Genomic DNA, 57141 nt, shown 5'->3' on the forward strand with positions numbered 1-57141 from the left:
GTTCCCGCTGATCGATACCCTCGCTACAGGTGCGAGACCGCAGCAGGTCAGCGCAGGGGACTCATAATCCCCCGGTCGTAGGTTCGAACCTCACCCGGTCGGTGCCGGCAGAGGCCGAGGGTCACGCGATCGGGTGGCCAGGGCTCGCAAGTTGGGTCACAGAGGTGAACGCGCTTCGCGAGGCCGGCGATGCTCCCTTTCCCGAACGCCTGGCGAAAGTGCACAACGACTTCGAACGGATCCACCCTTACCTCGACGGCAACGGCCGCACAGGCCGGCTGCTGCTCAACCTGCTGCTCGTGCGACTCGGGTACCCACCGGCGATTGTGTTCAAGAACGAGCGCACGAAGTATCTGGACGCCATGCGCAAGGCGGACAAGGGCGACTACGGGCCGATGGGCGAACTCGTCGCCCGCGCGGTCACCAACAACCTTTACCGGTTCGTCGTACCTGCCGTTGCAGGCCCGTCCCGTCTGGTTCCGCTGGCGAGTCTGGCCGACGAGAAAGCGGGCATCACTGTCACCGCGCTCCGTGCTGCAGCCGAACGCGGCCGGCTCCGGGCGCAGAAATCAGACAGCGGAATCTGGCTGAGTTCGCGAAAGTGGCTCGCCGACTATCAGAAGAACAAGCACAAGCGCGTCAAGCCGGTCATGCTGCGGGCCATCGGCTGATCCACGGTTCAACGGCACAGCAGGTAGAGATGCGAGTCCACGCCCGCGATGGGACCGGACCACGCACGGGTGAAGCCGGCGCGCTCCAGGGCACGCCAGGAGGCGGTGTTCTCGGTGAACGGGGCGGCCGAGATCGCGGCGAGCTGGGGGTGACGGATGAAGGTGAGGCGGGCGCACTCGCGGATGGCGGCGGACGCCAGGCCGCGGCCGGTCAGTGCGGGGTCGCCGATCAGGTAGTCGAGGCCGGCCGCCGGCGTCGGCAGCGCGCCGGTCGCCGCGAGGGCCTCGGACCAGTCGGGGTGGTCGGCGATCAGGTAGCGCTGGATCAGGCCGGCCGGGCGGCCCCGGGACGAGATGAGGAAGACGTCGGTGGGCTCTCGGCCGGCGATGCGGTCGGCGTAGCGGGTGCGGACGGCGACCGGGTCGGTGGACGCCTCCCACCAGCGGATGACGTGCGGTTCGGCGAACCAGCGCACCACCGGGCCGAGATCCTCTTCGGCGAGCGGGCGCAGATCAACCCCATCAGGGGGTACGCCGGGCGCCGGCACTACCAGCGGCCGAGGCGGGTGGCGAGGACGGAGAGGGCGGCGACGCCGGCGGTGGAGGTGCGCAGGACCTCGGGGCCGAGGCGGACGGGGCGGGCGCCGGCGTCGACGAACGCGTCCAGCTCGGCGGGGGCGATGCCGCCCTCGGGGCCGACGACCAGGATGATCTCGCCGGCGGTGGGGAGCGGGACGCCGGTCAGGCGGTCCGTGGCCTCCTCGTAGAGCACGAGGGCGGCAGCCTCGCCACGGACACGGTCCGCGATCTTGGCGGTGCTCAGCGCGCCGGGGGCGACGTCGGGCAGCCAGGGGCGGCGGGCCTGTTTGGCGGCCTCGCGCGCGGTGGCGGCCCACTTGTCGCGGGCCCGTGCGGCGCGCTCGCCCTTCCAGACGGTGACGGAGCGGGAGGCGGACCAGGGGATGATCTCGTCCACGCCGACCTCGGTCATGGCCTGGACGGCCAGCTCGCCCCGGTCGCCCTTGGGCAGGCCCTGGACGACGACGAGGCGGGGGTCGGGGCGCTCGGCGTACCCCCGGGACGTGATTTTGATCGTGAGGTTGCCCTTGCCGGAGGCGAGCACGACGGCGAGGGCGGTGCCGCCGCGTCCGTCGGCAAGGATCAGCTCCTCGCCGGTGGTCAGACGCTGCACGTTCGCCGCGTGATGGCCCTCGGGGCCGTCGAGGAGCCACTCGTCGGTCGCCGGGAGCGACTCGACCAGGAACAGCGGCGATGACATGCGGGAACCTACCTGATCAGGGCGTCGAGAGCGGCCGGCCCGCGGGAGAGGATCCCACGGGCCGGAGGAACGACGTCACGAATGGCCGTTGAACGCGTCCCGCATGCGGGAGAAGAAGCCGCCCTGCTTGGAGAGCTCGGCGATGTCCTCGCCGCGGGTCTTGGCGAACTCGCGGAGCATGCGCTCCTGCTCGGACGTGAGCTTGGTCGGCGTGCGCACGTCGAGGTGGACGAAGAGGTCGCCCCGGCCCTGGCCGCGCAGGCGCGGGACGCCCTTGCCGCGGATGCGCATGGTCGCGCCGGGCTGGGTGCCGGCGCGGACGTCGATCTGCTCCTCGCTGTCCAGCGTCTTGATGGTCAGCCGGGTGCCCATCGCGGCCGAGGTCATCGGCACGGTGACGCGGCAGTGCAGGTCGTCGCCGCGGCGCGAGTAGACGTCGTGCGGGCGCTCGTGGATCTCGACGTAGAGGTCACCGGCGGTGCCGCCGCCGGGGCCGACCTCACCCTGCTGGGCGAGGCGGATGCGCATGCCGTCCTCGACGCCGGCCGGGATCTTCACGGTCAGTGACCGGCGGGTGCGGACCCGGCCCTCGCCGGCGCAGGTCGGGCACGGGCTCGGGATGACCGTGCCGTGGCCCTGGCACACCGTGCAGGGGCGCGAGGAGACGACCTGGCCGAGGAACGTGCGCTGCACGGACTGCACCTCGCCGCGGCCCTGGCAGGTCTCGCAGGTGGCGAGGTGCGTGTTGGCCGCGGTGCCGGCGCCGGAGCAGGTGGTGCAGATGACCGCGGTGTCGACCGTGATCGGCGCCTCGACGCCGAACGCGGTCTCCTGCAGGTCGAGCTCGAGGCGGAGGATCGCGTCGGCGCCCGGACGGGTGCGCGGGCGTGGACCCCGGGTCGCGCCCGCGGCCTGGCCGAAGAACGCGTCCATGATGTCCTGGAACCCGACGAACGGGCCCGCGCCACCGGGGCCGCCGGGAGCGCCACCGCCGCCGGGAGCCAGCGGATCCCCGCCGAGGTCGACCATCTGACGCTTCTTGTCGTCCGAGAGCACCTCGTACGCCGCGTTGATGTCCTTGAACTTCTCGTGCGCCTCGGGATCCGGATTCACGTCCGGGTGGTATTGGCGGGCCAGCTTGCGATAGGCCCGCTTGATGTCGTCGTCGGTCGCGTCCCGGCTCACGCCGAGGATCCCGTAGTAGTCCCTGGCCACTGCGTTCGGTGTCCCCATGTCTGTCTGGATCAGGAATGCCGGCGGTTAGTTCTGCGCCAGCAGTTCACTCACGTAGCGTGCCACGGCTCGCACCGTCGCGATGTTGCCGGGGTAGTCCATCCGGGTCGGACCCAGCACGCCCAGCCCGCCCACGATCGTGCTGTGCGGCCCGTAACCGGTGCTGACCACCGCCGCGGACCGGAGGTTGTCGATCTTCGTCTCGTCACCGATCATGACCCGCGTGGCGGCCGGCTCGACCTCCCCGAACAGCTTGAGCAGGATCAGATCCTCCTCGAGCGCTTCCAGGATGGGCCGCAGCGAACCGTGGAAGTCCAGGATGCCACCCCTGGTGAGGTTAGCGGTGCCCGCCAGGACAACCCGCTCCTCCCGGCGCTCGACCAGTGTCTCCAACAACACGGACGAGAGCACGGCCATGGTCGTGCGCTGCTCCGGGCGGATCTCGTCCAGAAGCGCCTCGACCAGCGTCGGCGTGTCGACCAGCCGCCGGCCGCAGAGCTTCTCGTTTATCCTGGTCCGGAGCTCGAGAATCTCGTCGGCCGCGGTCGGCTCCGGCAGCTCCACCAGGCGTTGCTCGACCCGGCCGGTGTCCGCGATCATGACGAGCATCAGCCGGGTGCTGGAGATGGACACCAGCTCCAGGTGACGCACGGACGACCGGGCCAGGCTGGGATATTGCACGACCGCGACCTGGCGGGTGAGTTGTGCAAGAAGCCGGACAGTGCGATGCACCACATCGTCGAGGTCGACGGCACCGACCAGGAAGCGCTCGATCGCGCGCCGCTCGGCCGGGCTCAGCGGCTTGACCCGGGAGAGCCGGTCGACGAACAGCCGGTAGCCGCGGTCCGTGGGGACGCGGCCGGCGCTCGTGTGCGGCTGCCGGATGTAACCCTCCTCCTCCAGGACCGCCATGTCGTTACGCACGGTGGCCGGGGAGACGCCGAGGTTGTGCCGCTCGACCAGCGCCTTGCTGCCGACCGGTTCCTGCGTCGCGACGTAGTCCTCGACTATCGCGCGCAGGACGGCGAGCTTGCGATCGTCCAACGCCATCGCCAACCTGCCTTCCCGCCGGTCAGTGGTCCTCGCCGTTTCGCTGGCACTCGACTGTAGCGAGTGCCAGTCTACGACGCACGTCCGGCAGAAGCGATGATCACTTTGCCCCACATATGCGATATTTCTGATATCTAGGTGTTTCGGGCGGGCGCGCGGCAAAGCTGGCGGGCTTTGATCGCCCCATCTACCGTGACGGGCATGAGCGAACCGCCTCGTCCGCCTGGTGAGGGCATCCCGGGCTCCAACGACCCATACAGCACCCCGCCGCAGTACGACAGCACCCCTCCGACCAGCGGCGCCGGTGGCTATCCTCCGCCCACCAGCGGTGCCGGCGCATACCCCCCTGGGGCGGGCGCTTACCCGCCGCCCACCAGTGGCGCCGGCGCTTACCCTCCCCCCACCAGCGGCGCGGGCGCCTACCCCCCGCCCGGCGGCGACCCCAACGCGTACCCGCCGGCCGGAGGCGGCTACGGAGCCCCGCCCGGCGGTGGCTACCAGCAGCCGTACGGCCAGCCCGGCTACCCCGGCGGCGCGGCCAAGGGCAACTTCGTCGGCGACGAGAAGACCTGGGTCCTCCTGTCGCACGCCGGCGGCATCATCTTCGGCTTCCTCGCGCCGCTGGTCGTCATGCTGGCCAAGGGCAACGAGTCGCAGACCATCCGGGCCCACGCGGTCGAGGCGCTGAACTTCCAGATCACCTGGGGCGTCGCGATGCTCGTCGCCGTGATCCTCTCGATCTGCTCGCTCGGCATCCTGTCGTTCCTGCCGTTCATCGTCTGGATCGTCGTGCTCGTGTTCGGCATCCTGGCCACGATCAAGGTCAACGACGGCGAGTGGTACACGTACCCGGTCACCTACCGCATCGTGAAGTAGGGGACGTAAAGGGGTGATCCGTCAGAGCAACTCGCGGATCACCCCGTCGGCGAGCAGCCGGCCGTCGCGGGTGAGCACGATCCGGCCCTCGTCGTAGGCGTCCGGCTCCAGCAGGCCACGGACCAGCGCGCTCTTCGCCCCGGAGCGTCCGGCCTCGTCCAGCGCCGCCAGCGGCAGCCCGGAGGCGAGGCGGACCCGGAGCATCACGTCCTCCATGTGCCGGTCGGCGTCGGTCAGCAACTCCCGGGCGAGCGCGGGTGTCTCGCCGGCGGCCAGGCGCTTCGCGTACGCGGAGGGGTGCTTGACGTTCCACCAGCGGACGCCGCCGACGTGGCTGTGCGCACCCGGCCCCAGGCCCCACCAGTCGCCGCCGGTCCAGTACAGCAGGTTGTGCCGGCACCGGGCCTCGGGCGTGGTGGCCCAGTTGCTCACCTCGTACCAGCTGAAACCCGCGTCCGTCAGCGCGCGGTCCGCGGCGAGGTAGCGGTCCGCGGCCACGTCGTCGTCCGGGTAGGGCAGCTCGCCGCGGCGCATGCGGGCGGCCAGCCGGGTGCCGTCCTCCACGATCAGCGCGTACGCGCTCACGTGGTCCACGCCGGCCGCGATCACCGCGTCCAGCGAGCGGGCGAAGTCGTCCGCGGTCTCGCCGGGCGTGCCGTAGATCAGGTCCAGGTTGACGTGCGCGAATCCGGCCTCGCGGGCCTCCAGCGCGGCCGCGGGGGCCCGGCCGGCGGAGTGCTGGCGTTCGAGGATCCGCAGGACGCCCGGCGCGGTGGACTGCATGCCGAGCGAGATCCGGGTGAAACCGGCCCGCCTTAATGCCGATAAATACGACAAATCGACGGATTCCGGGTTGGCTTCGGTGGTCACCTCCGCGTCCGGCGCAAGACCCCAGGTGTCGTCGATGGCGTGCAGAATCCGCGCGAGATCGTCCGCCGGCAGCAGCGTCGGCGTCCCACCCCCCACGAACACCGTGTCCACTTTTTCCGGTTTTTTCGTCATAACGCGGGATGCGAGACGCAGCTCGGCGAGCACGGTTTCCGCATACTCGTCCCGGCTCGCCCCACCACCCAGCTCCGTCGCGGTATACGTGTTGAAGTCGCAGTACCCGCACCGGCTCGCGCAGAACGGCACATGCAGATAGACGCCGAAACCGCGCTGCCCGGACGCGTCCAGCGCCGAGGTGGGCAACGCGCCGTCACGGGGTACGGCCTCGCCGTCGGGAAGTTCGCCTGGCACTCGTCTAGTGTGCCCGCATGACGTCCGCGCACCTGCGGGTGGAGGCCGGCGACGGGGTGGCGACCCTCACGCTGGACAGCCCGCACAATCGCAACGCCCTGTCCACCGCGCTGATCGGCGCACTCTCCGAGGGTTTCGCCGCCGCCGTGGCCGACCCTGCCGTACGCGTGATCGTGCTCTCGCACACCGGCCCGGTCTTCTGCGCAGGCGCCGACCTCAAGGAGACCGCGGCCGCGTTCGACGGTGACGGCACGCTGCCGGTGGTGCCGCTGGCCGACCTGCTGGCCTCGCTGTGGGAGTCGCCGAAGCCGATCGTGGCCCGGGTCGGCGGCGCCGCGCGCGCGGGCGGCATCGGCCTGATCGCGACCGCGGACATCGTGGTCTGCGCGGACACCGCGACGTTCGCGTTCAGCGAGGTCCGGCTGGGCGTGATCCCGGCCGTCATCTCCGTGCCGGTCCGCCGCCGGATCTCCGCACGCGCGGCCGCCGAGCTGTTCCTGACCGGCGACGTCTTCGACGCGGCCCGCGCGGCGGAGATCGGGCTGGTCACGCGCGTGGTCGGCGCGGACGACGTGGACACGGTCGTGGACCGGTACTGCGAGTCGCTGATCAAGGGCGCGCCGGCCGCGCTCGGCGGCGCCCGCGCGCTGCTCCAGGACGTGACCGTGCGGGACGAGCTGGCCCGGATGGCGGACGCGTCCGACCACTACTTCCGGTCGGACGAGGGGCGCGAGGGCATTCAGGCGCACCGCGAGAAACGCCCACCGCACTGGATTCCCGCGTCGCGTCGGTAAGCTGAGGCTCCTACACGTGGGGGTGACGGTTGCGTATACGGGGAGTTGTGGCCGCGATCGCGGTGATGTCCCTGGCCGGAGCGTTCGGCCTGCTCGCCGCCCGGCACGACTGGGGCGAGACACTCCCCAAGGTCCCGCTGGTGCTCGCGCGTGCGTGCGTGGTCACCGCGGACGGCCAGGTCAACCTGAGTGCGCAGCAGATGGCGAACGCGGCCACCATCGCCGCGGTCGGCATCCGGCAGAAGATGCCGGAGTACGCGGTGATCGTCGCGCTCGCGACCGCGCTGCAGGAGTCGAAGCTGGAGAACCTGGCCGGCGGCGACCGTGACTCGGTCGGCCTCTTCCAGCAGCGTCCCAGCATGGACTGGGGCACGCCCGAGGAGATCCGCGACCCCCGTTACGCGTCCGGGAAGTTCTACGAGGCGCTCCGGAAGGTCGAGGGCTGGGAGGACATGCGCGTCACGGACGCGGCCCAGCAGGTGCAGCGCAGCGCGTTCCCGGAGGCGTACCAGAAGTGGGCACCGGAGTCCGAGGTGCTGACCAAGGCGCTGCTCGGCGAGGCCACCGGCGCGGTGTCCTGCACGGTCAGCGGCGAGCCGGAGATCCGCGGCGCCGAGGCCGCGACCGGCGTCGAGAAGGGGCTGAACGCGGACTGGGGCACGCTGCGGTCCGCCACGTCCGACCCGGCCGGTCTCACGGTCGAGGTCGAGGACGACCGGGACGGCTGGCGGTACGCCCACTGGCTCGTCTCGCACGCCACCCAGCTCGGCGTGCGCCGGGTCTTCTTCGGCGGCATGGTGTGGGACGCGGAGGACGGCCGGTGGACCCGGACGGCCGGCGGGACCGGACGGGTCGTCGCCGAGGTGTTCAACCCATAACCTACAAGCTGTGGGATATGAACACGGAAAAGCCCGGCCGCTAATGCGGCCGGGCTTTTGGATTTCCGAGGGATCAGTAGCGGGAGACGCTACGACGACCCCAGAAGCCGCTCACCAGAGCGACACCGATCGCGGCCAGCACGACCTGGGTGAGCAGCTCGCGCCAGTCGAAACCGGCGGTCTCCGCGTAGCCCAGGCCCCGGGCGACGGCGGTGCCCAGCAGCGCGGCGCCGACGCCGATGACCAGCGTCAGCCACAGCGGGATGCTCTGCCGGCCCGGCACGACCAGGCGGCCGAGCGCGCCGATGATGAGGCCGACGACAAGAGCGGTGAGGATGCCGACGATGGTCATTGAAGAGCCTCCTGTTATCCGGGGTGTTTCTTTGAATCCGTCGTTGTGTGTGATCGATGGATTCCCGGACTTCGGAGAAACCAAACCGGCTATCGCGCTAACAATTTCCGGGCGTCGGCGAGCGCGCGGTCCATCGTCCCGAACGCCATGGCCGGCGGCGCCGCGATCGGGAACCAGGTCAGCTCCACGGCCTCGGCCGGATCCAGCGTGATGGCGGCGCCGGCCGGCAGCGTGGCGAGGTAGATGCAGTCGAGCACCGGGAACGTCTCGTCCTGGAACTCGTAGGACCCCAGGTACATACCGACCAGCGCGCCGAGCGTGATGTCGGCGCCGAGCTCCTCGCGGCACTCCCGGACCGCGGACTCGGCCGGAAGCTCCCAGCCGTCACAGAACCCGCCGGGCAGCTCCCACAGGCCGCGCTTCGGCTCGCGGGCCCGCAGCAGTGCCAGGAACTCCGCGCCGTCCCCGTCCCCGGACAGGATGATCACGCCGGAGGTCGGGCGCGCGTTCACGTACACCTGGTAGCCGCAGGCCCCGCAGACGGACGGCGGTGCGGCGGGCAGGGCCACGCCGCACCGCGCGCAGTGCACGACCGTCACTTCTTCGGGGCCTTGCCGCCTGCCTCGCCGCTGTCGGACGTGTTCAGCGCCGCGATGAAGGCCTCCTGCGGCACCTCGACCCGCCCGACCATCTTCATGCGCTTCTTGCCTTCCTTCTGCTTCTCGAGCAGCTTCCGCTTGCGGGAGATGTCACCGCCGTAGCACTTGGCGAGCACGTCCTTGCGGATGGCGCGAATCGTCTCGCGCGCGATGATCCGGCTGCCGATCGCGGCCTGGATCGGCACCTCGAACTGCTGCCTCGGGATCAGCTTCTGCAGCTTGGACGCGATCGTGACGCCGTAGTTGTACGCCTTGTCCTTGTGCACGATCGCACTGAACGCGTCCACCGGGTCGCCGTGCAGCAGGATGTCCACCTTGACCAGGTCGGACTCCTGCTCGCCGGAGGGCTCGTAGTCCAGCGACGCGTACCCCTTGGTCCGGCTCTTCAGCTGGTCGAAGAAGTCGTAGATGATCTCGGCGAGCGGCAGCGTGTACCTCAGCTCGACGCGCTCGCTGGACAGGTAGTCCATGCCCTTGAGCTGGCCGCGGCGCCCCTGGCAGAGCTCCATGACCGCGCCCACGTAGTCGTTCGGCGCGAGGATGGTGGCGCGCACGGTCGGCTCGAAGATCGCGGCGATCTTGCCTTCCGGGAACTCGCTCGGGTTGGTGACCGTGAGGTCCTCCTCGCCGCCCTCGATCTTCACGCGGTACACCACGTTCGGCGCGGTGGAGATCAGGTCCAGGCCGAACTCGCGCTCCAGCCGCTCCTGGATGATCTCCAGGTGCAGCAGGCCGAGGAAGCCGCAGCGGAAGCCGAACCCGAGCGCCGCGGACGACTCCGGCTCGTAGACCAGCGCCGCGTCGTTGAGCTTCAGCTTGTCCAGCGCGTCGCGCAGCGCCGGGTAGTCCGAGCCGTCGATCGGGTACAGACCCGAGTAGACCATCGGCCGCGGGTCCTTGTAACCGCCGAGCGCCTCGGTGGCCGGCCGGGTGTTGATCGTGATGGTGTCGCCGACGCGGGACTGCCGCACGTCCTTCACGCCGGTGATCAGGTAGCCGACCTCGCCGACGCCCAGCGCGTTGCCCTTGAGCATCTCCGGCGAGATGACGCCGATCTCCAGCAGCTCGTGCACGGCGCCGGTGGACATCATCTTGATCCGGTCCCGGGCGCTGATCTTGCCGTCGATCACCCGGATGTAGGTGACCACGCCGCGGTAGATGTCGTAGACCGAGTCGAAGATCATCGCGCGGGCCGGGTCGTCCGCCTCGCCCTTCGGCGCCGGCAGCTGCCGGACGACCTCGTCGAGCAGGTGCGCCACGCCCATGCCGGTCTTGCCGGAGACCTTGAGGCAGTCCTCCGGCTCGCAGCCGATCAGGTGGGCGAGCTCCTCCGCGTACTTCTCCGGCTGCGCCGCCGGCAGGTCGATCTTGTTCAGCACCGGGATGATCTGGAGGTCGTTCTCCATCGCCAGGTACAGGTTCGCCAGCGTCTGCGCCTCGATGCCCTGCGCGGCGTCGACCAGCAGCACCGCGCCCTCACAGGCGGCCAGGCTGCGCGACACCTCGTAGGTGAAGTCCACGTGGCCCGGGGTGTCGATCATGTTGAGCACCGCGGACTCGCCCGTGCGCTCGCCCTCCCGCACGGTCCACGGCATGCGGACCGCCTGGGACTTGATCGTGATGCCGCGCTCGCGCTCGATGTCCATCCGGTCGAGGTACTGCGCCCGCATCTGCCGCGCGTCCACCACCTCGGTGAGCTGCAGCATCCGGTCCGCCAACGTCGACTTGCCGTGGTCGATGTGGGCGATGATGCAGAAATTCCGGATGGCGCCGGGATCGGTCGCGCCGGGGTCACGCATGGGTGGCACGTTCGTCCGTTCTTGTCGTCGAGGCCGCTTGTCACTGTGATCAGGCGTCGCTGTGCTCCGCGCCGCCGGTTCCCGCGCGCGGAGCCGCTGGATCGCACTCCATGGTCCCATGCCGCCGAGCCCGTCCGGCGACCCGGCGGGAGGACGATCAAAACCACGATCATCCGAGGGTACGCCCGAGCCCTCCCCTCCCCCGATCGCTTCGCGGCCCGGTGCCTTCACGCGCTCCGCGCGCTGCCGGGCCGGATCCGGGCACCCACCAGGGCCGACGTCATCGGATGCGGGTGGATCGACGGCCGGCGGCGGCCGTGTCGGTCACGGAGCCGGCCGTGGGCGGCGAAGGCGTACCGGATGATGCCCTTGATCGTGATTTTCGGGGTTGACCGTGCCGCGTGGTGACGATTTCCGGCGGTGCGGGCAGGATGGGGCGATGGGTGTGATCTCGCTGCCCGAGGTGCCGTACGGCGCGACCGCCGTACGTCCGGCGTGGGCGGATCTGCCCGCGGAGCTGCGCGCCGCGATCGCGGCGCGGCTCGGGTCGCCGGTGACCTGGGCGACGAGCGCGGGCGGCGGCTTCACCAGGGGCTTCGCCGGCGTGGTGGACACCGCGTCCGGCGAGCGGTTCTTCCTGAAGGCGGCGGCGCTGGCGCACGAGCGGCACCTGGCCGACTGGCAGTACCGGGAGGTGGCGATCACGGGCGCGCTGCCGCCCGCGGTCCCGGCGGCCCGGCCCCGATGGTCGCTGACCGCCGCCGGCTATTACGTGACCTGTCTGGACGCGGTGGACGGCACGGTGCCGCAACTGCCCTGGTCACCGACGCACCTTCGGGCCGCGCTGGACGCCTGGGCCACCGCGGCGGACGCGCTGGCCGACCCGCCCGCGGAGCTGCTCGCGATGGACCTGCCGCCGCTGTCACGCCTACTTGAACGTGAACTTTCCTCATGGACCGACGTTGTCGCGGGGCTCGAACCGAAGCCATCATCATCCATCGCCCTTCGACATCTACCGGAACTAGCGGCATCTGAGCAGCTCACACCCGGTTTTTGCGAGGGTTCCAACGTAATTCATGGCGACCTACGCGTGGACAACATAATGATCGACTCGTCAACCGGTGCCGCTTGGATCTGTGACTGGACATGGTGTGCACGTGGCGCGGCGTTCTTCGACACGGCATCACTGCTGGTCAGCGCACATGCAAGCGGCCTGGACGCATCCTCGCTCTTCTTCGAGCACCCAACCGGGCGAAACGTGCCCCCCGAGGCTCTTGATGCAGTACTCGCATCACTGTCTGGATATTGGCTGGCCAGGGCCGCCTCGGGGCCGAGCAGCGCGTCACCGTATATTCGGGGGCACCAGCGGTGGAGCGGCAACATGGCGCTGCACTGGTTGGCCACCCGGCGAGGGTGGCTGACGACCTGATCGGCGGCCGTTTTGGCCGGCCCGCATCCGGGCTGGTACTCTGGGCTTTCGCGTGCAGCGGCACCAGTTTGCCTGCGCTCGCACCAGCTTGATTCACCATCTTTCTGTCGTCAGTAATCGCAATTTCGTAAGGACGTGGCTGTCGCGTGGCGAACATCAAATCCCAGATCAAGCGCAACCGGCAGAACGAGAAGCGCCGGCTGCGGAACAAGTCGGTCAAGTCTTCGCTGAAGACGGCCATCCGCAAGTTCCACACCGCCGCCGAGTCCGGCGACAACACCGCCGCGACCACGCTCCTGCGTGACGCCAGCCGTCAGCTCGACCAGGCGGTGAGCAAGGGCGTGATCCACAAGAACCAGGCCGCGAACCGCAAGTCGGCCATCGCGAAGCGCCTGCTCGCGCTGTCGACCGCCGCCTGATCCACAGCACCTCGCGCACGGGTACCGCGCCGGCTTCCTCCGAGGCCACGCGGTGCCCGTCGCTGCGTTTGGGGTCATCCTTGCGTTCCTGGCTGTCGTTGCGTTCCTGGCTGTCCTTGCGTTTTGGTTTGTTCTTGCGTTTCTGTTTGTCGTCGCGCTCTGGTCTGACGTCACGTTCTGGTCTGACGTCACGTTCTGGTCTGACGTCACGTTCTGAGCTGGCGCCGTGCTCTGGCGTGACGTTGCGTTCCGGGTTGTTGTCGTCGTCGTGTGTGGGGTTCCTGACAGCGCCATGATCATCGCCCCGCTGGATCTCGCCGCCGCCGCGTACGCCGCCGCCGACGTGATGACCGCCGCGTTCGGTCTCACCCCCGCCGAACAGCTCCAGCGCCGCGACATCTTCGCCGAGCACGCGCGCCACCCCGGCCTCATCGCCCGCGGCGCGTTCGACGGCCCCCACTTGGCCGGCTTCTGCTACGCCTTCCCCGCCGGCGACCGCAGCTGGTGGGAACGCCAGGTCCACCCCCGTCTGGCCTCGGTCGGCGCCGCCTCCTGGCTCTCACCCACCACGCTCGAACTCACCGAGCTCCACGTCCACCCCCACCACCAGCACCGCGGCCTGGGCCGAGCCCTGATCACCGCCGTCTGCGACGCCAGCCCCGCCACCCGGGTCCTGCTGAGCGTCCGCGTGGAGAGCGCCGCCGCCCGCCGGTTGTATACAAGTCTCGGCTTCGAGGAACTCACCACCCCCTTCCTCTTCGGCGGCACACCCCCGTTCTACCTGCTCATGGGCGCCCAGCAGCCGTTGCGGCGCTAGGCTCCGCGCCGCCGCTCTCACCGGCAAGCCCACGCCGGACGGCAACGCCCTAAGCGGATGCGGCGCTACCGTCCGCCGTTCCAGCCCCTTACAGCGCAAGGCTCCCGCGCCGCTCTCACCAACAAGCCCACAACGCTCTATCCGGGTGCGGCGCTGCCGTCCGCCGTTCCGTGGCCGGACGCGGGCGCGCCCGGCCACGCACTCGAATGGCGCGTGGTGCCCGGTCTCTGCGTGAAGCCGAGCCGGTCTCCGCAGGCGGGTTGAGCCGGCTTCCGCAGGCGGGCCGAGAATGCGACGGGAGGGTCCGCGCTGACGGCTATTCGTAGCGGCGGGTGGCGGACTGGCGTGCGCGCTGCTGGGGTGTGTCCGCGTGGCGCTCCGGATCGAAACGGTCGTCGGTCCGGAGGTCGCTGTCGTGCCTGCCCGTACCGTCGGCCTGACGCCTGCCCCGGCCTGCGGCGGACGCGGATCCGGACTGCCAGACCGTGCCCTCGGCCGGGCGACGGTAGGCCGGACGCTCCTCGACGAACTCCCCCGGCCGCGACGCCTGCTGGTCGGCCGAGCGGTGAATGCCACCGTCCTCGGACCGGCGGGCGGAGGGCGCGCTACCGGTCATCGGGGCACGGCCCGCTGTCGTCCCCGGCGGTGGCCCGAGACGGTAGCCCTCGTTCGGACGGCGGCCGCTCGGCACACCGGGGCGACGTGCCGGATTCGCGGAGTTCGCCGCCTCGGACCGTCCCGCCGCGTCACCACGCCACATCGGATCCTGCCGCCGGTCGAGGCGCCCCGGCTGGTCGCCGCCGCTGTGCACCTGCTCCGCACCATGCATCCAGCCCGTGTCCCGCACGCGATCCGCGCCGTGCACACGATCCGCACCATGCATCCAGCCCGTGTCCCGCACGCGATCCGCGCCGTGCGCACGATCCGTGTCGCGCGCGCGATCCGTGACCTGCGCGCGATCCGTGTCCCGCGCACGATCCGTGTCCCGCGCGCGATCCGTGGCGTTCGGTCGGCTGTCGGCAACCGGTCGGAGGTCGATGTCGTGGCCATCGGCGCTGCCCGGCCGGCTCGGGTCGCGGCGGAATCGAGCGCCGTCGCCCGGCCGGCCCACAGCGGCCCGCCGTCCGGCGTTGCCGAAACTGTTCTCGGCGGCAGGGCGAGGAAGGTCGTTCTGCCGGGGCAGGCCGTCGTGCGGTTGGCGCTGAGGCCCGACGGAATCGCGGGAAGCAGCAGGACCCGGCGCGTCGCCCGGCCCCCGGAAACCCGGAGCTGCCCCGGTAGCCCGATAGACCGATCCCGGCACGTATGGTGACGAATCGACCCGCTGACCGGCGAACCTCGGTGCGCCGGCGCTGCGTGTCACCGCTCCCGGCCGCATCGGCTGCGCTCCCGTGGCAGGCTCGTTCCACGCGCTCTCATGCCGGGCGGTCTCCACCGGCACGTCTTCCGGCCGGGCCGCCTCTAACGGGATGCTTCCGTCCCGCGCTGCCTCGATCCGCGCACTCCCGACCCTGGCCGCCTCGGCACGGCCCTCGGCCCTGGGCGCCTCAGCACGCGCACTGTCGCCGCGCACGCCCTCAACCCTGTTCGCTCCGGCACGCGCACTGTCGGCACGCACGCCCTCGACCCTGGCCATCTCGGCACGCGCGACCTCGCCATAACCGCTGTTCAGACCGGCATCTGAATCCGCAGCACCCCGCAGGTCGGCCGCACCGCGGGCGACCGCCGCCCCGTAGACATCAACGCCAGAGACGTCAGCTCCGGCAAGATCGACACCAGGGACGTCAGCACCTGCGGCGGCAGCGCCCGTGGTCGCTGCTCCCGCACCGAAGGACCGCATCTCCGGCACCGCGGCCCGCGACGACGCCGCACCTCGTGCTGTCGCCGCGCCCCGCGCCGCCGCGGCCCGTGTCGCTGCGGCCCGTGTCGCCGACCGGCGGCGGGCCAGGGAGCGGCGGACCGCGTCGCCGGCGCCGATCGGGGCGGGGGTGGTGGAGCGGCCCGCGACGACGCCGGCCATCACGTCGTTCAGTTTGACCATGAGGGCGATCGAGGCCGGCAGGACCAGGACGCCCCACCAGGTGACCAGCTCGGCCAGCGCGAGCAGCACGCCCAGCCCGAGCGCGCCCTCGAAGTACACGAAGCAGAGCAGGCCGCCGGGGCTGACGTGCCGCAGCCGCAGCAGACGGACGTAGAGCGGACGCTTCATCGCCCGCCACCGGCGCGGCGGGCGGTGGCCACCGCGACCACGGCGCGTTCGAGCGCGTAGCCGCGGTCCTCCGCGCCGCCCTTGACCGCCGCGTTGCAGTCCGCCGCCGCCTGCATGGCGTCGACCAGGCCGTCGGGGCTCCAGCCACGCGACTGGCGCTGGGCGCGCTCGATCTTCCAGGCGGGCATGCCGAGGCTGCTGGCCAGCTGGTACGCGCTGCCGCGTCCGGCCGAGGCGACGCGCGCGACGGTACGCACGCCATCCGCCAGCGCGTCCGCTATCGGCACCGGGTCCACGCCGACGTGCAGCGCCCAGCGCAACGCCTCCAGCGCGCCCGGCACGTCGCCGACGATCGCGGCGTCCGCGACCGTGAAGCCGCTGACCTCGGCCCGGCCCTTGTAGTAGCGGGCAACGGTCTCCGCGGTGATCCGGCCGTCCGTGTCCGCCATCAGCTGGGAGCATGCGGCCGCGAGCTCGCGCAGGTCGTTGCCGACCGCGTCGAGCAGGCCGGTGGCCGCGTCCTCGGTGCAGGAACCGTTGAGCCGGCGGATCTCCTCGCGGACGAACGCGACCCGCTCCCGCGCGCCCTTCATCTTGGGCACCGCGAGGACCGTGGCGCCGGCGGACTTCAGCCCGTCGGCCAGCGCCTTGCCCTTGGCGCCGCCGAGGTGGGCGACGATCAGGTGGACCTCGGGGTCCGGGTTCTTCGCGTACGCCAGCAGCGTGGTGATCATGTCTTTGCGCGCGTCCTGACCGGCGCGGAGCACGAGCACGCGGCGTCCGCCGAACAGCGACGGGCTGAGCATCTCCGCGACCTCGCCGGGCACGAGCGCACCGCCCTCGTACTCCCGCACGTCGGACCCCGGGTCTGCCGCCCGCGCGGCGTGGACGGTCTGCGCGATCGCGCGGGCCGACAGCAGCTCCTCGTCACCCAGGACGAGCGTCAACGCAGGGGGGATCGCGGCAGTCACGCCGGACATCGTCGCACGCGTCACCCGGGACCCGCCCTCGGTCACCCGAACGGGTCCGGTCGCATATCCGCTCGTCACCGCCCTCGTCGCGGCGAGCATCGCGCCCTCGTCACAAGCGGGAACCACGGCGGGAAACGCGCCCCTGATCACGGCCGGAACCGCGTCCCCCGTCACGGCGTGCCCCGGGGCACGACCGCGAGCCCGTCCGGATGCCGGATCGCGGCGAGGTCCCCCTGCTCGTCGGTGCGCAGCACCCGTGCGCCCTCCCGCCCGAGCCGGGCCAGCAGCGGCAGGTTGGGGTGCCCGTAGTCGTTGCCCTCGCCGACCGAGACGAACACCACGGCCGGATCGACCGCGGCCAGGAACTCCGGGCTCTGAAACGCAGATCCGTGATGCGCGAGCTTCAGCAGGTCCACCCGCATCGGCACCCACCGGCGCAGCAGCGCGTCCTGCTCCTCCGTCTCGGCGTCGCCCATCAGCAGCACCCGCACGCCGGCGGACCGGGCCAGCAGCACCAGCGAGTTGTTGTTCGGATCGGATCGGGTGCCGCGCATCTCCCCCGGTGGCCCGATCACCTCCAGCGCCAGGTCGCCGGCGGTCCACGTCCATCCGGCCGGGATCGGCAGCACCGGGGTGCCGTGACCGGCCGCCTCGTCGTGCACCAGGTCGTGCCCGGCTTCCGGTTCCGGCCAGGCGGTGGTGACGACCACGTCCACCCGGCGGCCACGGAAGACCCCGGCGATGCCGCCGATGTGGTCCTGGTGGAAGTGGCTGACCACCAGCAACGGAACCCGGTCGATGCCGAGATCGCGCAGGCAGCGGTCGACCGCGGCGGGCTCCGGACCGGCGTCGACGACCACGGCCTGGCCACGGCCCAGCGGCAGCACGGTCGTGTCGCCCTGCCCGACCGCGCAGCCGGCCACCACCCAGCCGTCCGGCGGCCAGCCGGACGCGGCCAGCCGGACCGGCAGCGCGCCGACGATCACGGCGGCGGTGACGGCCGCGACCAGCGTGCGCGCCCACCGTCTGCGGAACGCGAGCAGCATCGCGACCGTGAGCGCGGCCAGCAGCAGGCCGCCGGTGACGCCGCCGGGCCAGGGGACGGAGCCGGACGGCACGAGCGCGCCGTACCGGGCGACGAGCACCAGCCACCGGGCCGGCCAGCCACCGGCCCACGCGGTGAGCGCGGCCCCGTCCGGCCAGATCGGCGAGACGACCGCGGTGATCACACCGAGCACGGTGGCGGGCGCGACCGCGGGCGCGGCCAGCAGGTTGGCCGGGACGGCGACGAGGCTGACCGTGCCGGACAGCCCGGCGATCACCGGCCCGCAGGTGACCTGCGCAGCGGCGGGCACGGCGAGCGCCTCGGCCAGACCACCGGGCACGCCCATCCGCCGCAGCCCGTCCCGCCAGCGGCCCGCGAAGACCAGCAGACCGCCGGTGGCCAGCACGGAGAGCGCGAACCCGGCGTCGCCGGCCAGCTCCGGGTCTGCGACCACCAGCACGACGATCGTGGTGGCGAGCGCCGGCACCGCACTGCGCGGCCGGGACGTAGCGAGTGCGACGAGCGCGATCGCACCCATCACGCCGGCCCGCACCACGCTCGGCGACGGCCGGGCCAGGATCACGAACCCGATCAGCGCACCGGCGGCCAGCACGACGGACAGGCGCGGCCCGGCGCGGACGCGGCGGAGCAGAAACAGCACGCACCCGATGACGATCGCGATGTTGGCGCCGCTGACCGCGCACAGGTGGGTCATGCCGGTGGTGCGGAAGTCCTCCTCCACCGCCGGGTCGAGTCGGCTGGTGTCGCCGACGACCAGGCCCGGCAGCAGCCCGCCCGGCCCGTCCGGCAGGCCGGCGCAGGCCCGCTGCAGTCCGGCGCGGAGCGTGCCGGCCGCGCGCTGTGCCCAGGGGGCCGCGCCGATCAGGACCGGGTCCGCGTCGATCGCGAGCACGGCCGCGGTGAGGTCGCCACCGCGCGGGCTCATCAGCCGGCCCTCGGCCGCGACGCGCTGCCCGGGGAGCAGGCCACGCCACCCGTCGCCGGTGCCGAGCACCAGCACGCGCGTGTCGACGCGGTGCCCGGACGGCGCGTCCTCCGGCGCGACCCAGGTGAGCCGCGCCGGGACCAGCCAGGTCGGTGCGCGCCCGGCCGACGACGTCAGCGGCCGCGGATCATCGCGGACGGTCAGCCGCGCCGAGACCCGCTCCCGTTCCCGGGCCATCCCGGCCAGCGGCTCCGCGTCCCTGACCGCGACCCGCGCCGCCGTGACGGCCGCCCCGCACGCAACCCCCAGCAGCACCCCGACGACGACCCAGCGCCACCCGGTCAGCCGGCCCCACCCGGACAGCCGGTCCCATCCGGGCAACCGGCCCCACCCGGGGAGTCCGACCGCGGCGAGGGAGATCAGCACCGCGGCGCCCGCGAGCAGCAGCGACGCCCGGACCGGCAGATGCAGCGCGGCCAGCCCGGCCAGCCAGGTCCCGAGCGCGACGCCGGCCAGCCGCAGGTCGAGTGGTGGGTCGCTCATATCGTGACCAGCTCTTTCAGCTGCTCGTAGCGGCTGTCGCCGATCCCCTCGACCTCGCGGAGATCGCTCACCGCCTTGAAACCACCGAGCTTGTCGCGGTGATCGAGGATCCGCTGCGCCAGCACCGGTCCGACGCCGGGCAGCCCGTCCAGCTCCGCCAGCGTCGCCGTGTTCAGGTTGAGCGGGCCACCGGGGACCGCCGGCCCCGCGCCGGTCGGCGGCACCACGCCCGGCGGCGCGCTCACCCCGACCAGGATCAGCTCACCGTCAGTTACTTTCCGTGCCAGGTTGAGCAGCGCCGTGTCCACGCCGGGCAGTGCTCCGCCCGCCGCCTCGAGCGCGTCCGCCACCCGGGCGCCGGGCGGCAACCGCACCATTCCTGGCCGGCGCACCTTGCCCGCGACCGCCACCACCACCTCGGCCGCGCCGGTGCCCGATGCCGATGGAAGCACCCCGGAGACCTCTGCCGTCGGTAAGACGACAACGTCCGCCCGGGGCCGTGCCTGCCAGGCGAGCGCGGCCGCGCCGAGGGCCGCCAGCAGCACGACCACCGCGATGGCCCGCACGCCGCGGGACCCGGGGTCCCACCGCCCGAAACGCGCTCCCGGCCCGAACGGATCACTGCGCCGCTCCGCCTCGTCCTCGACATCCACGCCCGCACCGTACGGCCGGAGAGATCGATGACGGCGAGGCTGTGGACGACGAAACCGCCTGTGGACAGACCCAAGATCGTGGACGGGTCCTGCTACGATCCCGGCCCGGCCGGTGATTACAGGACGTGACCGCCGAGGACAGGACGAGACCGAGGTGACACCAGTGTTCTTCTGGCGCCGCGCCACCGGCAGCACACCGCTGACCAGGGAGGACCTGGCAAAGCGGGTGGTCAAGCGACTTCGCCGGCACGGCATCCGCGACGCTCGATTCGATGCGGACGCGTTCGTCGTCCAGTACGAGAGCGCGGCCATGTACCTGCACAACCTCTACGCGGAGATCACGTCCGCGCCGCGCCCGGAGCTGCGGTCCCGGATAAACGCGTTCGTGGACGCGCTGGTCCGCATGCCGCAGACCCCGGCCGACTGGTCCGGCGCCCGCCCGCGCCTGCGCCCGGTCCTGCGCGGCGCCGCGCCGATGGCCTTCGAGCGCAACGCGCCGGTCTCCCGCCCGGCCATGCCGTTCCTGGCCGAGATGCTGGTCATCGACCTGCCCGCCTCGATGGCCTACGTGACCGGGGAGCATCTGCGCTCGTGGGGCGTGACCGAGGACGCGGCGTTCGCGGCCGCCCGCGCGAACCTGCGCGCGGCCCCGCTCGCCGCCGCGGGGCCGGGCGAGAGCCTGCCGACGATCCTGCACTTCGTGGACGAGGGCGACTCGTACTGCGCGTCGTTCCCGCTGATCGACGGCTGGCTGGCCGGGCTCGGCGGCCGGCTCGACGGGCGGCGGCCGGTGGCGTTCCTGCCGGACCGGACGACCGTGGTGGTGACCTCGGACGACCCGGACACGCTGCTGGCGACGTTCCCACTGGTGGAGGCCGAGTTCCTGGAGTCCGCGCGGTCGACGTCGCCGATGGCCTACGTGAGCGACGACCTGGGCCGCACGGTCCCCTACGAGGCGCCGCCCGGCCACCCGCTGCACCACGCGGTCCGGCGCGCGGAGCGGCTGCTGGCGCTGCGGGAGTACGAACGCCAGCACCACACCACCGGCCTGCCCGGCACGCCGCTGCCGTTGCGGATGGCGCAGCGCCCGGACGGCTCCACGTTCACCTACGCGCTGTGGTCCGGCGAGGAGCCCGCGCTGATGCCGGTGGCGGACCTGATCGCGATCTCGGACGGGGAGGCCGGCCCCTTCTTCGTACCGTGGGCGGAACTTGCTCTTCGGGACCTTTTCACGCCGCTGGACGGCATCGCACCGCCGCGTCATCTCGCCCCGGACTTCCCCGACGAGGCCACCCGGGCCGCGCTGAAGACCTGCGAGATACAACCCTAGTTGTAGGGCGGCACGTCCGGGACCAGCACCTCGCCGTACGAGGGGTTGTTCGATGCCGCCACCGCCAGCAACGCGTGCACGTGCGCGGCCGCGATGTGGTTCGCGTTGACGTCCTCGCCGGGCTTCGCCTGGGTCGCCCAGGCGGTCCGGTCGGCCTCGTAACCCGCCCGGCCCAGCAGCTTCTCCGCCGCGCGGTAGTGCTCGTCGCCCGTCATAGAAGAAATGGTCACGCCCGACGGTTGCAGAACGGCCTAATCGCGCAAAACCACCGCACAGATCGCGCCCGGCCCCAGGTGCGCGCCGACGACCGCGCCGATCTCGGTCACGCAGGAGCTCCGCAGCCGGGCCCCCAGCCGCTCGGTCACCCTGGCCAGCAGCTCCGTGGCCCGTTCCGGCGCGGCCAGGTGGTGCACGGCCAGGTCCGCGACGCCGTCGCCGGCCGCCTCCACCGCCAGGTCCGCGAGCCGGGCGAGCGCGCGTCCGGCGGTGCGCACCTTGTCCCGCACCACGATGGCGCCGTCCGACATGCGCAGGATGGGTTTGACCGAGAGCGCGGTGCCGACCAGCGCGGACGCGGCGCCGATCCGGCCGCCGCGGCGCAGGAAGTCGAGCGTGTCGACATAGATCAGCGACGTGGTCCGCTCGATGGCGGACTGTGCGGCCTTGGCCGCCTCGTCGAGGTCGTCGAAGCCGGCGGCCGCGAGCGCGGCGAACCCGGCGCCCATGCCGGCGGACCGGGAGTCGATCACGCGGACCGCGTCGCCGAACGAGGCCGCGGCCAGCCGGGCCGCCTCGACCGTGCCGGAGAGCCGGGAGGAGAGGTGCACGGAGATCACGCCGGTGGCGCCGTCGCCGAGCAACCGGCGGTAGACCTCGGCGAAGCGCTCCGGCGCCGGACGGGACGTGGTGACCGTGACCCGCCGGTCGCCGAGCAGCCGGGCCAGCTCGGCGGAGTCCAGCTCGGACCCCTCCGCCAGCTCACGGTCGTCGACCACCACGTGCAGCGGCACGACCGTGAGCCCGCCCGTGTCCGGCAGGTACGCCGTGGAGTCCGTGACGACCGCGACTGACATGCGGGCACGGTACCCGAATCAGGACGCCTTCACCGAGGTCACCTGCAGCGGCGTGCCCTGCTGGCAGGTGGTCATCATGCCCTCGCCGACCGTGCCGGTGACGGTCACCTGCGCGCCGATCTTCGCCACGTTCTCGTCGCCGCCGAGCAGCAGGTAGGAGGTGCGGCCGTCGGAGATGAGCCGACAGCCGGGCTCGACCCCGGCCGTGACCTGGCCGGTCACCGTGACCTCGACCGGCTTGCCGGGCTTGCCGGTCATGTCGGGCGGCGTCTCCAGCGGCAGGCCGGGATCCGTGAACCCCGGCGACGCGGACGAAGAGGCCGCAGGCCCGCCGATCTCCGGCGAAGGCGAAGCCGAGGGCGAGGCACACGCGGATGCCGCGAAAACGGCCACGGCCGCGAGAATCAGGGGAAACCGGCGCACAGTCATGATGGCTTGGACGTTACCGGCCCGCGCCGGGTTCCGCTCAGACCGGTGCGGGGATCGCCTTCTCCGGCCACGGACCGACGTTGTGCGCACGCAACGACCAGCCTCGGTTCCCCGAGACGATCTCGGTCCAGTGGCAGTTCTGCAGCGGCCGGATCGCGGTCATCACGGAGGACACCCAGCCCAGCATGTCGCCGAAGCCCTGCCGGGCCGCGCCGCCGTGCGTGGCCACCACGACGACCTTGTCCGGGTGCCGTGACGCGATCTCGCGCAACGCCTCGCCGACCCGCTTGGCGACGGCGTCGTTGCGCTCGACGTCGCAGCCGACGTCCGGATTGCCGCTGTTCCACCGCGCGTACGCCTCCGGGAACGCGTCCGCGATCTCCGGGTTGGTCAGCCCCTGGAACTGCCCGTAGTGCCGCTCGCGCAGCCGGGCGTCGGTGACCACCGGCAGCCCGGTCAGCGTGGCCAGCGCGTCCGCCGTGGTGCGGGCGCGCTGCAGGTCACTGGCGTAGATCGCATCCGGCTCCAGGCCGGCCAGCAGCGTCGCCGCGGTGGCGGCCTGGGCACGGCCGAGATCGTTCAGCGGCACGTCGGTCTGGCCCTGCACGCGGCCTTCCGCGTTCCAGTCCGTATTGCCGTGCCGCCAGATGATCAGCCGCGTCACGCCGCCGAGCCCGCGCCGGCCTCGGCCTCGACGAGGTCGCGATCGACGAACGGGACGATCGGGCAGTCCTTCCACAGGCGGTCGAGCGAGTAGAACTCGCGCTCCTCGCTGTGCTGGACGTGCACGATGATGTCGTTGTAGTCCAGCAGGACCCAACGACCGGAGCGCTCGCCCTCCTTGCGGACCGGCTTCGCCTTCTCCGGCAGCTTGAGCAGCTCGTCCTCGATCGCGTCGACGATCGCGAGCACCTGGCGCTCGTTCGGCGCGGAGGCGATCACGAACGCGTCCGTGATCGGGAGCTGGTCGCCGACGTCGATCACGACGACGTCCTCGGCCTTCTTGTCGGCAGCGGCTTGAGCGGCCGCGAGGGCCAGCTCCAGTGCACGCTCGGGTACCGTCACCCGGGCTCCTTTCCATGGGTACAGCGACAACCGTTCCAGGGTCTCACAACCGGCGGACAGTCGTCTTGTCACTTCTTCCCCATAGAGGACATCAGGTGACAAACTACCCAGCGTAAAGCCCTCGTTTGGCGATGTATTGCACCACACCGTCCGGCACCAGGTACCAGACCGGTTTCCCGGCCACCACGCGCGCGCGGCACGCGGTCGACGAGATCGCCATCGCCGGCACCTCGACCAGGCTCACCGTGTCGTCCGGCAGGTGCTCGTTCGACAGCTCGAAGCCCGGCCGGGTCACGCCGACGAACCGGGCCAGCTCGAACATGCGCTCCGCGTCCTTCCAGGAGAGCATCTTCGCGACCGCGTCCGCACCGGTGATGAAGAACAGCTCCGCGTCCGGCCCGTAGAGCGCGCGCAGGTCACGCAGCGTGTCGACGGTGTAGGTCGGGCCGGGCCGGTCGATGTCGACGCGGCTCACCGCGAACCGCGGGTTCGACGCGGTCGCGATCACGGTCATCAGGTACCGGTCCTCGGCCGCCGTGACCGCCTGCCGGCCCTTCTGCCAGGGCTGCCCGGTCGGGACGAAGACCACCTCGTCCAGCCCGTACCGATCCGCGACCTCGCTGGCCGCGACCAGGTGACCGTTGTGAATCGGATCGAACGTGCCACCCATGATGCCGATCCGCTGCCCACGCTCACCCACGCCAATGATCTTCTCTCGCCGTGCCCGCTCCGGCAAACCATCACCCAAAACAAGATCAAGATCAAAGGCGCCACGAGGGTACGGCCGGAGCCGCACCCCCATGAGCACAGAGGTCTACGTCAGAGCCCTCGGGCCCGGAGCGCAAGACGCAGTTCATCGTCCGAATCCGTCACCGCACGGCGTACCGCCGGGGGCAGGTCATCGCGCTCCAGCAGCCGTGCCGCGGCCTCCCGGGTCTCCGGCGAGACCGCATACGCCGGGAACAGCAGCAGCGACAGCCGCTCCGCCGAGAACGCCGACCGCTTCCGCGCCGCCTCCGGGATCTCCGCGAAGTAGCGCGCCACGAACGGCGCGGTCAGCTCGCGCTGCTCCGGCTGCCAGAACGCGTTCGCGTACGCCACCAGCATGCGGTTGGACAGCGTCTCGTCCGCCATCAGCCGCTGCCACGCCCGCTCCTTCGCCTCCGGGTCGGGCAGCGCGGCACGGCACCCACCGGCCCACAGCTCGCCGGCCGCGCTCCGGTCCCGCTCCAGCTCCGCGTCGATCTCCGCCTCGCCGGCCGCGCCCAGCACCACCAGCGAGGCCAGCAGCCGCCACCGCAGGTCGGCATCGACCGCCAGCCCGTCCGGCACGCCCTCGCCGGCCCGCCAGCCGGCCAGACGCGCCGTGTCCGTGGTCGCCCTGATCAGCCCACGGGCCGCGGCCAGTTGCAGCGACGACCCGGCCGGCACCGCGGCCAGCAGCCGGTCGCAGGCGCCCGCGATCAGCAGCAGCGCGTCGTCGCGCGCCGCACCCTCCAGGTACGAGTCGACGAGCCGCATCGTGAGCAGCAGCACGTCCTCCACGATGATCACCTCGCGCTCGGCCGGCAGCGCCGCGAGCACCAGCGAGACCAGGTCCGCCACCGGGCGGTCCGAGTCACGCACCGCGTCGCTCACCGCGCTCCAGATCACCGCGCGGGTGAGCGAGTCCTCGATCGCGGGCAGCATCAGCGGCACCGCGGCCGCGGACGCGTCGTCGAGCCGGACCTTCGCGTAGGTCAGGTCACCGTCGTTGATGAGCAGCAGGTCCGCGGCGCGCTGCCCGGCCAGCCGGTCCAGCACGGTCCGGCCCCCGTCCGCCTCCGGCGCCAGGTCGGCCTCGAACCGCTCGCGGCACACCACGGCCGTGCCGTCCCGGTCGTAGAGCGCGATCCGGATCCGGTGCGGGCGCAGCGTCGGGTGGCCGGCCGGCGCGGTCTGCCGGATCGCCACCTCGGCCCAGGTGCCGTCCGGGCCCGGCGTCACCTCCGGCGTGAGCGTGTTGACCTGCGCGCGGCGCAGCCACAGGTCTGCCCAGCCGGTCAGGTCGCGGCCGGCGGCCCGGCTCAGCGAATCGAGCAGGTCCGCGAGCGTGGCGTTGCCGAACGCGTGCGTCCGGAAGTGCTCCCGGATGCCGGCGAAGAACGCCTCCTCGCCGAGGAACGCGACCAGCTGGCGCAGCACGGCCGCACCCTTCGCGTACGAGATGCCGTCGAAGTTGAGCAGCGCGAGCGCGGAGTCCGCAAGCTCCGGCGGCGCGACCGGGTGCGTGGACGGACGCTGGTCGGCCATGTAACCCCAGGCCTTGCGCCGCATGCCGAACGTGGTCCAGGTGTGCAGGTCGGTCACCTCGGCGATCACCCGGTAGCCCATGTGCTCGGCGAACGACTCGTTCAGCCACAGGTCGTCCCACCACCGCATGGTGACCAGGTCGCCGAACCACATGTGCGCCATCTCGTGCGCGATCACGGTGGCGCGCAGCTCGCGCTCGCTGTCCGTGACCGCGGAGCGGAACACGTAGTCGTCGCGGAACGTGACCAGGCCCGGGTTCTCCATCGCGCCCGCGTTGAACTCCGGCACGAACGCCTGGTCGTACTTCCCGAACGGGTAGCGGATCTCGAACAGCTCGTGGAACCGGTCCAGGCAGCGGGCCGTGATGTCGAGGATCTCGGCCGCGTCCTTGTCCAGGTCCCCGGCGAGCGACCTGCGGCAGTACACCCCGAGCGCGATGCCGTCGTGCTCGCCGGTGACCAGGTGGTACGGCCCCGCGATCATCGAGAAGAAGTAGGTGGCCAGCGGCTGCGTGCGGGCGAACGTCCAGAGCCCGTCCTCCCGGCTGACCTCCGCGCCGTTCGCCGCGACCAGCCACCCCTCGGGCGCGCGCACGGTCAGCGTGAACGGCGCCTTCAGGTCCGGCTGGTCGAACGAGGCGAAGACCTTCTCGGACTCGTCCAGGAAGGATCCCCCGTACAGGTACACCTCGCCGTCCGCCGGGTCGACGAACCGGTGCAGCCCGTCGCCGGTGTTCGTGTACGCCATCTCGGCCTCGACGACCAGCTCGTTCCCCGCGTCGCCGGTGATCAGCGCGGACAGGGCCAGCCGGTTCCCGTCGAGCGTGGCCGGGTCCAGGTCCGTGCCGTTGAGTCGTGCGGAGATCAGCCGGTGGGGCTTCAGCTCCACGAAGGTGGGTCCGGGCGAGGCGGCCCGGAATCGGATGGTGGTGGTCGATCGAAACAGCTCCGGACCACCCGTGAGGTCAAGGTGGATCTCGTAACCGTCGACGGTCAGGAGTGCGGCGCGCTCCACGGCCTCCGCACGAGTCAGGCTGCGCATCCGACCATCCTCCCCGGTCCGGTCCCGGCGGCAACCCCGGGTAACCTGTGTCCTGCGATGTGACCTGGCGCACGCCTGCACAACGCCTCTTCAATCCCCATTCCACGTCCCCCAAGGGAGATCTCATGACCACGCCTCACCCCAAGGGCGACTTCGATCTCTCCCGCGCGGTGTGGCAGTCGGCCGGGCCGGGCGAGGGCGGCGACGGAAGCTCCGTCGAGGTCGCCTTCGTCGATGACCTGATCGGCATGCGCAACGGCGCCGACCCGGACGGTCCCGTCCTGGTCTTCACCCAGGCCGAGTGGGACGCGTTCGTCGAGGGAGCCAAGGACGGCGAGTTCGACCTGGAGTAGCCCGGCCGGGGTTCCCGCCGCCTCGCGCTCACGCGAAGCGGCAGGTGCCCCCGTTGACAGTGCACACCCGAGGCGGCGCGTCCTCACCCGTACGGTCGAAATGCAACCGGAGCGAAACGGACGCGCCCGCACTCAGCGGCACGGTGCTGATGAACGTGTAGACCGGCCCGTTGTGGCTCATGGTGGCCTGCGGTGCCGATTCCACCCAGAACGTGCGCAGCTCCCCGACGTTGTCGGCGAAGGTGATCTGCAGCGACCAGTGACGGACCCCGGTCGTCGGGTTGGACACCAGCACCTCGCCGATGAACGAGTCGTCGTACGAGTTACGCAGCCGGTAGATCGCGGTCGCGTCGTCGCGCCGCCGGTCCGAGACCTCGGTCTCCCCATCGCCCGCGACCAGTGAGGTCTCTCCCACCGCGCTCGGCGCCGGATTGCCCATCCCCGGCACGCGGGACAGCTCCGGCGAATCCGGGAACGTGTCGCCGGCCTCCAGGACCGCCGGCCGGGACGGCGATGCGGAGATCTCCTCCCGCGCGGCATCGCGCGGCACCAGGAGGAACACGGCCACCAGTGCTCCGGAGAGCACCCCGGCCGTGGCCAGAACCGGCACCCACACCGGCATCCCGGCCCGGTCGCTCAGTGCCGTCCGCCGGCCACCGTGCCTCGCAGGCATTCGCCCCCCTCGTATTCCGTCACGACCGAGTGAGGGTAGCCGGATCGATGCCCGGTTGCACATGGCCCGTCCTGGATTGACCGCATCGAACCTCGAACGTGGACAGTGAGCGAGGTCAACCCGGCGAACGGGTCGACGCCACGGAGAAGTCCACGGGACGGGCACGCACGGGACGGGACCACGTGGCAAGGCTCGCGCCCGGCCACCCTCTCGCTCACGGCAACTGCTCGATGGCTATCAGGCCGAGCAACACCGGCAGCCCGTCCACACCGGACGCACAGCGGCGCAAGCGCAGCACCAGACCGGCCGCGTTCAGCACCGGCGGGTCGTCGGGCAGCCCGGGGTCGAGCCGCTCCCGTACCCATTCGGTGAGATCGTCCCAGCTGAAGAGCTTCTCCGGGCCGGTCACGCGCATCGGCAGCGGCTTCGGCGCGCCCGGCTCGCCGCGCGTGCCGGCCAGCCAGTCCCGGAACCACTCCGCGGACCGCCCGAGCCGGGCCGCCGCCTCCGGAATCGTCACCGGATCGCGTGGTTCCACCCGGATCGGCCGCAGCCCGACGCGTTCCAGATCACGTGCGGCCGTGACGAGCGCCTCGGCCAGCAGCGACGCCGACCGGTCGAACCAGACCACGCCGGTCTGCTCCTCCGGCGCGATCTCGACCGCGGGCGAATCCGGCAGTGCGACGAGCGCGACCGCCTGTGCCTCCGTGGGTGGTGTGTCCACCACCATGCGGAACTGGAAGACCGGGGTCATCGGCCGCTCCTCACACGCGGCGCCGGGCGCTTGCGCACCCGGTGCGTGACATGGCTGTCCAGGAAGGTCAGGAGCCGGGTGCGCTGCCGGCCCGGGTCGTCCGTCCGGGCCGGGACCGAGATCCGGCGAGCGCCGGTCGCGCACTCGACCCACCCCCAGATCGGCCCGTCACCTCCCCGGACGGTGGTCAGGCCGGCCTTCCGGCACGCGTCCAGCGCGGCCGCGATGTCGGGGCTCGGGTGAGAATCCGTGGCGTTCACGATGTGCCTCCCTCCGGGCGCGGCGCTCGCCCGCCTCGCCACTCTGCCTCCCGGCCGCAGCTCATCGGAGCCTCCGGCCGCACCGGGCACTGCGATCGCCCCCGGCACCCACCACGATCCACCCACCCCCGCCCCTCCCAGAGGAGCCACCAACAGGGGCCAGCACACCCGCACCACCCCCTGGCCCCCTTCCCGGCCCCTCCCCACCGGCGGCGCGCACGGCAGCATGCGGGCGCCACCGTCCGGCCCGCACGCGGCGGGCGGAAGGACCCGGGGAACGAGGGATGGCCCAGGGCGCATTCCGGCGTGGATCCACCACACACGCCCTACAGCGCGTCGTCGAGCAGAATCTCGCGGAGGTCCGTGGGCGTGACCAGGTAGACGCCGAGCACGCGCACGCCGGCCACCCGGCAGATGTCGTACGTCGCGTGGAACCACGCCCGGTCGGACGCGCTCACCGCACCGGAGCCGGGCCGGGTCAGCACCAGCAGCACGCGCACACCGGCCTGCCCGCCGGACAGCAACGTGACGAACGCGGCGACCGCGGCGCGCGGCCCCGACCCGTCCGCGAACGGCGGCGGCTCGTCCACCGGGCAGTGCACGCGGACCCGGTTGTCATGGTCGCAGAGCACGAAACGCACCCCGTACCGCGCGCGGTCGGCTCTGGTGAGCACACGGGTCAGGTGCTCGTCGATCGCCGCCGGCGTGTCAAGGCGCGCCTCGTCCATAGTCGACCATCGTTTCACCGTTGCCACGGCGTGGCCATCCCCCGATAGCGCACGCCATATCCGATAAATCAGGCCAGAACAGGCAAGCTCTTCTCGAAGCACACGCTGTGCGAGTTGCCTACGTACTCTCCGTAGGCCTGTATCGGCTCGTAACCCGCGGTCCGGTAGAGCGAGATCGCCACCGGCAGGTAACCACCGGTCTCCAGCCGCAGCACGCGGTAACCCGCGCGGGTGGCCAGCTCCTCGAGCTCCGCCAGGATCGCGCGGGAGTACCCCCGGCCGCGGAACGCGGGCCGGACGTACATCCGCTTGATCTCGGCCGTGTCCGGGTCCAGCGTGACCACGGCGCCGCAGGCGACCGCGTGCCCGTTCACGATCCCGACCAGGTAGGTCGCGCCCACCCGCACCGGGTAGACGACCCCGTCCCCGCCACCGGACGCCGAGGCGAGCTCGCGCTGTTGCTCGGTGATCAGCGCGAGAAGCTCGGGGTCGGCACCGGTACGGGGCTCAATCAACATGCTCCGAGGTTAGTCGGGCCCGTTTTCTACAAGGTTTCCGAGAAATGGCCCGGAACCGTGGTGATCACGACCAGTCGTCCTCGGTCAGCTGCTCGGACTGGAGCGTGGCGACCCACGCGGCCTCCTCCGGCACGACCGTGCGCTCGCGACGCGCCTTCCGCGCCGCCAGACGGGCCGCCGCGGTGGGCCGGTGGTTCTTCTCCTCCAGGCGGATGTCGGTGCCGCGCGGACCCGCGATGTACTCGCCCGCGTCCGGGTGCCAGTCGAACTCCCAGGTGCTGATGCGCACCGTGTCGCCCGCGGACGCACCGGCCTTGGCCAGCGCGTCCTCCACACCGAGCCGGTCGAGCCGGTCCGCGAGGTAACCGATCGCCTCGTCGTTGTCGAAGTTCGTCTGCCGCACCCAGCGCTCCGGGCGCGGACCGCGCAGCACCCAGACCGACGTCTGGTCCTCCGCCTCCGGGTCCGGCTCGCTCTCGCGGGTGATGGTGAAGCCGCTGTCGTCCACCGCCATCGGCCGGATCACGATCCGGGACGGCTCGGCCGGCGCGATCGCGATGCGGTTCTCCTCGACCAGCTTGGAGAGCGCGAACGTCAGCTCCCGCAGCCCTTCCCGGGTCGCGGTGCTGATCTCGAAGACGGTGTAACCGCGCGCCTCCAGGTCCGGCCGGACGATCTCGGCGAGGTCGCGCGCGTCCGGCACGTCGATCTTGTTGAGCACGACCACACGCGGCCGGCCCTCCAGACCGCCGTACGCCGCGAGCTCCGCCTCCAGCGTCTCGATGTCGCCCAGCGGGTCACGCTCGGTCTCCAGCGCCGCGCAGTCGACCACGTGCGCGAGCACGGCACACCGCTCGATGTGCCGCAGGAACTCCAGGCCGAGGCCCTTGCCGGTGGCCGCGCCCGGGATCAGGCCCGGCACGTCCGCCATGGTGAACGTCTTCTCGCCGGCCTGGACCACGCCCAGGTTCGGCACCAGCGTGGTGAACGGGTAGTCCGCGATCTTCGGCTTGGCCGCGGAGACCACCGAGATCAGCGAGGACTTACCGGCCGACGGGAAACCCACCAGGCCCACGTCCGCGACGCTCTTCAGCTCCAGCACCACGTCCAGCGTGTCGCCGGGCTCGCCGAGCTCCGCGAAACCGGGCACCTTGCGCCGCGAGTTCGCCAGCGAGGCGTTGCCCCGGCCGCCGCGGCCGCCGCGCGCCGCGTCGAACGTGGCCTCCGGCCCGATCAGGTCCGCCAGGACCTCGCCCTCGGGCGTCATCACCACGGTGCCGTCCGGCACCTTCAGCACCAGGTCGCGGCCCTTCGCGCCGTCCCGGTTGCCACCGCCGCCGCCCACGCCGCTCTGCGCCTTGATGTGCGGCCGGAAGTGGAAGTCGAGCAGCGTGGTCACCTGCGGGTCGACGACCAGCTTCACGCTGCCGCCGTGGCCTCCGTCGCCGCCGTCCGGGCCGCCGAGCGGCTTGAACTTCTCCCGGAGCACCGACACGCAGCCGTGGCCACCGTTCCCCGCCTGCAGGTGCAGCACCACGCGGTCGACAAACGTTGCCACTTCAAGCCCCTTAAAGATCAACACCATCCGGGGGTACGCCGACGGGCGCGCCCGGGTAACTCAAGAGTGCACGAGGCCGTTTCATTCCGGTTCGTGCGCATATAACAAAGCGGGCCGGGGCAACCGCCCCGGCCCGCTCCGTGAGATCGAGATCAGACCTCGGCCGGCACGATGTTGACCGTCTTGCGGCCACGTGCGACGCCGAACTGCACTGCGCCGTGCGCGAGCGCGAACAGCGTGTCGTCCTTGCCGCGGCCGACCAGGTCACCCGGGTGGAACTTGGTGCCGCGCTGGCGGACCAGGATCTCGCCGGCCTTCACGACCTGACCACCGAAGCGCTTGACGCCCAGCCGCTGAGCTGCGGAGTCGCGACCGTTGCGCGAGCTGGAAGCACCCTTTTTGTGAGCCATGAGCTAGCCGCCCCTACTTCTTACCGCTGGAGATGCCGGTCACCTTGATCTTGGTCAGCGGCTGACGGTGCCCCTGACGCTTGTGGTAGCCGGTCTTGTTCTTGAACTTGTGGATCCGGATCTTCGGTCCCTTGGTGTGCTCGGCGATCTCGCCGGACACCGAGACCTTGGCAAGCTGCGCCGCGTCGGTCACCAGGTCATCGCCGTCAACGAGGAGCAGCGCCGCGAGCTTCACCGCGTCGCCGGGCTCACCCACGAGCTTCTCGACCTCGATCACGTCGCCCTCGGCGACCTTGTACTGCTTGCCGCCGGTCTTGACGATCGCGTACATGAGACGCGGACTCCCTGTCGTTGACAAGCGGCGCGCAGACACACAACGCAACGCAACCGCTGGCGGATGGTTCGGTGCTCGCAGCGTGCCACGATTGGGAGATCCAGGACTCCCACGCGGGGAGGTCCAAGCCCTCCAGCAGGATGGCGCACGCGAACTCGGCGCACGACGGTGCGCCAACGGCAAGACTACGCCATCAGCCCCTGGCCTCCCAACTCGGGTGCTGATCAGCTGCCGCAGAGCTCGTCGAGCTGCGCCTGGAGCTGCTCCACCTGGCCGCCGCCGATCGAGGTCAGATCCGCGGTCATCGCACCCACCTGGTTCGCCATGTTCGTCAGCACGGCCTTCAACCGGGCGTCCGAGGCCGTACCCGCCTGGCCGCGCAGCGACGCCTCCCAGGCATCCAGCGCCTTCTCCGCCGCGGTCTGGGCGGCCTTGCCCTCCGCGGTGTCCGGCCCGGCCTGGGCGAGCTTGGCCAGCTGACCGACGTACTCCGTGACCGCGGCCGAACTGTCCTTCGTCACGGTGTCGCAGACACCCTTCGCGTTGCCGCCGGCCGGGCCGCTGCCCGCCGGGATCGGCACCGTGCTGACCGGCGGGCCGGACGGCGGCGCGGCCGGATCCGTGACGCCGGGATCCGTGACGCCGCCGGGCACGGACGCGGCGGCGGACGGCGCCGGAGCCGCCTGCTCGTCCTCCGGTGACGACGAACAGGCCGTGGTGAGCAGCAGCGCGGACGCGAGCGCGAACGCCGCGGCGGCGGGACGAACGATTGACCGGGGGCGGGTCATGGGGGTGCTCCTGGGTTCGGGGCCGTTGACCGCCGTCGACCCTAGCCCCTGCGCGCCGCTCCCGCGCGGGGACATGGTGCAGGCCCGGACCTGGAACGGTCCGGGCCTGCACAAACCTCGATCAGGGACGGGTACGCCGACGGGTGCTGCGACGCGTCCGGCGACGGCCGCTCACCCCGCCCTCGGCGTCGTCGTCCTCGTCGTCGCCGAGCGCGTCCGGGTCGTCCGCCGCGGCCAGCCGCGCGGGCTCACCGGCGTCGTCGTCCTCGTCCTCGTCGTCCTCGGTCACGCTCTCGTACCGGGAGAGGTCGTAGCCCATCGTGTCGTCGTAGCTCGCCGCCTCGTACGCGGACAGCGACGGCGCCGGGGCCACCTGCTGCAGGATGCCCGACACGCCACCGGTCACCGGCGGGACGACCGGCGCGACGGGTGCCTCCACCCGCAGCTGCGGGTCGGCCTCCAGTTCGATCGCGGGGGCGAGGTCCAGCTCGGTGTCCGGCTCGGCCGGCGCGGCCTGCGCGGTCGCCGACTCGGCCACCACCAGCTCGGCCGCCTTCCGCCCGCGACGACGGCCGGAGCCCTCGGCACGCTCGAAGCGATCCGTACGCTCGACACGTTCCGCACGCTCGACGCGTTCCGCACGCTCCGGGCGCTCGATCCGCTCCGTGCGGACCGGCGACGGGACGATGCCCGAGGCCACCGACTTCACACGGTCGCCACCGCCGTGCCCGTTGCCACCGCCGTTGCCACCGCGGGACCGGTCGCTGACCGGCTCGGTGTGGATGACCAGGCCGCGGCCCTTGCAGTGGTCGCAGGTCTCGCTGAACGCCTCGAGCAGGCCCGCACCGATCCGCTTGCGCGTCATCTGCACCAGGCCGAGCGAGGTGATCTCGGTGACCTGGTGCTTGGTCCGGTCCCGGCCCAGGCACTCGGTCAGCCGGCGCAGCACCAGCTCGCGGTTGTTCTCCAGCACCATGTCGATGAAGTCGATCACCACGATGCCACCGAGGTCGCGCAGCCGCAGCTGACGCACGATCTCCTCGGCCGCCTCCAGGTTGTTCCTGGTGACGGTCTCCTCCAGGTTGCCGCCCGCGCCGGTGTACTTACCGGTGTTGACGTCGACCACGGTCATCGCCTCGGTGCGGTCGATCACCAGGTGGCCGCCGGACGGGAGGAAGACCTTGCGGTCCAGGCCCTTGAGGATCTGCTCGTCGATGCGCTTGTCGGCGAAGATGTCGCCCACGCCGGTGTAGCGGTGCAGGCGGTCGACCAGGTCCGGGGAGACGTGGGTGAGGTAGTCCTCCACCATGTCGAACGCGTCCTCGCCCTGCACCAGGACCTCGCGGAAGTCCTCGTTGAACAGGTCGCGGACCACCCGTACCAGCAGATCGGGCTCCTCGTAGAGCGCGACCGGCGCGCCGCCCTCGGCGGACCGGGCCTGAATGTCCTCCCACTGGGCCTGCAGACGCTTGACGTCGCGGGCCAGCTCGTCCTCGCTGGCGCCCTCGGCCGCGGTGCGCACGATCACGCCCGCGCCGTCCGGGACCAGCTTCTTCAGCACGTCGCGGAGACGCTTGCGCTCGTTGTCCGGCAGCTTGCGGCTGATGCCGGACGCGTTGCCGTGCGGCACGTAGACCAGGTGGCGGCCGGAGAGCGCGATGTGGCTGGTCAGCCGCGCGCCCTTGTGACCGATCGGGTCCTTCGTCACCTGCACGAGCACGGAGTCGCCGGAGCGCAGCGCCTGCTCGATCGAGCGGGAGCGGCCCTCCAGACCGGTCGCGTCCCAGTTGACCTCACCGGCGTAGAGCACGGCGTTGCGACCGCGGCCGATGTCGACGAACGCGGCCTCCATGCTGGGCAGCACGTTCTGGACCTTGCCGAGGTACACGTTGCCGGCCATGGTCCCGGAGGAGCCGCGGCTGACGTAGTGCTCGACCAGGATGCCGTCCTCCAGCACCGCGATCTGCGTACGGTCGCTGGTCTGCCGGACCACCATCGTCCGGTCCACGGCCTCGCGGCGGGCCAGGAACTCCGACTCCGACAGGATCGGCGGGCGGGTCCGGCGCTGCTCACGGCCGTCCCGGCGACGCTGACGCTTCGCCTCCAGCCGGGTCGAGCCGGAGACGCCCTGCACCTCGTCGGCGACGGCCCGCGGCTCGCGGATGCGCACGACCGTGTGGACGCCCGCCTCCTCGGCCTCGTCCGTGTCGCCCGCGCCCTTGCGGCGACGGCGTCGGCGACGGCGGGTCATCGGCTCGCCGCCGTCCTCGTCCTCGTCGTCGGCCTCGGCGGCCGGCGCCTCGTTCTCCTCGGTGGGCTCGTCCTCGCCCAGGCCGTCGTCGTCCGCGCCACCACGACCGCGGCCGCGGCCACGACGGCCCCGGCGCCGGCGACGACGGCTGCCGTTCTCGTCGTCGTCCGCCTCGCCGTCGAGGTCGTCCTCGGCGTCGTCGGACGACTCGTCCTGCTCCTCCGCGTCCACGTCCTGACCGCGGCGGTAGTCCTCGGCGCTGTCCTCCTCGGCCTCGACCGGCTCGGCGGCGCCACGGCGGCGACGACGGCGGCGCGTGGTCTCGACCGGCTCCGCCTCCTCCTCGGCCTCGACCGGCGCGGGCGTGGCCTCGGCGGGCGCGATCAGCGCGGCGGCGGGCGGCTCCGCCCGGCGGAACGGCACGACCGGCTCCGCCTCGGGCGCCATGAACAGCACGGGCGGCGGCATGGCGGCGCGGCGACGGGTACGCGGCCCGTCCTCCACCGCCTCGACCGGCGCGGCGACGACCGGCGCGGCGACACCGGACTCGTCCTCGATCTCGTCGTCCAGCGGGACCACCACGATCGGCAGCTGCTCCTGCGCTGCCGCCTCGGGGGCGGCCTTCCTGGTCCGCGTACGCGTGCGGGTGGCCTTGACCGGCGCGGCCTGGGCCTCCTCGGCCTCGAGCGCGATCGGCACCGGGCTGATCTCGGGGTTCACCCCGGCCTGCGTCTCCGCGCCGGGCTCGGCCGCGAGCGCCGGGACGGCCGCCTTGCGGGTGCGGGTGCGCCGCACCGGAGCGACCGGCGCGTCCTCCGCGGTCTCGCCGGCCTCCGCGTCGGCGACGGGAGCGGCGGCCTTCCTGGTCCGCGTCCGGGTGCGCGTGGCCTTGACCGGCACCACCGCGACCTCGTCCTCAGCGACCGGAACATCCGCAACATCCGGAATGTCCGCAACCGGCCCGACCTCCGCCGCCGCAACAGCGGCGTCCGCCACCGGCGCGACGTCCTCGACCGGCGCGGGACCCGCGTCGACCGGCACGGCAACGTCGGCCGCGTCGAGGTCGATCGCGGAGTCGCCGGACGGGGGCGTCTCCACGGGCGCGACCGGCACGGACTCCACGACCGCCGGAGCGATCTCCTCATCGGCCTCGGCCACCGGGGCGGCCCGGACCGGGTTGTCGACGGGAGCCGAGCTCTCCGCCTCGTGAACGATGTCGGTAGTAGTGCTGTCGACGGTGTCGCCGGCCGGTGTGGAACCGGTCCGGTCACCGCCCTCTGGCTCGTGGTCGAGCATGGGCGTTCTCCAGTTCTGGCGGCCCCGGGCGCGGGTGAGCGCTGCCACGCAGGATCGCCGCAAAGTAGTTCCGGTGCCGCGCCGCGCGCGTCTCCCGCCGCCGTCCGATGGCCGGGAAACCCGTAAGGCGCGAATTACCGAAGTCTGCCGACGAGCGCTGGCCGGAAAACCCGGCTAGCTCCCACCGATGGTTGCCCCGTCGCGGTCCGCTGCCAGCGGGTCGACGATCTCCCCCTGCGCGGTCAGCAAGCCTTGCGCCAGCCGTGTCGCCCTCGGCGGCACCGGCGGCTCCAGGTCGGCCACCACGCGGAGGCCGGACAGGACGTCATCGGGTCGTACGGACGGGGTGACCTGCCGCACGACAAGGTCCAGTATCGCACACGGTGCGGCCCCGACCCCGGAAGGTGCGTCCCCCTCCGATTTCACCTGGATGAGGGTCACCGGCGTACGCGCGTCAAGCTGTCGCTTTCCCTGCTTGGTGAGCCGTTCGACGGAAACCTCGGGCGCGTCGCGGAACGCGGTGACCGCCTTGGTCAGCGTCTCCTCGGTGATCCCGGGGAACTCGATCCGCCAGTGCGACGCGTCGATCCGGTCCGCGAGACTGCCGGGGCCGGCCTCGACCGCCTCCAGCACGTCCAGCCCCGGTGAGAGCGAGGCGTCGAGCGCGGTGCGGACCGTCTCCGGGTCGGTACGGGTCTGCAGGCCGATCTCCAGGTATTCCGCCTCGCTGGCGACGCCGGTGGGCGCGGCGCTGGCATAGGAGATCTTGGGATGCGGCGTGAATCCCTGGGAGAACGCGATGGGGATGCCCGCCCGGCGCAGCGCCCGCTCGAACGCGCGCGCGAAGTCCCGGTGCGAGGTGAATCGGAGCGGGCCGCGCTTGGCATAGCGGATCCGGATCCGCTGCACGACGGGCGCCTGGCCCCCCTCTGGCTGTGGCTTGGGAGGAATCGTGGTGCTCCTGTCCTCTGGTGGGGTCCCGCCCATCTTCCCGTACGCGCCCCGGCGACGCGACTCGCCGTCGCCATCCGCCTACGCAGCCCGTTACATCCGGCATGAAGGCTCTGATGCTGGCCGGTGGGCGGGGCACCCGGCTGCGGCCGCTCACCCACACGTCCGCGAAGCAGTTGTTCCCGGTGGCGAACAAGCCGGTGATCTTCTACGGGCTGGAGGCGATGCGCGAGGCGGGCATCACCGAGGTCGGCGTGGTCACCGGCGAGACCGGCGCGGAGGTCCGTGCCGCGCTGGGCGACGGCTCCCGTTTCGGGCTGCGGATCACCTACATCCCCCAGGACGCGCCGCGTGGCCTGGCCCACTGCGTGCTGATCGCCCGGGAGTTCCTCGGCGACGACGACTTCGTCATGTACCTCGGCGACAACTTCCTGCTCGGCGGCGTGCAGGAGCTGGTCACCGCGTTCCGGGCCGGCGACTACGAGGCGCAGATCCTGCTCGCGGCCGTGGACGACCCGCGCTCCTACGGCGTGGCCACGCTGGGCCGCAGCGGCGAGATCGTCGGCCTGACCGAGAAGCCGGCCGAGCCGGAGAGTGACCTGGCGATCGTCGGCGTCTACCTGTTCAGCCCCGCGATCCACGAGGCGGTCCGCGCGATCGGCCCGTCCGCGCGCGGCGAGCTGGAGATCACCGACGCGGTGCAGTGGCTGATCGCGCACGGGCATCGCGTGCATTCCCACCTGGTCAGCGGCTACTGGAAGGACACCGGCCGGGCGCGCGACATCCTGGAGTGCAACCGGATGGTGCTGGAGTCGGTGGAGCCGCGGCTGGACGGCACGGTCGACGGCCGGACCGAGATCATCGGCCGCGTGGTGCTGGAGCCGGGCGCGGTGGTGGAGGAGTCCGTGCTGCGCGGGCCGATCGTGATCGGTACCGGCACGAAGATCATCCGCTCCTACGTCGGCCCGTTCACCTCGATCGCGGACAACTGCATGCTGGAGGACGCGGAGATCGAGTACTCGATCGTCTTCGACAACGCCTCGATCCGCGGCGTCTCCCGGATCGGCGAGTCGATCATCGGGCGTGACGCGCAGGTGCTGCCCGCACCGCGTACCCCCGCGGCTCATCAGTTGATCGTCGGCGACCACAGCACCGTGCGGCTGCGGGCCTGATGCGCGGCGCCGACATCCACGACACGACCGCGGTCGAGGACACCCACTGGTGGTACCGCGAACGCCGCGCGCTCCTGGCCCGCGAACTGCGCCGCCTGCGCCACCGCCCGCCCCAGCGCAAGGCGATCGAGATCGGCGCGGCCGGCGGCGGGAACTGCCTGGTCATGCGCGATTTCGGCTATGACGTGCTGGCCACGGAACACCTGCCCGAGGGCGTGGAGATCGCGCGTGCCCGGGGCCTGACCGCGATCCGGGCCGACGCGCGGGAGCTGCCGGTCGACGACGCCGGCCAGGACGTGCTGGTCGCGTTCGACGTGCTGGAACACATCGCGGAGGACGATCGCGCCGCCGCCGAGATCCACCGCGTGCTCCGGCCGGGCGGGACCGCGCTCATCGCCGTACCCGCCGACATGCGCCTGTGGTCTGTTTTCGACGAGCTCAGCGGTCACGTCCGCCGTTACGACCGGCACGGTCTCACCACGCTCATCGAGGGCGCCGGCCTGCGGATCGAGTCGCTGCGCAGCTGGAACGTGCTGCTCCGCCCCGCGGTCGCGCTCCGCCGCACGACCACCCGCCCCGCGTCCGAATCGACGCTCCGCCACGACGTCACCGCCGTCCATCCCCTGGTCAACGCCGCGCTCGGCGCCGTCGTGCGCCTCGAACGCCACCTCCCGGTCGGCGCGCTCCCCGGCGTCTCCCTGCTCCTCCGGGCCCGTCGCCCCTGAAACCACGATCAAGATCTGGATCTACCCACTCACGCCGTGGTCCGGCAGCGCTGCTCCCGCGGGCTCACCGCCCGTGGGAGCACCGGTTCAACCCGAAGATCAAAGATCCAGGCGTCATTCACGGATGACGCCTGGATCTCCGGATCGGCCGTGCCTCAGTCGGCGGACGTGACGCGGTAGCTGGCGGCGGAGGCGGGCAGTTCGTAGACGTCGCAGAGGCCGGCGGTGAAGCGCGGGATCGCGTAACGGGACAGCTCCGGTGGCGGCGTGCTGGTGCGGCGGTCGACGAGCAGCCAGCGGACGCCGTGGTCGGCGGCCAGGCGGCCCACGCTGACCGCGGACGGCATCTGGAACGCGGCGTCGTTCAGGTTGAGCAGGTCGCGGTCCCAGAACTCGACGCGGTTGACCACGGTGCCGGTGCGCGCGGCCTGCGCGTGCGCGGTCACGGTGTAGCCCCAGCCGGAGATCAGCACCCGCCGTTCCGTGTAGGCCGAGACCCAGAAGTTGCGGTTGTCGCACACCCATTGCAGCAGCGAGCGGCAGTGCACGTTCGTCGCGACCAGGTCGTCCGGACCGGAGTGGTCGCGCAGCCAGCGGCCGGCCTCGACCGCGCCCTCCGGCACCGCGGGCCGGACCTCGGACGGGTCCGCCTCCATCGGCACGTCGCGCCAGCCCTCGCGCATCGCGGCCGCGATCGGGGACGCGTAGCCGCCGACCGCGGCGGGCAGCACCATGCCGAGCATGGCCAGCCACACCGAGAACCAGGCCCGGCGGGACGGCCGCGCGCGCTTCCGGGCCCGGCCGATGCCCCAGACCAGCAGCCACACCGTGAGGCCGGCACCGGCCAGCACGCCCAGCGGCGCCAGCACCGAGCCGAACCCCTGGTTGTCGTGCGGCTCGCCGATCAGGTCGTGACCGGCCCAGACCGCGCACGCGCCGGCCGCGAGCGAGAACAGGCCCAGGGACCAGCCCCAGAGGGTACGACGTTGCGCCGTCGCCACCACCAGCCCGGCCACCGCGAGGCACCCCAGGTACGGCCGCGCCGAGTTGACGAAGTACAGCTGGCTCGCGCCCGGATGCTCGAACGTCAACGCCGCCCCGAACCCGGCCGCCACGATGCCCAGGCAGATCAGCACGCCCGGGTCGACCAGCCGGCGCGGCCGCAGCAGCATCGCCCACGCGCCGCCGACCATGCTCATCCAGAGCAGCAGCACCAGCGTGGCCAGCGTGAACGCGGGCCACCAGCCGAGCTCTGCCACGCGTTCCAGCCCGAGCTGCGCCAGCCCCTCCCCCATCGTGCCCGGCGTGGTCGCGGCCGCGCCCTCGACCGCGGTGCCACCGGTCGCGGCCGTGACGCCGAGCGGTGCCGGCGCGGCCGGGTCCGCGTCCTGCCCGCCGAACGGCACGCCGTCCATCGCGGAGTAGCGGATCGGCGCCGGCGGCCCGCCCTCGGTGCCGGGCAGCAGCGTGGCCGTGCCGGCGATGTGCCCGAGCGCGGAGTTGAGCGCGGTGGAGAGCGGCTTGACGCTGAGCCCGCCGGCCGAGTCGGAGAACAGGATGAGCTGCGCGAACACGAGCGTGACCGCGGTCAGCCCGGTGGCGGCGAGCGCGGCCCACGGCGGCCGGAACTCGCCGATCCAGCGCACGGTCACGGCCAGCACCAGCCCGGCCAGCAGCAGCGGCTGGTAGGTGGCCTTCGCGCCGGTGATCACCACGAGCAGCAGGATCAGCATGGTCCACCGGCCGGCGCCGCCGGCGTCGCGGAGCAGCTCGATCAGCAGCATCACGGCCGCGATCGCCAGCATCGCGCCGAACGTCTGGGTGGGGCTGAGCCAGAGCGCGTCCAGGATCGAGCCCTGCGGCACCGAGGCGGGCAGGTGCTGGTACGGGTTGAACGGCGCCCCGACCAGCGGCAACAGCGCCGCGAGCGGCCCGGCCCACCACGGCACCGGGTGACGGAACTCGCCGACCAGCTTCGTGGCCAGCACCGCGGTGCCGAGCACGAAGATCAGCGCCATCGGCAGCAGGCTCAGCCGCAGCAGCAGCACCTGCAGCTCGATGCCGGTCCCCCAGCTGGTCGCGGCCAGGTCCGCGTAGACGAACCAGTGGTAGTGCAGCGGCTCGCCGATCAGGTACGGGATCTGCGGCGGCGCGTGGTTCTTCAGCTCGCCGGCCAGCGCCAGGTGGAACGGCATGTCCACGTAGGGCGAGCCGACCGACGGCCAGTCCAGCCCGTGTGACCGGAAGAACTTCGCGGCGGTCCAGCCGAGCACCAGCAGGCAGACGCCGGCGACGCCCCACGCCCAGCGGCGCGGCACCGGCTCGCCCGATCCGCGCCAGAACCGGCGCAGCGGCTTGACCAGCACGAACGCGAGCAGGATCACGCCGGGCAGCGCGGGGGCGAGCCGCGGCTGGTCGACGCCGCGTGCGACCACGTACCCGATGATCTCCAGGGAGTAGCCGATCGCGGCGCCGCCGGCCACGTCGGCCGGGAGCGTGCCCGCGCCGCGGCGCAGCGCGCGCCAGACCAGCGTGCCGGGGAGCAGCACCGCGAACGTCAGATATCCGGAGAACGCCGCGATGTCGCGCGTGCTCACGCCGTACCAGCGAAGAACGGCGGTGATGACGGCCGCGGTGAGCACGGCCGGGAGCAGGCGCACCACCAGGTCGGCGGTGCGGGCGATCCGGCCGGGGCGCGGCGGCGTGGCGGCGGTCCCGGCGGGCTCCGCGCGGGTGAGCGTGGCGGTCACCGGAACGACCAGCCGCGGTGCAGCTGATACGTGATCAGCGGGGCCACCACGATGATCAGCGCCTGGGCCGGCAGCACCGGCAGTCCGGCGGCCTCGACCAGCAGCGGCAGCCCGAACAGGGTGCAGGCCAGGCTGCCCAGCGAGACCAGGTAGAACCGGATCAGCCCGCCCGGCCAGGACCCGGTCGCACCGAAGATCCGCCGGTAGACCGGGTAGGTGAGCACCGCGGTCGCCGCGTTCGCGAGCACGGCGAGCAGCAGGTACGGCGTGCGGTGCCCGGCGATCAGCCACCCTGCGGAGAACAGCCCGTAGTAGACGACCGCGCCGGAACTCCCGGCGAGAACGTAGTGAGCGCGTCGGTCGTTGAGCAGGGGGCGGAGCAAACGCCTCCGCCGGCCGGTCGCGTGCGCGGTGCAAGTCACGCGTGTTTCAACGATCCACCGGGCCGGACGGTGGCCTGGTAGAGGGGTGTGGATGCGGATCTCGGTGGTCGTACCCTGCTACCGCTCCGCCGCGACGCTGCCGCCGCTGGTGGCGCAGCTCGGCGAGTTCCTGGACGGGCACGAGGTGGTGCTGGTCGTCGACGACGACGGCGGCACCGAGACGTGGGCGGCCGCGTCCGCGCTGGCCAGAGCGCACCCGGAGGTCCGGGCGATCCGGCTGGCCCGCAACTTCGGCCAGCACGGCGCGCTGCTGGCCGGCCTGCGCGCGGCCCGGCACGAGGTGATCGTGACCATGGACGACGACCTGCAGCACCCGCCGTCCGAGATCCCGCGCCTGCTGGCCGCGCTCACCGACGACGTGGACCTGGTCTACGGCGTGCCCGAGGCGGAGGAGCACGGCCTGCTCCGCAACGCCGCGTCCCGCCTGGTCAAGGCCGGCATGGCCGGCACCATGGGGGTGCGCAACGCACGGCTGGTCGGCGCGTTCCGGGCCTTCCGCGCGTTCCTGGTGCAGGGGCTGGACGGCGTGCGCGGCCCCGGGACCGCGATCGACGTGGGACTGTCCTGGGGCACCACGCGGGTGGCCGCGGTCCGGGTGCGGATCGTGCCGCGCGAGGCCGGGCGGTCCGGCTACACGCTCGGCCGGCTGCTGCGGCACGCGGCGGACCTGGCGTTCGGCTACTCGACCGCGCCGCTGCGGCTGGTGACGTACGCCGGGTTTCTGGTCGGGCTGGGCGGCCTCGGCCTGTTCGCGCGCCTGATCTGGGCCTACGCGTCCGGCGAGACCCGGATCGCCGGCTTCACCACGATCGCGTCCATGGTGGCGTTCTCCTCGTCCGCCGTGATGATCGCGGTGGGCGTGCTGGGCGAGTACATCGGGCGCATCCACACCACCGGCAGCGGCCGGCCCGGTTACGTGATCCGCGAGCAGGTGGAGGGCCAGGTGACGTCCCGTGCTGCGACCCGCTGAGCCGCGCGACGCCGAGAACGTGCGCCGGTGGCGCAACCACCCCGAGGTCCGCGCCCAGTTCCTCTTCCGCGACGTCATCTCACCGGACGGGCATCGCGTCTGGTGGGAACGCGTGGCCGCGGACCCGGCCGCGCGCGTGCTGATCTACGAGCACGACGGCGAGGGCGTCGGCGCGGTCACCTTCAAGGATCACGACCCGCTCACCCGTACCGCCGAGTGGGGTTTCTTCCTTGATCTTGAATCTTTGCGACCTCGTGGCGCGCTCTTCGGCGCCTGGATCGGCCTCGAACAGGCCGCCATCCGTTACGCGCTGGACGATCTCGGTCTCGCCGTCCTCGGCGCCCGCACGCTGTCCGGCAACAAGCCGGTCCTGGCCCTCCACCGCCGCAACGGTTTCGTCGAGGTCCCCGAGAAGCACTACACCACCACCATCGACGGTACGCCGACGCGCGTCCTCTGGCTGGAGCTGCACAGCCGGGACAGCTGATCAGTCGGCCCACCGCCGCCGGATGGAGTCCCACCGCCCGGACACGGTCCGGCCGCTCAGCACAGGATCGAGACATTCCCCCACAGCAGGCCGGCACCATTTCCCGCCTGCACTCCGTAACCACGGGCGTGGCGCGACAGCACCCGCTCGAGAATCGCCGTCGAGATCTGCTCGCGCGAGAGGGCGTCCCGCACGAGACCGGCCAGATGCCCACGATCGATGCGCTCTCCGGCAAGGTCATCGACAACGCGGCTCGCCGTGTTCACCGGCAGCCCGTCGACCAGGCTCCAGTCGTCCGCCGTCACGGTGCCGCGGTGCAGGCGCACGTCCGTGCGACGCGTCTGTCGACGCCGCGGAATCGTGAACTCCATGACATCGGCTGCCATGTGGCCGAGTCCACGTACCCGCGCCGCCGACCGGAACGACACGACATCGACCTCCGGCTCGGCGATCCGTTTCCCTGCGGCGCGAGCGGGGTCGAGGCCGAGCCAGGCGACTCGTAGATCTTCATGTTCGTGGATAGGGCTACCGGCCAGGCGATACACGCCATGAGCCAGGCGGATGAGATCTCCAGAGGTGGCCAGCCCGTTTCACCCGGAAGGTCTCCGCGCGACGGGTCAGCGGCGGTAGCTGGTGACCGCGTCGGTGACCTGGTCGAGTTCGGAGGCGGTCATGCCGGCGAAGAGGGGGAGGCGGACGAGGCGGTCGGCGACGTCCTCGGTGACGGGGCAGCCGCCGGGGGCGGTGCGACCGTAGCGACGGCCGGCCGGGGCCGCGTGCAGGGGCTGGTAGTGGAAGGTGGCCTGGACGCCGCGGTGGCCCAGGTGGCGGATGAACTCCTGCCGGTCCAGGACGTCGCGCATCAGCAGCTGGTAGAGGTGGGCCGGGTGCTCGCAGCCGACCGGGACGACCGGCCGCCCGACGTCCAGCGACGACGCCCACGATGCCAGCCGGGTGTCGTAGGCGGACCAGACCGCGTGCCGCCGGCGCTGGATGTCGTCGAACGCCTCCAGCTGCGCGGTGAGGAACGCGGCCAGCAGGTCCGCGGGCAGGTAGGACGAGCCGACGTCGACCCACCGGTACTTGTCGACCATGCCGCGGAAGAACTGGCTGCGGTTCGTGCCCTTCTCCCGGACGATCTCGGCGCGGGAGAAGTAGCTGAGATCGTTGAAGATCAGCGCGCCGCCCTCGCCGCACTGCACGTTCTTGGTCACGTGGAAGCTCTGCGTGGCCAGCGCGCCGAACGAGCCGAGCGGCCGCCCGCGGTACGTCCCGCCGAGCCCGTGCGCGTTGTCCTCGATCACGGTCAGGCCGTGCCGGGCCGCGAGCGCCGTGATCGAGTCCATCTCGCAGCCCACGCCGCCGTAGTGCACGACCACGATCGCCCTGGTACGCGACGTGATCGCGTCCTCGATCCGGCGCTCGTCGATGTTCAGCGTGTCCGGCCGGCAGTCCACGAAGACCGGCACGGCGCCGCGCAGCGCGAACGCGTTCGCGGTGGAGACGAACGTGAACGACGGCATGATCACCTCGTCGCCCGGCCGCAGGTCGAGCAGGATCGCGGCCATCTCCAGCGCGTGCGTGCAGGACGTGGCGAGCAGCGCCTCCGGCGCGTCGACGAGGCGACTGAGCAGGCCGGTGGCGCGCGCGGTGAACGGTCCGTCACCGGAGAGCGCGCCGAGCCCGATCGCCTCGCCGACGTACTCCCGTTCAAGCCCGCACAGGTACGGCCGGTTGAACGGGATTCCGGTCAGAGGGGTCAGCGTCGCGGTCACCCCGCTAACGCTAATGCCCCTATTTCACGAAAAGCGTGATCAAAACGGACTAGTAACCCGTCAGTGTGCGTGAACCCTCGGGCCGGACGAGTTCAGCGGCGTCAGCGGGAGCAGCTTCTTACCGGTCGGGCCGATCTGGATCTCGGTGTCCATCGACGGGCACACTCCGCAGTCGAAGCACGGCGTCCAGCGGCAGTCGTCCTGCTCGAACTCGCTCTTCGAGTCCATCCAGTCCTGCCACAGCCAGTCCTTGTCCAGCCCGGAGTCCAGGTGGTCCCAGGGGAGCACCTCGTCCTCGAGCCGCTCCCGCGTGGTGTACCAGTCGATGTCCACGCCCAGTCCCGGCAGCACCTCGGCCGAGGACTCGATCCAGCGCTGGTACGAGAAGTGCTCGTTCCACCCGTCGAACCGGCCGCCCTTCTCCCACACCCGCCGGATCACCGCGCCGACCCGCCGGTCACCGCGCGAGAGCAGGCCCTCGATCAGCGACGGCTCGCCGTCGTGGTACCGGTAGCCGATCGCGCGGCCCAGCGAACGGTCACTGTTGATCGCCTGCTTGAGCAGCCGGAGCCGGTTGTCGATCACCTCGGGCCGGTCCATCTTCGCCCACTGGAACGGCGTGTGCGGCTTCGGCACGAACCCGCCGATGCTCACGGTGCAGCGGATGTCCTTGGACCCGGTCGCGGCGCGGCCCGCCTTGATCACCTCGTGCGCGAGCCGGGCGATCTGCAGGACGTCCTCGTCCTCCTCGGTCGGCAGGCCGCACATGAAGTACAGCTTCACCTGCCGCCAGCCGTTCGTGTACGCCGTGACCACGGTGTTGATCAGGTCTTCCTCGCTGACCATCTTGTTGATCACGCGACGGATGCGCTCGGAGCCGCCCTCCGGCGCGAACGTCAGGCCGGTGCGCCGCCCGTTGCGGGACAGCTCCTGCGCCAGCTCGATGTTGAACGCGTCCACCCGGGTCGACGGCAGCGAGAGCGACACGTTCGTCCCCGCGTACTGCTCGGCGAGGCCGGAGCACATGTCGCCGATCTCGGTGTGGTCCGCGCTGGACAGCGACAGCAGGCCCACCTCCGAATATCCGGAGAACTCCAGGCCGTCGCGGACCATCTGGCCCACGGTGGTGATCGAGCGCTCGCGGACCGGGCGGGTGATCATGCCGGCCTGGCAGAAGCGGCAGCCGCGCGTGCAGCCGCGGAAGATCTCCACCGCGTACCGCTCGTGCACGGACTCGGCCAGCGGCACGATCGGCTTCTTCGGGTACGGCCACGCGTCCAGGTCCATGGTGGTGCGCTTGTGGATGCGCGCCGGCACGCCCGCCCGGTTCGGCACGATCCGGTGGATCCGGCCGTCCTCCAGGTAGTCGACGTCGTAGAAGCGCGGCACGTAGACGCTCTCGGTCTTCGCCAGGCGCAGCAGGATCTCGTCCCGGCCGCCGGGCGAGCCCTCGGCCTTCCACGCCCGCACGATGGCGGTGATCTCGAGGACCGCCTCCTCGCCGTCGCCCAGCACCGCGGCGTCGATGAAGTCCGCGATCGGCTCCGGGTTGAACGCGGCGTGCCCGCCGGCCACGACGATCGGGTGCTCGTCGCCGCGCAGCGCCGCGTCCAGCGGGATGCCGGCCAGGTCCAGCGCGGTCAGCAGGTTCGTGTACCCCAGCTCGGTCGCGAACGACAGGCCCAACAGGTCGAAAGCCCCTACCGGCCGGTGCGCGTCCACGGTGAACTGGGAGACGCCCCGCTCGCGCATCAGCGCCTCGAGGTCCGGCCACACCGCGTAGGTGCGCTCGGCCAGCACGTCCGGCTGCTCGTTGAGCACCTCGTAGAGGATCTGGACGCCCTGGTTCGGAACGCCCACCTCGTAGGCGTCCGGGTACATCAGCGCCCAGCGCACGGTCGCGGCGTCCCAGTCCTTGGTGACCGCGCCGAGCTCGCCGCCGACGTACTGGATCGGCTTGCTGATCAGCGGCAGCAGCTGCTCCAGCTGGGGCCACACCGAAACCACGCTCATGAAACCTCCCGGATCAACCACCCAGGGTACGCGGCTGCCGTGACCGCACCCCGACCCGCACCCGCCCGGAACGCCGTCCCGAGCCGCGCTGGCCGGGCGGGGTTAACCTCGCCTGTAGGGCCCGCGGGGCGGCCCGCGGACCTGTGACCCCTTCAGCGGCGAGGAGACCTGAGCGATGGCGGAAGATCGGCCGGACCGCCACCCGGATCCCGACCCGACGGCCGTGGAAAACCCATCAACCCCATCCGGGGGTACGGATGGGAGCGCGCCGGACACGGCGAGGACGTCTGCGCCGGAGCCTGCGGGCACGGCCGGGCAGGACGCCGCCGGGTCCGGTGGAGCCGGGCACGCTCCCGCCGCCGGCGCGAGAACCGCCGCCGCGGACGGGCCCGCCACGCCGGACGCGCCCGCACAATCGGACTCTGACGACGACGATGACGCGCCGACCGAGAAGTCCCGTCCGGCCGCGTGGCGTGGTGCGGCCGCGGTGCCGCCACCCGGGCCGAAGAAGCGCCGCCGGTTCGGTCTCGGGCGCGACGACGACGCGCCGGCGCCGGACCCCACGCCGGAGAAGCCACTGGACCCGACGCTGGACCTGCCCGCCCCGGTCGACCCGTGGGAGGGCTCGACCTCGTGGGAGGAGCACCAGGCGGGCCAGGAGCACTACGACTACCCGGCGCCGCCGCTGCACCCGACCAGGATCGACCGGCCGGACATGCCGCGCACCACGATCGACCGCCCGGCCGCCACCCCGCCGGGCCCGCCTCCGTCCCGCCGGCAGCAGCCGCCACAGCCGCCCCGGGCGCCGCAGCCGCCACCCCGGTCGCACACGCCCCAGGCCCCTCCCCCGCAGCCGCCCCGGTCACAGGCGCCGCCGCCCCGGTACGCGCCCCCGCCGCAGTACGCCCCGCCGCCCTCCTACGCGCGCCCGCAGCAGCCGCCGCCCCCGCCGCCCGCGGCGCAGAGCCGGCCGGCGCCGCCGAGCGCGCCCGTCGTACCCCCGAAGAAGAAGGAGAAGCGGAAGAAGGATCGCCGGCCCGCCGCGCGCCCGCAGCTGCCGCCGGGATATCCACCGCCGGGATATCCGCCGCCGACCGCGGCCCGCCGCCCCCGGCGCCGTCGCCGCCGCTGGCCGATGGTGCTGCTCACCATGCTGCTGCTGACCGTGGCGTGCTGCTGCGGTGTGCCGGCGTACTTCGGGACGCCGCTGTGGCAGCAGTACCCGGCGAAGGCGTCGATGGCGGCCGAGATCTCGGACCTGTCGCTGCGCTCCGGCCAGGAGGCGGACGAGACCACGCGGACGCTGGAGGCCGAGATGCGCGGCGAGCACCTGCTGGCCGAGAGCACGTTCGCCGGCGTCTACGGCGACGACGCGGGCAAGCGCGTGACGGTCTACGGCATGACCGGTTTCCGCTGGTCGCCGGAGACCGATCTGGAGGGCGAGATGACGCGGCTGACCGAGCAGTACGGCCTGTCCGGCGTCGAGCCGGTGGACGTGGGCGAGGTCGGCGGCTTCCAGCGCTGCGGCACCGGCCAGGCCGACGGCGGGACCGTGGTGGTGTGCGGCTGGGCCGATCACGGCAGCCTGGGCACCGTGGTCCTCACCCGTCGCTCCGTGCAGGACAGCGCCGCGCTGACGACCCGGATCCGCCAGTCCGTCATCATCCGTGAGCAGATCTCCATCTCTGTGTGACCGGAGTGCAAGTTGCATGTGACCTGAACCACATAGATAAACGGTGCGTCACCGACGGATCGAACGTGCGGCGGGGAAAGAATTCGTCGCATGCGGCGCTGGCTGTTCGGAGACCAACTGGGGCCGCACTTTCTCGACGACCCGCACCAGACGGTGCTGATGGTGGAGTCCCGCGCGGTCTTCGAACGACGCGCGTTCCACCGGCAGAAGGCGCACCTGACGCTCTCCGCGATGCGGCACCGGGCCGCTGAGCTGGGCGATCGGGCGCTCTACCTGAGGACGCGGACGTACGGTGAGGCGGTGCAGCTGGCCGGCGAGCCGGTCGACGTCTGCGCGCCCACCACGCTGCGCGCCCGGAAGCTGGTCAATGCGCTGGACGGTGTAACCGTTCTCCCTCCGCGCGGCTACGTGACCAGCGGGGACGACTTCGGCGGCTGGGCCGACGCGCGGCGCGGCACGCTCCGGATGGAGGACTTCTACCGGTTCGCCCGGCAGCGGCACGCCGTGCTGATGGAGCCGGACGGGACTCCCGCCGGTGGGAAGTGGAACCTGGACGCGGACAACCGGAACCCGCCGCCGCGCGACGCCGACCGCCTGGACGTGCCCCCGGCGCCGGAGATCGTCGAGGACGAGATCGACGCCGAGGTCCGCGCGGACCTGGACCGCTGGCAGGCCGAGGGCGTCGAGTTCACCGGCGTGGACGGCCCGCGGTTGTTCCCGGCCACGCGGAAGGAGGCGCTGGCCCGGCTGCGGCACTTCGTCACGCACCGGCTGCCGCACTTCGGCCCGCACGAGGACGCCATGCTCTCCGGCGACCCGTTCATGGCGCACAGCATGCTGTCCAGCAGCTTCAACCTGGGCCTGCTCGACCCGGTGGAGGCGATCGGCCGCGCCGAGAAGGCGTACCGGGACGGTGCCGTGCCGCTGGCCAGCGCGGAGGGCTTCATCCGGCAGCTGATCGGCTGGCGCGACTACGTCTGGCACCTCTACTGGTACTTCGACGCCGGCTACCGGTCCGTCAACGAGCTGAACGCGCGCAACCGGCTGCCCGACTGGTTCATAAACCTCGACGCCGACGCGGTCGAGGCCGCCTGCCTGTCGGACGTGTTGTCCGGCGTACGCGATCGTGGCTATGTGCACCACATCCCGCGCCTGATGGTGCTGGGCAACTACGCGCTGCAGCGAGGCTGGCGGCCGTCCGCGATGGTCGACTGGTTCCACCGGAACTTCGTGGACGGCTTCGAGTGGGTGATGGTGGCGAACGTGGTCGGCATGAGCCAGTACGCCGACCTCGGGAAGATCACCACGAAGCCGTACGCGGCCGGCGGCAACTACATCAACCGGATGAGCGACTACTGCGGCGGCTGCCGCTACGACCCGCGCACCCGCCTGGGCGAGAACGCCTGCCCGTTCACGGCCGGCTACTGGACGTTCCTGCACCGCGCGCAGGACCGGCTGTCCGGCAACGTCCGGATGATGCGGTCGCTGCAGCAGCTGGAGACCATCCACGACCTGGACCAGGTCATCGCCCAGGAGCAGGCGCGCGGCTCCAAGGCCCCTTAGACCGCCTGCTTGTCCTTCGGCGGCGCGTAGCGGGGCACGTACTCCTGGCCGGTCAGCTTCTGGATCTCGGTCATGACCTCGTCCGTCATGGCGCGCAGGCCCAGCGTGTCCGTGTCCCGGCCGGTGAAGTCCATCGGCTTGCCGAACCGGATCGTGGCGCCGCTCGGGGCCATCCGCGGCAGGCGCTGGCCGATCGGCTGCATCTTCTCGGTGCCGGTCACGCCGACCGGGATGACCGGGACGCCGGCCATGGTGGCGAGCCGGACCGCGCCGGTGCGGCCCTTGTAGAGGCGGCCGTCCGGGGACCGGGTGCCCTCCGGGTAGACCACGACCTGGCCGCCGCGCTGCAGCAGCGGGACCGCGGCGTCGAACGCGGCGAGCGCGGCCCGGCCGCCGGCCCGCTCGACCGGGATCGCGCCGAGCGCCTGGAGCAGGTGCTTGACGAAGAACCCGTTGAAGCCGGTGCCGCGGAAGTACTCGGCCTTGGCCCAGAACGCCAGGTGCCGCGGCACGACCACGCCGGACAGCACCTCGTCCGCCACGGACAGGTGGTTGCTGGCGAACACCACGCCACCGGAGTCCGGGATGTTCTCACGGCCCTCGACCGTCGGCTGCCAGATCAGGTTCAGAAGCGGACCAACCGTGACCTTGCCGACCGAATAGAGCGCTGGCACCCTAGACCCTCCTGCGACGTGGATCCCCCAAGGCGGGGCGATCACACGGTAGCCGACCGGCGTCGAAAAGAAAGCACCCCGTGCCCCTGATAACAGCGGGCACGGGGTGCTATTACGCCACCTCAGCGCACGACGCGGACGACGACCTCCTCGCCGTCGCCGACCTCGCCCCTGAACCCGGTGAGGCCGGGCTCGGACGCGAAGACCACGTCGTCCGCGAGCACCTCGCCGGCCACGAAGTCCCGGTACGCCCGGACCGCCGCGACCACCTCGTCCGACGCGGAGAGCGTCACGGTGATCCGGTCCGACACGTTCAGGTCCGCGTCCCGGCGGGCCTGCTGCACGACGCGGACCACGTCCCGGGCCAGGCCCTCGGCGGCCAGTTCCGGCGTGACCACGGTGTCGAGCACGACCACGCCGCCGTTGGACAGCGTCGCCGAGTTCTCCACGTCGACCGCGACCAGCTTCAGCTCGAACTCGCCGTCCTGCAGCGTGACGCCGGCCGCGACCGGCGCGCCGTCGACGAGCTCCCAGTTGCCGGTCTTGACCGCCTTGATCACCTGCTGGACCGCGCCGCCGACGCGCGGGCCGAGCGCCCGCGGCACGACCGTGAGGACCTGCCTGCAGTAGTCCGCGACCTGCGTGGTGAACACGACCTGCTTGACGTTGACCTCGTCCGCGATCAGCTCCCGGAACGCTTCCAGCGAGGACGCGTCCGGCGTGGCCACGGTCAGCGTGGGCAGCGGCAGCCGGACCCGCAGCGCGCGGGCCTTGCGCAGCGACAGCGCGCCGGAGCAGACGTCCCGGACCGAGTCCATGGCCGCGACCAGCGCGTGGTCGGCCGGGAACTCCTCCGCGGACGGCCAGTCCGTGAGGTGCACCGAGCGCTCGCCGGTCAGGCCGCGCCAGATCTCCTCGCTGGTCAGCGGCGCGAGCGGCGCCACCACCCGGGCGAGCGTCTCCAGCACGGTGTAGAGCGTGTCGAACGCGTCGGCGTCGCCCTCCCAGAACCGGTCGCGGGACCGGCGCACGTACCAGTTGGTCAGCGCGTCCAGGTAGGACCGCACGCTCGCACAGGCGCCCGAGATGTCGTAGTCGTCCAGCTGGCGCTGGACGGCCGCGACCAGCTCACCGGTCTTGGCCAGGACATAACGGTCGAGCACGTTCGTGCTGTCCGTGCGCCGCTTCGCCTCGTAGCCCTCCGCGTTCGCGTAGAGCGAGAAGAAGTACCAGACGTTCCACAGCGGGAGCAGCACCTGCCGGACCGCGTCGCGGATCGCGACCTCGGTGACCGGCATGTCGCCGCCGCGCAGCACCGGCGAGGACATCAGCATCCAGCGCATCGCGTCCGACCCGTGCGAGTCGAACACGCCGTACACGTCCGGGTAGTTCTTCAGGCTCTTGGACATCTTGCGCCCGTCCTCGCCGAGCAGGATGCCGTGGCTGAGGCAGTTGCGGAACGCGGGCCGGTCGAAGAGCGCGGTGGCCAGCACGTGCATGGTGTAGAACCAGCCGCGGGTCTGGCCGATGTACTCGACGATGAAGTCACCCGGGTAGTGGTTGTCGAACCACTCCGCGTTCTCGAACGGGTAGTGCACCTGCGCGAACGGCATCGAGCCGGACTCGAACCAGCAGTCCAGCACCTCCGGCACCCGGCGCATGGTGGACTGCCCGGTCGGGTCGTCCGGGTTCGGCCGGGTCAGCTCGTCCACGAACGGCCGGTGCAGGTCCTCGATCGTCACACCGAAGTCCCGCTCCATGTCCGCGTAGGAGCCGTAGACGTCCACGCGCGGGTAGTTCGGGTCGTCCGACTTCCAGACCGGGATCGGGGAGCCCCAGAACCGGTTCCGGCTGATCGACCAGTCGCGCGCGTTCGCCAGCCACTTGCCGAACGAGCCGTCCTTGATGTGCGACGGCGTCCAGTTGATCTCCTGGTTCAGCTCGACCATCCGGTCCCGGAACGTGGAGACGGCCACGAACCAGGACGAGACCGCCTTGTAGACCAGCGGGGTCTCACAGCGCCAGCAGTGCGGGTACGAGTGCGTGTACGTGTCCTGCCGGAGCAGCACCCCTCTGTCGCGAAGCAGCCGGATGATCGGCTTGTTGACGTCGAAGACCTGCTCGCCCTGGAAGTCCGGGACCAGCGCGGTGAACCGGGTGTGCTCGTCCACGGTCACGATGGTCGGGATGCCGGCCTCGTTGCAGGCGTTCTGGTCGTCCTCGCCGAACGCGGGCGCCATGTGCACCACGCCGGTGCCGTCCTCGGTGGTGACGAACTCCGCGCCGAGCACCTGGAACGCGTTCGGCCCGGCCTGCTCGACCAGGTAGTCGAAGAGCGGCGTGTACCGCTTCCCGACCAGCTCCGAGCCCTGCACGGTGCCGACCTGCGCGAAGCCCTCCAGCTCCTTGGCGTAGGCCGCGACCCGCGACTCGCCCAGCAGGAACTTCTCGCTGTCCTTCTCCAGCACGGCATACGTGATGTCCGGGCCGACGGCCAGTGCCAGGTTCGACGGCAGCGTCCACGGCGTCGTCGTCCAGACGCCGATCTTCTCGCCGGAGTCCAGCTGGAACCAGACCGTCACGGACGGGTCCTGCCGGTCGCGGTAGGTGTCGTCCATCCGGGTCTCGGTGTTCGACAACGGCGTCTCACAGCGCCAGCAGTACGCCAGCACCCGGAAACCCTCGTAGACCAGCCCCTTCTCGTGCAGCGACTTGAACGCCCACATCACGGACTCCATGTAGTCCGGGTCGAGCGTCTTGTAGTCGTTCTCGAAGTCGACCCAGCGGGCCTGGCGCGTGACGTACCGCTCCCAGTCGTTGGTGTACTTCAGCACGGACGCCTTGCAGGCGTCGTTGAACTTCTGCACGCCCAGGTCGAGGATCTCCGCCTTGGTGGAGATGCCGAGCTGCTTCTCCGCCTCGACCTCCGCGGGCAGTCCGTGCGTGTCCCAGCCGAACCGCCGCTCGACCCGCCGGCCGCGCATCGTCTGGTAGCGCGGGACCAGGTCCTTCACGTAACCGGTGAAGAGGTGCCCGTAGTGCGGGAGGCCGTTGGCGAACGGGGGGCCGTCGTAGAAGACGTACTCGTTCTTGCCGTCGTCTCCGGAAGGTCTGGCGTCGACGGAGGCTTCGAAGGTCTTGTCGGACGCCCAGTAGTCCAGGACGCCGCGCTCGACCGCCGGCAGGTCCGGGCTGGCCGGCACGCCGGGTGTCGCAGCGTTCTTGGGGTACGCCATCGGAGGTCGCTTCCTACTCGCAGCCTGCACAAACAAGGACTGCGAGGACGAACCCGGAGGTCCGCGGTACCACCCCGCTTGGTGATCGTGGAACGACCACCCGCTCAAGTCGGCTGTGACGGGCCGTCCCGTCCGGTTCTACTAGGCGCGTCACGCCGTTCTTCCGGAGGCTCCCCGGTGATGGCCGGATCGACGCCTTGCTGCCCCCAAGAGTACCCACCCCCGCGGGACGTTCTCATCCGAGTTACCGGCACCGCCTTCGATCATGGGCGAATCACGTTCGCACAGATATTCGAAAGCACCTACGGTCACCCCCATGGACTATGCGATCGAGGCTGAAGGGCTGCGGCGCACCTACCGCAGCCGTACGGGGTGGCTGAGACCGAGGACGACCGAGGTGCACGCGGTGCGCGGCGTGGACCTGACGGTCGGGCGAGGCGAACTGTTCGGCCTGCTCGGCCCGAACGGCGCCGGCAAGACGACCACGATCAAGATGCTGAACACGCTGCTCATCCCGTCCGCCGGCACGGCCCGGATCTGCGGTTTCGACGTGGTGAAACAGACGCGCGAGGTCCGGCGGCGGATCGGCTACGTGTTCGGCGGCGACCGGGGCCTCTACGAGCGTCTCACCGCGCTGGACAACCTGCGCTACTTCGCGGAGCTCTACGGCGTGCCCGCCCGCGACCAGAAACGCCGGATCGCCGAGCTGCTGGAGCTGGTCAAGCTGACCGGCCGGGAGAACGAGCGGGTCGAGGGCTACTCGCGCGGCATGCGGCAGCGGCTGCACATCGCGCGCGGCCTGCTGCACGAGCCCGAGGTGATCTTCCTGGACGAGCCGTCGATCGGCGTCGACCCGGTGGCCGCGCGCGACCTGCGCGCGACCGTGGCGAACCTGGCCGCCACCGGCACGACCGTGCTGCTGACCACCCACTACATGGCGGAGGCGGACGAGCTCTGCGACCGGATCGCGGTCATCTCCGAGGGCGAGATCCAGGCGCTGGGCACGCCCGCGGAGCTGCGCCACCGCGCGGACGGGCGCCGCGTGCTGGAGATCGAGGCCTACGGCGTACCCACTGATGCCCTTGAAGATCTTCAAAAGCTTCCGGGGGTACGGGAGGCAGCCGTCGAAGAACGCGGACAGGTGCAGGTCGTGACCGTGCAGTCGGACGCGGACGCGGATGTCCAGGCGGACGTGCTGCGCCGGCTGAACGGCGTGCGGATCGGCCGGGTGACGTCCCGTGAGCCGACGCTGGAGGACGCCTACGTGGCGATCATCGCGGCTGCGTCGCGGGTGGCCGCATGAGCGAGCTTGCGAGCGAATCATGGGCTCAGTGCCTGAATTCATGCCGATGGGGGAGCGAAGCGGAGGAGACGGCATGAAAACGTTGCGCATGCTGCTGATGGGGATGCTGTTCCACCTCAAGCACTCGTCCCGGTCGCCGTTCGAGATCGGCTCGTTCGTGGTGGTGCCGATCGTGCAGGCCACGCTCGCGGTCTACCTGTTCCGCGCGGCCGCGGAGCCGCAGAAGCTGCTGCAGGCCGCGGTCGGCGCCGGGATGATGGGCGTCTGGTCGTCCGTGCTGTTCGGCGCCGGCGGTGCGATCCAGATGCAGCGCTGGCAGGGCACGCTGGAGATGCTGATGCTGGCGCCGCGGCGGCCGGTGATGGTGTTCC

At 71.7% G+C, this 57141-nt stretch carries 54 protein-coding genes and 1 pseudogene (2 of these 55 cut by a window edge); 18 read left to right on the plus strand and 37 right to left on the minus strand.

Going from position 1 to position 57141, the window contains the following annotated elements; all coding sequences use genetic code 11:
• Together OP04_RS51705 and OP04_RS13940 are read left to right on the plus strand one after the other, a co-directional pair.
• Positions 1-67: the 3' portion of an NUDIX hydrolase gene (locus OP04_RS51705; RefSeq protein WP_085066461.1), read on the plus strand. It extends 452 nt beyond the left edge of the window; the window shows 67 of its 519 coding nt (coding positions 453-519); its start codon lies off the left edge, out of view; the stop codon is at positions 65-67.
• 34 nt (positions 68-101) lie between these two features.
• Positions 102-671 carry a Fic family protein gene (locus tag OP04_RS13940; RefSeq protein WP_085066454.1) on the plus strand — a complete coding sequence of 190 codons (570 nt, stop codon included), beginning with the start codon at positions 102-104 and terminating at the stop codon, positions 669-671.
• Positions 672-679: 8 nt separating this feature from the next.
• On the opposite strand, the gene OP04_RS49610 is transcribed toward OP04_RS13940, so the two are convergent.
• The 4 genes from OP04_RS49610 to hrcA all read right to left on the minus strand — a co-directional run bounded on the left by OP04_RS49610 (position 680) and on the right by hrcA (position 4233).
• Positions 680-1219 (minus strand): GNAT family N-acetyltransferase, encoded by a 540-nt coding sequence (locus OP04_RS49610; protein ID WP_198153816.1) that lies wholly within the window; start codon positions 1217-1219, stop codon positions 680-682.
• Entirely contained in the window at positions 1219-1950 is a 732-nt protein-coding gene (locus OP04_RS13950; RefSeq protein WP_033340053.1) for a 16S rRNA (uracil(1498)-N(3))-methyltransferase, read from the minus strand. Before OP04_RS13950 ends, OP04_RS49610 begins: the two co-directional genes overlap by 1 nt.
• A 75-nt stretch (positions 1951-2025) precedes the next feature.
• Complete coding sequence (gene dnaJ, locus OP04_RS13955) at positions 2026-3165, minus strand: molecular chaperone DnaJ (protein WP_198153822.1); 1140 nt, start codon at positions 3163-3165, stop codon at positions 2026-2028.
• Between the two features lie 45 nt (positions 3166-3210).
• Positions 3211-4233, minus strand: a complete 1023-nt coding sequence (gene hrcA / locus OP04_RS13960; protein ID WP_033340055.1) for a heat-inducible transcriptional repressor HrcA — start codon at positions 4231-4233, stop codon at positions 3211-3213.
• 201 nt (positions 4234-4434) lie between these two features.
• On the opposite strand from hrcA, the gene OP04_RS13965 reads away from it, so the two are divergent.
• Positions 4435-5109, plus strand: a complete 675-nt coding sequence (locus OP04_RS13965; RefSeq protein ID WP_033340056.1) for a DUF4870 domain-containing protein — start codon at positions 4435-4437, stop codon at positions 5107-5109.
• 21 nt (positions 5110-5130) lie between these two features.
• Here the strand turns inward: OP04_RS13965 and hemW are convergent, their stop codons facing one another.
• The gene (hemW, locus tag OP04_RS13970; protein ID WP_033340057.1) at positions 5131-6348 is read right to left on the minus strand and encodes a radical SAM family heme chaperone HemW; all 1218 of its coding nucleotides are present in this window, start codon (positions 6346-6348) and stop codon (positions 5131-5133) included.
• A gap of 17 nt (positions 6349-6365) precedes the next feature.
• Between hemW and OP04_RS13975 the strand changes: the two genes are divergently transcribed.
• Positions 6366-7142: an enoyl-CoA hydratase-related protein gene (locus tag OP04_RS13975; RefSeq protein WP_033340058.1), complete on the plus strand. Its 777-nt coding sequence runs from the start codon at positions 6366-6368 to the stop codon at positions 7140-7142.
• A 65-nt stretch (positions 7143-7207) separates the two neighbouring features.
• The gene (locus tag OP04_RS13980; protein WP_051797880.1) at positions 7208-8020 is read left to right on the plus strand and encodes a hypothetical protein; all 813 of its coding nucleotides are present in this window, start codon (positions 7208-7210) and stop codon (positions 8018-8020) included.
• 73 nt (positions 8021-8093) lie between these two features.
• On the opposite strand, the gene OP04_RS13985 is transcribed toward OP04_RS13980, so the two are convergent.
• The 3 genes from OP04_RS13985 to lepA form a co-directional block, all read right to left on the minus strand.
• A complete protein-coding gene (locus tag OP04_RS13985; protein WP_033340060.1) occupies positions 8094-8372 on the minus strand; it encodes a GlsB/YeaQ/YmgE family stress response membrane protein in 279 nt (92 codons plus the stop codon).
• Positions 8373-8461: 89 nt separating this feature from the next.
• Positions 8462-8962, minus strand: a complete 501-nt coding sequence (locus OP04_RS49615) for an NUDIX domain-containing protein (protein ID WP_198153817.1) — start codon at positions 8960-8962, stop codon at positions 8462-8464.
• A 5-nt stretch (positions 8963-8967) separates the two neighbouring features.
• On the minus strand, positions 8968-10830 hold the full coding sequence (gene lepA, locus OP04_RS13995) for a translation elongation factor 4 (RefSeq protein WP_033340061.1): 1863 nt from the start codon (positions 10828-10830) through the stop codon (positions 8968-8970).
• 439 nt (positions 10831-11269) lie between these two features.
• Between lepA and OP04_RS14000 the strand changes: the two genes are divergently transcribed.
• The 3 genes from OP04_RS14000 to OP04_RS14010 all read left to right on the plus strand — a co-directional run bounded on the left by OP04_RS14000 (position 11270) and on the right by OP04_RS14010 (position 13495).
• Complete coding sequence (locus OP04_RS14000; protein WP_051797862.1) at positions 11270-12259, plus strand: phosphotransferase; 990 nt, start codon at positions 11270-11272, stop codon at positions 12257-12259.
• 146 nt (positions 12260-12405) lie between these two features.
• Positions 12406-12678 carry a 30S ribosomal protein S20 gene (rpsT, locus tag OP04_RS14005; protein WP_033340062.1) on the plus strand — a complete coding sequence of 91 codons (273 nt, stop codon included), beginning with the start codon at positions 12406-12408 and terminating at the stop codon, positions 12676-12678.
• Between the two features lie 292 nt (positions 12679-12970).
• Positions 12971-13495 carry a GNAT family N-acetyltransferase gene (locus OP04_RS14010; protein WP_033340063.1) on the plus strand — a complete coding sequence of 175 codons (525 nt, stop codon included), beginning with the start codon at positions 12971-12973 and terminating at the stop codon, positions 13493-13495.
• Between the two features lie 2010 nt (positions 13496-15505).
• On the opposite strand, the pseudogene OP04_RS51710 reads toward OP04_RS14010, so the two are convergent.
• From OP04_RS51710 to OP04_RS14035, 4 genes and pseudogenes are all read right to left on the minus strand, one after another.
• Positions 15506-15704: pseudogene (locus tag OP04_RS51710) on the minus strand (hypothetical protein); the annotation flags it as partial.
• The gene (gene holA / locus OP04_RS14025) at positions 15701-16684 is read right to left on the minus strand and encodes a DNA polymerase III subunit delta (RefSeq protein WP_033340147.1); all 984 of its coding nucleotides are present in this window, start codon (positions 16682-16684) and stop codon (positions 15701-15703) included. The gene holA and the pseudogene OP04_RS51710, both read right to left, overlap by 4 nt.
• A gap of 161 nt (positions 16685-16845) precedes the next feature.
• On the minus strand, positions 16846-19209 hold the full coding sequence (locus OP04_RS14030; RefSeq protein WP_033340066.1) for a ComEC/Rec2 family competence protein: 2364 nt from the start codon (positions 19207-19209) through the stop codon (positions 16846-16848).
• Entirely contained in the window at positions 19206-19979 is a 774-nt protein-coding gene (locus tag OP04_RS14035; protein WP_408606751.1) for a helix-hairpin-helix domain-containing protein, read from the minus strand. The genes OP04_RS14030 and OP04_RS14035 overlap by 4 nt, the downstream gene beginning before the upstream one ends.
• A gap of 37 nt (positions 19980-20016) precedes the next feature.
• On the opposite strand from OP04_RS14035, the gene OP04_RS14040 reads away from it, so the two are divergent.
• The gene (locus OP04_RS14040; protein WP_198153826.1) at positions 20017-21192 is read left to right on the plus strand and encodes a hypothetical protein; all 1176 of its coding nucleotides are present in this window, start codon (positions 20017-20019) and stop codon (positions 21190-21192) included.
• Here OP04_RS14040 and OP04_RS14045 read toward each other — a convergent pair.
• From OP04_RS14045 to pepN, 7 genes are all read right to left on the minus strand, one after another.
• A complete protein-coding gene (locus OP04_RS14045) occupies positions 21189-21407 on the minus strand; it encodes a hypothetical protein (protein ID WP_033340067.1) in 219 nt (72 codons plus the stop codon). The two genes, OP04_RS14040 and OP04_RS14045, sit on opposite strands and share 4 nt — an antisense overlap.
• Positions 21408-21443: 36 nt before the next feature.
• Positions 21444-22265 carry a DegV family protein gene (locus OP04_RS14050; RefSeq protein WP_033340068.1) on the minus strand — a complete coding sequence of 274 codons (822 nt, stop codon included), beginning with the start codon at positions 22263-22265 and terminating at the stop codon, positions 21444-21446.
• 18 nt (positions 22266-22283) lie between these two features.
• The gene (locus tag OP04_RS51080; protein WP_232323583.1) at positions 22284-22658 is read right to left on the minus strand and encodes a hypothetical protein; all 375 of its coding nucleotides are present in this window, start codon (positions 22656-22658) and stop codon (positions 22284-22286) included.
• Between the two features lie 73 nt (positions 22659-22731).
• On the minus strand, positions 22732-23358 hold the full coding sequence (locus OP04_RS14060; RefSeq protein ID WP_033340070.1) for a histidine phosphatase family protein: 627 nt from the start codon (positions 23356-23358) through the stop codon (positions 22732-22734).
• Positions 23355-23759: a ribosome silencing factor gene (rsfS, locus tag OP04_RS14065; RefSeq protein ID WP_033340071.1), complete on the minus strand. Its 405-nt coding sequence runs from the start codon at positions 23757-23759 to the stop codon at positions 23355-23357. Before rsfS ends, OP04_RS14060 begins: the two co-directional genes overlap by 4 nt.
• Positions 23760-23862: 103 nt before the next feature.
• The gene (gene nadD / locus OP04_RS14070; protein WP_033340072.1) at positions 23863-24459 is read right to left on the minus strand and encodes a nicotinate-nucleotide adenylyltransferase; all 597 of its coding nucleotides are present in this window, start codon (positions 24457-24459) and stop codon (positions 23863-23865) included.
• A 119-nt stretch (positions 24460-24578) separates the two neighbouring features.
• Positions 24579-27092 (minus strand): aminopeptidase N, encoded by a 2514-nt coding sequence (gene pepN, locus OP04_RS14075; protein ID WP_033340073.1) that lies wholly within the window; start codon positions 27090-27092, stop codon positions 24579-24581.
• A gap of 125 nt (positions 27093-27217) precedes the next feature.
• Here pepN and OP04_RS14080 point away from each other — a divergent pair, with 125 nt between their 5' ends.
• The gene (locus OP04_RS14080; protein ID WP_033340074.1) at positions 27218-27445 is read left to right on the plus strand and encodes a DUF397 domain-containing protein; all 228 of its coding nucleotides are present in this window, start codon (positions 27218-27220) and stop codon (positions 27443-27445) included.
• A gap of 28 nt (positions 27446-27473) precedes the next feature.
• On the opposite strand, the gene OP04_RS14085 is transcribed toward OP04_RS14080, so the two are convergent.
• The 11 genes from OP04_RS14085 to OP04_RS14135 all read right to left on the minus strand — a co-directional run bounded on the left by OP04_RS14085 (position 27474) and on the right by OP04_RS14135 (position 37924).
• On the minus strand, positions 27474-28118 hold the full coding sequence (locus OP04_RS14085) for a cellulose binding domain-containing protein (protein ID WP_198153819.1): 645 nt from the start codon (positions 28116-28118) through the stop codon (positions 27474-27476).
• A 214-nt stretch (positions 28119-28332) separates the two neighbouring features.
• The gene (locus tag OP04_RS14090) at positions 28333-28872 is read right to left on the minus strand and encodes a hypothetical protein (RefSeq protein WP_033340076.1); all 540 of its coding nucleotides are present in this window, start codon (positions 28870-28872) and stop codon (positions 28333-28335) included.
• Positions 28869-29132, minus strand: a complete 264-nt coding sequence (locus OP04_RS14095) for a hypothetical protein (protein WP_033340077.1) — start codon at positions 29130-29132, stop codon at positions 28869-28871. Before OP04_RS14095 ends, OP04_RS14090 begins: the two co-directional genes overlap by 4 nt.
• A 326-nt stretch (positions 29133-29458) precedes the next feature.
• Positions 29459-29860 (minus strand): hypothetical protein, encoded by a 402-nt coding sequence (locus OP04_RS14100; RefSeq protein ID WP_033340078.1) that lies wholly within the window; start codon positions 29858-29860, stop codon positions 29459-29461.
• Between the two features lie 68 nt (positions 29861-29928).
• The gene (locus OP04_RS14105; RefSeq protein ID WP_033340079.1) at positions 29929-30378 is read right to left on the minus strand and encodes a GNAT family N-acetyltransferase; all 450 of its coding nucleotides are present in this window, start codon (positions 30376-30378) and stop codon (positions 29929-29931) included.
• A gap of 64 nt (positions 30379-30442) precedes the next feature.
• On the minus strand, positions 30443-31936 hold the full coding sequence (obgE, locus tag OP04_RS14110) for a GTPase ObgE (RefSeq protein ID WP_033340080.1): 1494 nt from the start codon (positions 31934-31936) through the stop codon (positions 30443-30445).
• A gap of 152 nt (positions 31937-32088) precedes the next feature.
• Complete coding sequence (rpmA, locus tag OP04_RS14115) at positions 32089-32346, minus strand: 50S ribosomal protein L27 (protein WP_033340081.1); 258 nt, start codon at positions 32344-32346, stop codon at positions 32089-32091.
• Positions 32347-32359: 13 nt separating this feature from the next.
• Positions 32360-32677: a 50S ribosomal protein L21 gene (gene rplU, locus OP04_RS14120; protein ID WP_033340082.1), complete on the minus strand. Its 318-nt coding sequence runs from the start codon at positions 32675-32677 to the stop codon at positions 32360-32362.
• A gap of 227 nt (positions 32678-32904) precedes the next feature.
• Positions 32905-33468 carry a hypothetical protein gene (locus tag OP04_RS14125; protein WP_033340083.1) on the minus strand — a complete coding sequence of 188 codons (564 nt, stop codon included), beginning with the start codon at positions 33466-33468 and terminating at the stop codon, positions 32905-32907.
• 121 nt (positions 33469-33589) lie between these two features.
• Entirely contained in the window at positions 33590-37015 is a 3426-nt protein-coding gene (locus tag OP04_RS14130) for an Rne/Rng family ribonuclease (RefSeq protein ID WP_033340084.1), read from the minus strand.
• Positions 37016-37189: 174 nt separating this feature from the next.
• Entirely contained in the window at positions 37190-37924 is a 735-nt protein-coding gene (locus OP04_RS14135) for a TIGR03936 family radical SAM-associated protein (RefSeq protein WP_232323584.1), read from the minus strand.
• A 146-nt stretch (positions 37925-38070) separates the two neighbouring features.
• Between OP04_RS14135 and OP04_RS14140 the strand changes: the two genes are divergently transcribed.
• Together OP04_RS14140 and OP04_RS14145 are read left to right on the plus strand one after the other, a co-directional pair.
• The gene (locus OP04_RS14140) at positions 38071-39138 is read left to right on the plus strand and encodes a glucose-1-phosphate thymidylyltransferase (RefSeq protein ID WP_033340085.1); all 1068 of its coding nucleotides are present in this window, start codon (positions 38071-38073) and stop codon (positions 39136-39138) included.
• Positions 39138-39863: a class I SAM-dependent methyltransferase gene (locus tag OP04_RS14145; RefSeq protein WP_033340086.1), complete on the plus strand. Its 726-nt coding sequence runs from the start codon at positions 39138-39140 to the stop codon at positions 39861-39863. Before OP04_RS14140 ends, OP04_RS14145 begins: the two co-directional genes overlap by 1 nt.
• A gap of 155 nt (positions 39864-40018) precedes the next feature.
• Here the strand turns inward: OP04_RS14145 and OP04_RS14150 are convergent, their stop codons facing one another.
• Both OP04_RS14150 and OP04_RS14155 read right to left on the minus strand, forming a co-directional pair.
• The gene (locus tag OP04_RS14150; RefSeq protein ID WP_033340087.1) at positions 40019-42613 is read right to left on the minus strand and encodes a hypothetical protein; all 2595 of its coding nucleotides are present in this window, start codon (positions 42611-42613) and stop codon (positions 40019-40021) included.
• A complete protein-coding gene (locus OP04_RS14155; RefSeq protein WP_033340088.1) occupies positions 42610-42996 on the minus strand; it encodes a GtrA family protein in 387 nt (128 codons plus the stop codon). The genes OP04_RS14150 and OP04_RS14155 overlap by 4 nt, the downstream gene beginning before the upstream one ends.
• Before the next feature lie 91 nt (positions 42997-43087).
• Here OP04_RS14155 and OP04_RS14160 point away from each other — a divergent pair, with 91 nt between their 5' ends.
• Positions 43088-44026, plus strand: coding sequence for a glycosyltransferase (locus OP04_RS14160; RefSeq protein ID WP_033340151.1), 939 nt, complete (start codon positions 43088-43090; stop codon positions 44024-44026).
• Positions 44010-44513: a GNAT family N-acetyltransferase gene (locus OP04_RS14165; protein ID WP_033340089.1), complete on the plus strand. Its 504-nt coding sequence runs from the start codon at positions 44010-44012 to the stop codon at positions 44511-44513. The genes OP04_RS14160 and OP04_RS14165 overlap by 17 nt, the downstream gene beginning before the upstream one ends.
• Positions 44514-44569: 56 nt before the next feature.
• Here OP04_RS14165 and OP04_RS49625 read toward each other — a convergent pair whose 3' ends face one another.
• From OP04_RS49625 to OP04_RS14180, 3 genes are all read right to left on the minus strand, one after another.
• On the minus strand, positions 44570-45058 hold the full coding sequence (locus OP04_RS49625; protein ID WP_157239811.1) for a hypothetical protein: 489 nt from the start codon (positions 45056-45058) through the stop codon (positions 44570-44572).
• A 72-nt stretch (positions 45059-45130) separates the two neighbouring features.
• Complete coding sequence (gene rffA / locus OP04_RS14175; RefSeq protein ID WP_232323585.1) at positions 45131-46288, minus strand: dTDP-4-amino-4,6-dideoxygalactose transaminase; 1158 nt, start codon at positions 46286-46288, stop codon at positions 45131-45133.
• 60 nt (positions 46289-46348) lie between these two features.
• Positions 46349-48301 (minus strand): TIGR03960 family B12-binding radical SAM protein, encoded by a 1953-nt coding sequence (locus OP04_RS14180; protein WP_033340090.1) that lies wholly within the window; start codon positions 48299-48301, stop codon positions 46349-46351.
• A gap of 175 nt (positions 48302-48476) precedes the next feature.
• On the opposite strand from OP04_RS14180, the gene OP04_RS51715 reads away from it, so the two are divergent.
• Entirely contained in the window at positions 48477-49994 is a 1518-nt protein-coding gene (locus OP04_RS51715; RefSeq protein ID WP_157239813.1) for a hypothetical protein, read from the plus strand.
• Between the two features lie 90 nt (positions 49995-50084).
• Positions 50085-51557 (plus strand): cryptochrome/photolyase family protein, encoded by a 1473-nt coding sequence (locus OP04_RS14190; protein WP_033340091.1) that lies wholly within the window; start codon positions 50085-50087, stop codon positions 51555-51557.
• Here OP04_RS14190 and OP04_RS14195 read toward each other — a convergent pair.
• Together OP04_RS14195 and ileS are read right to left on the minus strand one after the other, a co-directional pair.
• Positions 51554-52231: a lysophospholipid acyltransferase family protein gene (locus OP04_RS14195; RefSeq protein WP_033340092.1), complete on the minus strand. Its 678-nt coding sequence runs from the start codon at positions 52229-52231 to the stop codon at positions 51554-51556. The genes OP04_RS14190 and OP04_RS14195 overlap by 4 nt on opposite strands.
• Positions 52232-52353: 122 nt before the next feature.
• A complete protein-coding gene (ileS, locus tag OP04_RS14200; protein ID WP_033340093.1) occupies positions 52354-55467 on the minus strand; it encodes an isoleucine--tRNA ligase in 3114 nt (1037 codons plus the stop codon).
• A gap of 316 nt (positions 55468-55783) precedes the next feature.
• On the opposite strand from ileS, the gene OP04_RS14205 reads away from it, so the two are divergent.
• Together OP04_RS14205 and OP04_RS14210 are read left to right on the plus strand one after the other, a co-directional pair.
• Positions 55784-56770 (plus strand): ABC transporter ATP-binding protein, encoded by a 987-nt coding sequence (locus tag OP04_RS14205; protein WP_033340094.1) that lies wholly within the window; start codon positions 55784-55786, stop codon positions 56768-56770.
• Between the two features lie 73 nt (positions 56771-56843).
• Positions 56844-57141, plus strand: partial view of an ABC transporter permease gene (locus tag OP04_RS14210; protein ID WP_033340095.1) — the 5' end (the start) only. It continues 473 nt past the right edge of the window; the window shows 298 of its 771 coding nt (coding positions 1-298); the start codon lies at positions 56844-56846; its stop codon lies beyond the right edge, outside the window.

Source organism: Catenuloplanes japonicus, assembly GCF_000717135.1.
GTDB classification, from domain to species: Bacteria; Actinomycetota; Actinomycetes; order Mycobacteriales; family Micromonosporaceae; genus Catenuloplanes; species Catenuloplanes japonicus.

What these genes read in the sequence shown, in the direction of transcription:
- OP04_RS13950 (WP_033340053.1), bottom strand. Translation starts at nt 1,950, where the DNA reads ATGTCATCGCCGCTGTTCCTGGTCGAGTCGCTCCCGGCGACCGACGAG.
- hrcA (WP_033340055.1), bottom strand. Translation starts at nt 4,233, where the DNA reads ATGGCGTTGGACGATCGCAAGCTCGCCGTCCTGCGCGCGATAGTCGAG.
- OP04_RS13965 (WP_033340056.1), top strand. Translation starts at nt 4,435, where the DNA reads ATGAGCGAACCGCCTCGTCCGCCTGGTGAGGGCATCCCGGGCTCCAAC.
- OP04_RS13975 (WP_033340058.1), top strand. Translation starts at nt 6,366, where the DNA reads ATGACGTCCGCGCACCTGCGGGTGGAGGCCGGCGACGGGGTGGCGACC.
- OP04_RS13980 (WP_051797880.1), top strand. Translation starts at nt 7,208, where the DNA reads ATGTCCCTGGCCGGAGCGTTCGGCCTGCTCGCCGCCCGGCACGACTGG.
- OP04_RS13985 (WP_033340060.1), bottom strand. Translation starts at nt 8,372, where the DNA reads ATGACCATCGTCGGCATCCTCACCGCTCTTGTCGTCGGCCTCATCATC.
- lepA (WP_033340061.1), bottom strand. Translation starts at nt 10,830, where the DNA reads ATGCGTGACCCCGGCGCGACCGATCCCGGCGCCATCCGGAATTTCTGC.
- OP04_RS14000 (WP_051797862.1), top strand. Translation starts at nt 11,270, where the DNA reads ATGGGTGTGATCTCGCTGCCCGAGGTGCCGTACGGCGCGACCGCCGTA.
- OP04_RS14010 (WP_033340063.1), top strand. Translation starts at nt 12,971, where the DNA reads ATGATCATCGCCCCGCTGGATCTCGCCGCCGCCGCGTACGCCGCCGCC.
- holA (WP_033340147.1), bottom strand. Translation starts at nt 16,684, where the DNA reads ATGTCCGGCGTGACTGCCGCGATCCCCCCTGCGTTGACGCTCGTCCTG.
- OP04_RS14030 (WP_033340066.1), bottom strand. Translation starts at nt 19,209, where the DNA reads ATGAGCGACCCACCACTCGACCTGCGGCTGGCCGGCGTCGCGCTCGGG.
- OP04_RS14045 (WP_033340067.1), bottom strand. Translation starts at nt 21,407, where the DNA reads ATGACGGGCGACGAGCACTACCGCGCGGCGGAGAAGCTGCTGGGCCGG.
- OP04_RS14050 (WP_033340068.1), bottom strand. Translation starts at nt 22,265, where the DNA reads ATGTCAGTCGCGGTCGTCACGGACTCCACGGCGTACCTGCCGGACACG.
- pepN (WP_033340073.1), bottom strand. Translation starts at nt 27,092, where the DNA reads ATGCGCAGCCTGACTCGTGCGGAGGCCGTGGAGCGCGCCGCACTCCTG.
- OP04_RS14080 (WP_033340074.1), top strand. Translation starts at nt 27,218, where the DNA reads ATGACCACGCCTCACCCCAAGGGCGACTTCGATCTCTCCCGCGCGGTG.
- OP04_RS14085 (WP_198153819.1), bottom strand. Translation starts at nt 28,118, where the DNA reads ATGCCTGCGAGGCACGGTGGCCGGCGGACGGCACTGAGCGACCGGGCC.
- OP04_RS14090 (WP_033340076.1), bottom strand. Translation starts at nt 28,872, where the DNA reads ATGACCCCGGTCTTCCAGTTCCGCATGGTGGTGGACACACCACCCACG.
- OP04_RS14100 (WP_033340078.1), bottom strand. Translation starts at nt 29,860, where the DNA reads ATGGACGAGGCGCGCCTTGACACGCCGGCGGCGATCGACGAGCACCTG.
- OP04_RS14105 (WP_033340079.1), bottom strand. Translation starts at nt 30,378, where the DNA reads ATGTTGATTGAGCCCCGTACCGGTGCCGACCCCGAGCTTCTCGCGCTG.
- rpmA (WP_033340081.1), bottom strand. Translation starts at nt 32,346, where the DNA reads ATGGCTCACAAAAAGGGTGCTTCCAGCTCGCGCAACGGTCGCGACTCC.
- rplU (WP_033340082.1), bottom strand. Translation starts at nt 32,677, where the DNA reads ATGTACGCGATCGTCAAGACCGGCGGCAAGCAGTACAAGGTCGCCGAG.
- OP04_RS14125 (WP_033340083.1), bottom strand. Translation starts at nt 33,468, where the DNA reads ATGACCCGCCCCCGGTCAATCGTTCGTCCCGCCGCCGCGGCGTTCGCG.
- OP04_RS14130 (WP_033340084.1), bottom strand. Translation starts at nt 37,015, where the DNA reads ATGCTCGACCACGAGCCAGAGGGCGGTGACCGGACCGGTTCCACACCG.
- OP04_RS14140 (WP_033340085.1), top strand. Translation starts at nt 38,071, where the DNA reads ATGAAGGCTCTGATGCTGGCCGGTGGGCGGGGCACCCGGCTGCGGCCG.
- OP04_RS14145 (WP_033340086.1), top strand. Translation starts at nt 39,138, where the DNA reads ATGCGCGGCGCCGACATCCACGACACGACCGCGGTCGAGGACACCCAC.
- OP04_RS14160 (WP_033340151.1), top strand. Translation starts at nt 43,088, where the DNA reads ATGCGGATCTCGGTGGTCGTACCCTGCTACCGCTCCGCCGCGACGCTG.
- OP04_RS14180 (WP_033340090.1), bottom strand. Translation starts at nt 48,301, where the DNA reads ATGAGCGTGGTTTCGGTGTGGCCCCAGCTGGAGCAGCTGCTGCCGCTG.
- OP04_RS51715 (WP_157239813.1), top strand. Translation starts at nt 48,477, where the DNA reads ATGGCGGAAGATCGGCCGGACCGCCACCCGGATCCCGACCCGACGGCC.
- OP04_RS14190 (WP_033340091.1), top strand. Translation starts at nt 50,085, where the DNA reads ATGCGGCGCTGGCTGTTCGGAGACCAACTGGGGCCGCACTTTCTCGAC.
- ileS (WP_033340093.1), bottom strand. Translation starts at nt 55,467, where the DNA reads ATGGCGTACCCCAAGAACGCTGCGACACCCGGCGTGCCGGCCAGCCCG.
- OP04_RS14205 (WP_033340094.1), top strand. Translation starts at nt 55,784, where the DNA reads ATGGACTATGCGATCGAGGCTGAAGGGCTGCGGCGCACCTACCGCAGC.